Source organism: Vibrio sp. V08_P9A1T1 (assembly GCF_963874405.1).
In the GTDB taxonomy this organism is placed as follows: domain Bacteria; phylum Pseudomonadota; class Gammaproteobacteria; order Enterobacterales; family Vibrionaceae; genus Vibrio; species Vibrio anguillarum.
Window position 1 is genome coordinate 1 of sequence record NZ_CAWNIB010000283.1, and the last position, 45,776, is coordinate 45,776.

Here is a 45,776-nt window from a genome sequence, read left to right on the forward strand (position 1 = left end):
CATTATGCCTGTAACTAATTTAGCTGAACTTGATGCTCTAGTAGCGCGCGTTAAAGCGGCTCAAGCAGAATTCTCTACTTACTCTCAAGAGCAAGTAGATAAAATTTTCCGCGCAGCATCATTAGCAGCTAACCAAGCTCGTATCCCTCTAGCGCAACAAGCGGTAGCGGAATCAGGCATGGGTATTGTTGAGGATAAAGTAATCAAGAACCACTTTGCGTCTGAGTTCATCTACAACAAATACAAAGACGAAAAAACGTGTGGCATTCTTGAAGAAGATAAAAACCTAGGCACGATGACTATCGCTGAGCCTGTAGGCATCATCTGCGGTATCGTTCCAACCACTAACCCTACTTCTACTGCAATCTTCAAATCTCTCATCTCTTTGAAGACTCGTAACGGTATCATCTTCTCGCCACACCCACGTGCGAAAAATTCAACTAACGATGCAGCTAAACTCGTGTTAGATGCCGCAGTTGCAGCTGGCGCGCCAAAAGATATCATCGGCTGGATTGATCAACCTTCAGTTGAGCTATCTAACGCGCTAATGAAGCACGAAGGTATTGCACTTATCCTTGCAACAGGTGGTCCTGGCATGGTGAAAGCAGCTTACTCGTCAGGTAAACCAGCAATCGGTGTAGGTGCAGGTAACGTTCCAGTTGTAATCGACGAAACGGCAGACATCAAACGTGCAGTTGCTTCTGTTCTTATGTCTAAAACATTCGATAACGGTGTGGTATGTGCTTCTGAGCAAGCGGTTATCGTTATGGACGAAGTGTATGACGAAGTAAAAGAACGTTTCGCGAGCCATAAAGCGCATGTTTTAAGTAAAGCAGACGCAGACAAAGTACGTAAGGTACTGCTTATCGATGGCGCACTAAACGCGAAAATCGTAGGCCAACCAGCAACAGCCATCGCTGAAATGGCGGGCGTTAAAGTTCCAGCAGATACTAAAATCCTTGTCGGTGAAGGTATTGGCGAAGTTTCTTATGACGATGAATTCGCACATGAAAAACTTTCTCCAACACTTGGCATGTTCCGCGCGACTTCTTTCGAGAACGCGGTAGAACAAGCAGTAAGAATGGTAGAAATCGGCGGTATCGGCCACACTTCTGGTCTATACACTAACCAAGACGTTAATGCAGACCGTATCCGTTACTTTGGTGACAAAATGAAGACGGCGCGTATTCTTGTAAACATCCCAACCACTCATGGTGGTATCGGTGACCTTTACAACTTTAACGTTGCACCATCTCTAACGCTAGGTTGTGGTTCTTGGGGTGGTAACTCGATTTCTGAGAACGTAGGTCCTAAGCACCTAATCAACAAGAAAACTGTTGCGAAGCGAGCTGAAAACATGTTGTGGCATAAACTACCTAAGTCAATTTACTTCCGTCGTGGTAGCCTTCCAATCGCTATGAGCGATCTTGAAGGCAAAAAACGCGCATTCCTAGTTACTGACCGTTTCCTATTCAACAACGGTTATGCAGACGACGTAGTGACTCTGCTGAAGTCAAACGGTATGGAAGTTCAAACATTCTTTGATGTAGAAGCTGATCCAACTCTATCTGTCGTAGAGAAAGGCGCTGAAGCAATGAAGAGTTTCCAACCAGACGTGATTCTAGCACTTGGTGGTGGTTCACCAATGGATGCGGCGAAGATCATGTGGGTTATGTATGAGCACCCAGAAACTCACTTTGAAGAGCTTGCAATGCGTTTTATGGATATCCGTAAACGTATCTACAAGTTCCCTAAAATGGGTCAAAAAGCAGAATTGGTTTGTATCACGACTACTTCAGGTACAGGTTCAGAAGTCACACCATTTGCCGTTGTAACAGACGACAAAACAGGTGCTAAATACCCACTAGCGGATTATGAGCTAACACCTAACATGGCTATCGTTGATGCGAACCTTGTGATGAATATGCCTAAGTCTCTAACGGCATTTGGTGGTTACGATGCTGTGACTCACGCTCTTGAAGCCTATGTATCTGTTCTTGCGAACGAATACTCTGATGGTCAAGCTCTACAAGCACTTAAGATGCTGAAAGAGTACCTACCATCAAGCTACAAAAATGGCGCAGCAGACCCAATTGCTCGTGAAAAAGTGCACAATGCAGCGACTATCGCAGGTATTGCTTTTGCTAACGCGTTCTTAGGTGTATGTCACTCTATGGCGCACAAGATCGGTGCTGAGTTCCACATCCCGCACGGTCTTGCTAACGCATTGCTTATCTCTAACGTTGTGCGCTATAACGCGAATGATAACCCAACCAAGCAAACTGCGTTCTCTCAATACGACCGTCCACAAGCACGCCGTCGTTACGCTGAAGTGGCTGACCACTTAGGCTTGAGCCAAGCGGGCGACCGTACTGCTCAGAAGATTGAACGTCTACTGACTTGGTTGGAAGAGCTGAAGAAAGATCTCGACATCCCGCTATCTATCCAAGCGGCTGGCGTGAATGAAGCGGATTTCCTCGCAAAAGTTGACGTGCTATCAGTTGAAGCGTTTGATGACCAATGTACTGGTGCAAACCCCCGCTACCCACTGATTTCTGAGCTAAAAGAAGTACTTCTTGCGGCTTACTATGGTACAGCGTTTGTTGAAGGTGAAACTTTCGAAGGCACTACCGTTATCAAGAAGAAAGATGACCAAAAACCAGCAAAGAAAAAGTAAGCTGAGTTATTGAGAGATTTTCGCTAGCACGAAACAATCTCTATCGGGAAAAGATAAAGCCTCACCGTCTGGTGAGGCTTTTTTTGTATCGAGTAACTTCATCATCAAAGCGTGGATGGGTATCTATCCCCACATGACTAAGATAGCGGCAATTGCGACTAGAACAAGCCCCAGCCCATCTTTAATTTTCACCGATTGTTTTAGCCAAAAAATAGAAATTAACATCGTAAAAAAGATCTCAATTTGGCCTAAAGTTTTTACATAAGGCACGGTTTGAAGAGACATTGCACTGAACCAACCAATAGAACCAAGACAGCTACTTGTGCTGGTTAATAGCGTTAGCTTAGGTCTTACCCATAATTGTTTTAATGAGTTGTTGTCGGTCACCATTAGGTAAATTAGCAGTAATAAAGTCTGCAGTGAAATGACCAACAATAATACCCAAGCAGCACTGTGTGGAAAGGGTAAGCCAAGCGCTAAACTGGCTTCACGTACCCACAATGAAGTGAGCGCAAAGGCACTACCACAACTTAATCCCAGTAAAACAGTTGGCATTGAAAGCTGCTTAATATTGCCGTGCGTGCTCATCAAAAATACACCAATGCCACCAACGATGACGCCAATCCAGCCCAAGCCTGTCAAATGAGTCCCAAAAAAAATCATCCCTAAAATAGCGGCAACTAAGGCTTCGCTTTTGGCTAGCCCAGCACCTACAGCATAGTTATTTAATTTAAAAAGCTTAACCATGAGCGCAGTCGCGATGATTTGCATCAATGACGCGCCGATAATGAAAGCGATAAAGGTCAATGACAATGTAGGTAATTTCGCGGGTATGAAATGATACAAAGTGATGAGATAGAGAGCCGCGATGGGGCCAGCCCAAAGAAAGCGGGCAAGGGTAACACCAGTAGTACTGACCTCAGTTGCTAAGCGACTTTGGAATGCATTGCGCCAAGATTGCATGAATGCGGCCAGAAGGGTGAATAAGATCCAAGTCATGGAAGTCCATTTTGAGTGACAAGAAAGAGGTAATGCTATGAGATGCAGAGATATTGGGCAAGCGGAATATAAAAAGGGCTGCGAATGCAGCCCTTTAATGGTATTTAAACTCGGTTCAGAGATTAATACTGTGGTTTAGTCATTGCCGCACCAGCTTGACTTTGCGCTGACTGGCTGCCTGCCGCACGAGTTGCAATTCGTTCAGCATGGAAAGGTGCTGATACGATTTCAATCTCTTTGAGCAATAAAGAGCCTGAGGCTTTGGTCATCGGAGAGAATGCATGCGCTTTGATTGTTTTAGGTAATACGGCTTCAGGTGCCTTAGTTACTGCTTCAACCTTCAATGTTGGTACTTTCTCTGTCGTGGCTTTTTCTTCGACAACGAGCTCAATAGCGGTAGTCTTTTCAATAACAACTTCTGCGATCACTGGCTCTGAAATAACGGCTTCTACAGTGACCGATTCTGTGACTGAAACCGATTCTGTTACCACTGTCGATGGTACTTGAGGTTCAATAGCGTCCTGCAAAGAGACTGTAACAGGTTCTTCAACGACGCTCTGGTTCTCTTCGTGGCGAATAATGACCTTACCCATTGCCATTTCAGGGAAAGCAAAACCACCTAACGTTATCTCGGTATTGTTATCTACGACATCTGCCACTTGTTGAACAGGTTCAACCGCTGCGACTTGCTCTGTTACCGGTGCTTGATACACAGGTTTAGAGAGGTCATAGCGAGGCATCACTTTACCCATTGCCATCTCAGGAGAGGCAACCCCACCTTTGCGTAAACGGAATGGGTTAGGGCGACGATCACGACCACGGCGTCGACGTTGACCACTGGCTCGTAAATGACGAGGGGAGCGGCGATTGCGACGTTGATTTTGATCGTCATTCTCATTGTCGTCGTTTGGTGTAACGACCGATGTCTCAACAGATTGTGCTGTTTCAGCTTTTACGGCTTCAATAACCTCTGCTGCCGGGGTTGTATTGATCAACATTTCAGCTTCTGGTTGTTCTTGAGCGATTGTCTGATCTTTTACACGAACTTGTTTGTTTAACTTACGGCGTTGACGGCGTTCTTTGACTTTTGCCGTTTTCTCTTCCGTTTTATCTTCATTCGCTGTCAAGGTAACGGCTTGCGCTTCAGCCGCAAGTTGTAGCCCTTGCTCCGCTAACTTTTCAGATTTGCTGTCATCACGCTTGTTGCGGCGCTCTTGTTTTGGCTTGCGAGCTTGTGTCTTACGAGGCTCGTTAGTAGCAACAATTTCTTTGTCTTGTGTTTCTTCAACAAGAGCAGAGGTATTGACAGGTTTACGTTTGTTTCTGTCACGGTTTGCGTTGTCGCGATTAACATTTTCACCGCGTCCGTTACGACGACGTTGGTCATTTCGATCACGACGCTGGCGTGGTGCTTGGCTACGTTCGTTTTCTTGTTTTTGTTGCTCTTCCTCAGTTTTCACCTCTTCCGTGGTGGTTGAGAAGATGCTACCTAGAGCTTTAACGATGCGGCCAAATAGACCTGGTTTACCTGGTTCAACAGCGATCTCTTTGACTGGAACCGCTACCTCTGCTTTAGGTGTTGGAGCTGGAATAGTTTGTGCTGGAGCAGCAAACCCTTTCAACGCAGGTTCTTCAATGCGTTTTGGTTTGAAATCGATATCTGAGCTTTCTTTACCTTCTGCTTCTTTCAGTGCTTCTAGTTTCATTGGCACTAAGTAAGAGAGTATTTCTTGCTCTTCCCCTTCACGGACACGGATCACTTCAAAATGAGGCGTTTCCATTTCAGAGTTAGGGACAATGGTGATCTCGACTTCTTGAATGCGTTCAATATGATTGATTGAGCGACGTTTTTCATTGAGTAGATAAGATGCAATAGGAACGGGAACCACCGCCATAACTTGAGCGGTATTATCTTTTAGTGCTTCTTCTTCAATGAGACGTAAAACAGAGAGCGCAAGAGATTCATTATCACGAACCACTCCGGTGCCAGAGCAGCGTGGGCAGATATGGTGGCTTGCTTCGGCAAGTGATGGGCTCAAGCGCTGACGCGACATTTCTAACAAGCCAAAACGTGAAATTCGGCCAATTTGTACGCGAGCACGATCTAGGCGTACGGCATCGCGTAAACGGTTTTCTACTTCACGTTGGTGACGAACAGGAGTCATATCGATGAAATCGATAACCACTAATCCGCCCAAATCGCGCAGACGTAATTGGCGAGCAATTTCATCGGCTGCTTCTAAGTTGGTGTTAAGCGCCGTCTCTTCAATATCGCCGCCTTTTGTTGCACGAGCAGAGTTGATATCAATTGAGGTCAATGCTTCGGTTGGGTCGATCACAATAGAGCCACCAGAAGGCAAACGCACTTCACGCTGGAAAGCCGATTCGATTTGGCTTTCAATTTGGTAATGGCTAAATAGGGGTACTTCACCGTCGTATTTTTTTACACGACTCACGAAGTCAGGACGCACCAAACTAATGTGCTCAAGGGCACGTTCATAAATTGTGTTGCTATCAATTAGAATTTCACCAATGTCACGACGCAGATAATCACGAATTGCGCGTACAATGACGTTGCTCTCTTGGTGAATAAGTAGCGGTGCAGGACGCAAATCGGAAGCCTGTTTGATTGCGCTCCAGTGATTGAGCAAAACGTTTAAGTCCCACTCTAGCTCTTCCGCACTTTTGCCCACACCTGCAGTGCGAACGATAAGGCCCATGCCTTGAGGAAGCTCTAAACTGCTCAATGCGGTTTTTAATTCGGTACGCTCATCGCCTTCGATACGGCGTGAAATACCACCGGCACGAGGATTGTTTGGCATAAGAACTAGGTAGCTACCAGCAAGAGAAATGAAAGTGGTCAACGCAGCGCCTTTGCTGCCTCGCTCTTCCTTTTCAACTTGGACAATAACTTCTTGGCCTTCTTTAAGCGCTTCTTTGATGTTTGGACGGCCTTGGTAAGTGTAGCCATCAGGGAAATATTCGCGGGCAATTTCTTTGAGAGGAAGGAAACCGTGACGTTCAGCGCCGTAATCAACAAATGCAGCTTCTAAACTCGGTTCAACACGGGTGATACGTCCTTTATAGATGTTCGCCTTTTTAGATTCATGCCCTGGACTTTCGATGTCTAGATCAAAAAGTCGTTGGCCATCAACCAGCGCGACACGCAACTCTTCTTTTTGAGTTGCGTTAATTAGCATTCTTTTCATTTAAAAATCTCGTTATCTTTCTTTAGTTTTGATTATTGGACTTGTTGCTGGGTTTCGTTTTCACGGTGCCAGATCCCATGACTAAAAGGTGCAGCCTCCCGGCTGGAGGGGATGCTCTAGGGCACTTCAGTTATCGCACGCACACGATTGCCTGCGATCCGCGTATTGGCGGAAAATACTCAACATGAAATGACGATGAGTAGAGCAACAAGATAGCTTCGCTCAATAGTGTCTTACGCCATGTGCAGCACATTGACGCTTAGCAGTCTACTCACTATTTTGCTCAAAAATGGACGGTAAAGAATAAAAAATCACCGAATCATTCATTGCAGCTGTGAACTATAGCAGTGACAGGTAAACACAGCAATCTGCTTTGTTATGAACAGGTCAAAAAAATGAGAATAGGTCTAAAAGTTAGATGGCTAATTTAATGTTTATCAAAGAGTTTTAGTTGTTAAAGTAAGAATTGTAATGGGTAATATTTAATTTTATCCACAGTCACATTTCAATTGGTGTAATTCTCGCCAATTTGCCATTAAACAGCAGATGAAAATATTCTTTTTTGTGGCGAAGAAAATGTGAATTTAAACAATTTACAGTGGTACAATGGCGCCCATGAGTGAAATTAGAACCCAAGTCCAGCTCATCGATATCGATGAAGATATGGCTGGTCAACGCATTGACAATTTTTTGCGTAACCAATTAAAAAACGTTCCCAAAAGTATGGTTTACCGAATCCTGCGCAAAGGAGAGGTTCGTGTAAATAAAAAACGCATCAAAGCAGAATATAAGTTATCGGCTGGTGATGTGGTGAGAATACCACCAGTGACTCTCGAACAGTCGGATCAAGAGAGCAACACACCCAATACCAAATTGAGTAAAGTCGCTGAGCTAGAACACTGCATTATTTTTGAGGATGAGCACTTACTTATTCTGAATAAACCTTCCGGTACGGCTGTTCATGGTGGGAGTGGTTTGAAATTTGGCGCAATTGAAGCGCTACGTGCATTGCGCCCAGAAGCTCGCTTTTTGGAATTGGTGCACCGTATCGATCGCGATACGTCGGGCATTTTATTAGTGGCTAAAAAACGTTCCGCGTTGCGCCATCTCCAAGCCCAGTTTAGAGAAAAAACGATTCAAAAATATTACTTTGCTTTAGTTATGGGGCAATGGAAAAGCGGCTGTAAAGTCGTGAATGCGCCACTATTGAAAAATGAAGTGAACAGCATTGTGCGAGTCAATCCAAACGGTAAAGCATCGGAAACGCGCTTTAAGATCCTTGAACAGTTTGCACAAGCAACTTTGGTGCAAGCCAGTCCGATCACTGGCCGTACTCATCAGATCCGCGTTCATACTCAGTATACAGGGCACCCGATTGCGTGGGATGATCGTTATGGTGACCGCCGTTTTGACGCATATACCGCACAGTTTGGCATTGACCGATTATTCTTACACGCGGCCAATATTCGTTTTATTCACCCTTCGACAGAGGCGTTAATGGACATTAATGCACCACTCGATACTCAACTAGAGCAAGCATTAGTCAAATTGAGAAACGCTTAAGGCCAGCTTTCATTCGTTAACGAGTAGCAACATAGTAGAAACATAAAGTAATGGTCGAAGTCATGGTATAAAAGTGAGCGCAGATCAAGGCGCTCACTGTTAATCATTATCCTAAAACGGTAATGCCTTGAGACTCAAGCATTGAGACTAGCTTAATTAATGGTAACCCAACCAAACTATTAGGGTCATCACCTTCTAAACGTTCAAAAAGTGCAATGCCTAGGCCCTCACACATAAAGCTGCCTGCGCACTGTAGTGGTTGTTCTTTTGCCACGTAAGCCGTCACCATCTCGGTAGATAAAGAGCGAAAATAAACCGTGAAGGGTTCTACGGTGACCATGCATTGACCAGAGACTGAGTTGTAAACCGCAAGCCCAGTATAAAAAGTGATGGCTTTTCCACTTTGTTTGAGTAACTGCTTAATGGCTTGTTCTTGAGTATGAGGTTTGCCAATAATCTCACCGTCAATCACGCAAACTTGATCAGAACCGATGACTAAACTGGGTTGGTTTGGATGGCAAGATCTTGCTTTCGTTTCTGCTAAACGAGTCACCAGATCTTGTGCGGGCTCACCAGGTAACGGAGTTTCGTCGCAATTAGGCGAGCAGGTAACAAAAGGTAGATCCAGCTTTTTAAGTAATTGCTGCCGAAACGGCGAAGTAGATGCTAAAACTAGTTGGTAATTTTGCATTTTGATTTAGAATTGCTGCGAATTTTACCGCAGCATATATCAATCAGACATGCTGTACATAATTCTCTCAGTGGAAAGGGGAAAAAACGAACTTTTTTGCCTTTTTCTTTGACTAAAACCGATTTGGAAGATAATATTCGCGCCCTATGCAAAAGGTAAAAATACCGCGATCGATTGATCCGGCTAAAGCAGCTCAAAAACGACTCGATTGTGATGGTATCATCCAACGCAGTCTTTTTAAGCGTTTAGAAGAATCAGTCGCAGGCGTTAAACGCGACGCACAAGTCTCATTGTCATTTGGGCTTGATGAACAGCGACTAGTTGTTATCTCTGGTAAAGCTAACATCTCTGTCGATTTAGAGTGTCAACGCTGTAACAAGGTTTTCGCACATGAGTGCGAAGTCCAATTCAAGTATACTCCTTACTTGGGGAGTAAAACGGATGAAGACGCACCGGAAGAGTACGATTTGGTAGATCCGAATGAGTACGGTGAGATCGACCTTGTACAATTAGTTGAAGACGAGTTCATCATTAATTTGCCACAAGTAGCAATGCACGATAGAGCGGAATGTAGCGTTAATTCAGACAATTTAGTATTTGGTGAACTTCCAGAAGAACTAGCGGAAGAAAAGCCGAATCCATTTGATGTTTTAAAAAACTTAAAACGATAATTCGTTATAGGTTAAGACAAAGGAGTAGGGTCAATGGCCGTACAAAAGAGCAAAAAATCACGCGCACGTCGTGGCATGCGTCGTTCACATGATGCGCTAACTACATCTGCACTATCTGTAGATGCGACTTCAGGTGAAACTCACCTACGTCACAACATGACTGCTGACGGTTATTACCGTGGCAAAAAGGTTATCAGCAAGTAAGGTTGACCTTTGCAATATTTAACCGTTGCACTTGATGCAATGGGCGGGGATTTCGGTCCTCGCGTAACAGTGCCTGCCGCCGTGCAGGCACTGTCGCATTTCCCAGAGCTCAAAGTGATCCTCGTTGGTGATCAAGTTTTGATCACACATCAATTATCTCAATTAGGTTATGAACTTAATACTCGCTTGAGTATTTTGCACAGTGACCGCGTTATTTCTAACTCCGAAAAACCTTCTCTGGCCTTACGCAATAGTGCTGGAAGTTCAATGGGCATAGCAATTGACCTAGTTTCTGATAGCCGTGCTGATGCTTGTGTCAGTGGTGGTAATACAGGTGCGCTCATGGCGTTATCTCGTTTTCGTCTGAAATTGCTGCCCGGCATTGATCGTCCTGCATTAGTTTCGGCGTTGCCGACGGCTTCAGGTCAACGCACTTGGATGCTGGATTTGGGGGCGAACGTATCAAGTGATGCAGATTCTCTGTTTCAATTTGCTGTCATGGGGAGTGCGCTGGCCGAACAGCATTTAGGCCGTTCTGCAAAAGTTGCCATCCTTAATATTGGTGCGGAAGAGATTAAAGGGAATGATTTAGTGAAGCGTTGCGCTGAAATGCTGAATCAAACTCAGGCCGTCAACTATATCGGCTATATCGAAGGTAATCAGTTGTTGGATGATGTCGCTGATGTGATTGTTTGCGATGGTTTCGTCGGTAATGTTTGCCTGAAAGCATGTGAAGGCACAGCACAACTCTTTATTGATAAGTTAAAAAGCCAACTTTTGGGCTCATCCATAAAGGGTTGGATTGCACGAAAACTGTTTTCTTCATTATTTACTGAACTAAAAACATTGAACCCCGACCAGTATAACGGCGCAAGTTTGTTAGGATTGCGCGGCATTGTCATAAAAAGTCATGGAAGTGCTGATGTACTCGCCGTCGTGAATGCGATTTCCGAAGCGGTACACGAGGTCAAACGACAAGTCCCCAGCCGTATAAGCGATCGTTTGGAAGCGGTTTTACTCGAGAGGCATTATTAGTCTTCATGTATAGCAAAATTTTAGGTACTGGCAGCTACTTGCCATCTCAGGTGCGTACCAACGCAGATTTAGAGAAAATGGTAGAGACAAGCGATGAGTGGATTATTGCCCGTACTGGTATTCGTGAGCGCCGCATTTGCGCGGAGAATGAAACCGTTGCGGATATGGCTTTCTATGCAGCGCAAAATGCCATTCAAATGGCCGGCATTGATAAAAACGATATTGATCTGATTATTGTTGCAACAACCAGCAGTAGCCATGCATTTCCTTCGGCGGCATGTCAGGTGCAAGGTAAGCTTGGCATCAAAGGATGTCCCGCTTTTGATTTAGCGGCGGCCTGTTCGGGTTTTGTCTATGGATTATCGATTGCAGATCAACACATCAAATCGGGTATGTGTAAAAACATTCTTGTCATTGGTGCTGATGCCTTGTCTAAAACCTGCGATCCAACAGACCGCTCGACAATCATTTTATTTGGTGATGGCGCAGGCGCTGTCATTATTGGTGCAAGTGAAGAGCCAGGAATTTTGTCGACTCATATCTATTCTGATGGTGAGTTTGGCGAGCTCTTGAGTTTACCTGTTCCAGAGCGTGGTGGTGATGCTGATAAATGGCTTTATATGGCGGGTAATGAAGTCTTTAAAGTGGCAGTGACGCAACTCTCTAAGCTTGTTAAAGATACGCTTGCTGCCAATAACATGCACAAATCAGAATTAGATTGGTTAGTGCCTCATCAAGCTAACTATCGCATTATTTCCGCGACCGCGAAAAAACTATCGATGTCACTTGACCAAGTCGTAATAACGCTTGATCGCCATGGTAATACGTCTGCTGCTACCGTCCCAACCGCGCTCGATGAAGCCGTGCGAGATGGGCGAATTCAACGTGGTCAAACGTTATTGCTTGAAGCCTTCGGTGGTGGTTTTACTTGGGGCTCGGCACTCGTTAAGTTTTAAGCGGATAGATTTTTATTTTAAGGGGTTGGTTCAACCTCTTGTTTTTACTTAAGGAAACAAACAATGAGCAAGTTTGCTATCGTATTTCCAGGTCAAGGCTCGCAATCAGTTGGTATGCTTGCAGAACTTGGTCAGCAGTATGATGTCATTCAACAGACATTTGCCGAAGCTTCTGAAGTGCTGGGTTATGATTTATGGGCATTGGTACAAAATGGCCCAGTAGAAGATCTTAACCAAACCTCTCGTACTCAACCGGCATTACTCGCTTCTTCTGTTGCCCTTTGGCGGTTATGGCAAAGCCTAGGTTTAGAGCAGCCAGCCTTGCTTGCTGGCCATAGCTTGGGTGAGTATTCCGCACTGGTGTGTGCAGGTGTAGTTGACTTTAAGCAAGCCATCAAATTAGTAGAGCTGCGCGGTCAGTTAATGCAAGAAGCCGTTCCGGCAGGCGTAGGTGCGATGTCGGCTATTATCGGTCTTGATGATGAGCTGATAGCAAAAGCGTGTGAAGAAGCTGCTCAAGGTGAAGTGGTTTCACCGGTTAACTTTAACTCGCCAGGCCAAGTTGTCATCGCAGGCAATAAAGATGCAGTTGAACGTGCGGGTCAGTTATGTAAAGAGGCCGGAGCAAAGCGCGCGCTGCCATTGCCAGTTTCTGTTCCTTCTCACTGTGCTTTAATGAAGCCAGCAGCAGACAAGTTAGCGGTTGCATTACAATCGATTGAATTTCATGCACCACAAATTCCGGTTATCAACAATGTGGATGTAATAGCAGAAATTGATCCGGCCAAAATTAAAGATGCGTTAGTTCGTCAACTATACAGCCCTGTTCGTTGGACGGAATGTGTACAGTTGATGAGTGAGCAAGGCATAGAAAAGCTGCTTGAAGTTGGCCCAGGCAAAGTTTTGACAGGCCTGACTAAGCGCATTATTAAATCGCTTGAATCAGCAGCAGTGAATGACATTGCTTCACTTGATGCCGTTAAGTAATCAAAGGAAAGAATAGATGATGAACCTAGAAGGCAAAATTGCTCTCGTGACTGGCGCAAGCCGTGGTATTGGCCGAGCGATCGCTGAATTATTAGTTGAACGCGGTGCAACAGTGATCGGCACGGCGACTAGCGAAAGCGGTGCAGCGGCAATCAGTGAATATCTTGGTAATAATGGTAAAGGACTAGCGCTGAACGTGACGGATGTGGAATCTATCGCAGCGACGCTGAAAACCATCAATGACGAGTTTGGCGTGATCGATATTCTTGTGAATAACGCCGGGATTACTCGTGATAATCTATTAATGCGCATGAAAGATGATGAATGGTCAGATATTATTGATACCAACTTAACGTCTATCTTCCGCTTATCGAAAGCGGTGCTACGTGGCATGATGAAAAAGCGCAATGGTCGCATCATCAATGTGGGCTCTGTGGTCGGTACTATGGGTAACGCTGGTCAAACCAACTACGCAGCGGCAAAAGCGGGCGTAATTGGCTTTACTAAGTCTATGGCTCGTGAAGTTGCATCTCGTGGTGTGACGGTTAACACAGTTGCGCCAGGTTTTATCGAAACAGATATGACAAAAGCGCTGAATGATGACCAACGTACTGCTACACTAGCCCAAGTGCCAGCTGGCCGCTTAGGCGATCCACGCGAAATTGCGTCGGCAGTGGTATTTTTAGCTTCTCCAGAGGCTGCCTACATTACGGGTGAAACTTTGCACGTAAATGGCGGGATGTACATGGTATAAGTTGGTTTTTGAACGTTATTGATGAAATAAAGGCTTTGCTATTGTCAACAACGTGTAAAACTTGCTAACTATATGCGCAACATTTGTGCATGATTTAAGTCAAAAATGGTCTTAATTTCGGTTAAAATCGGTAAAATTGTGGTTTGACCAGCAATGACCCACTTGCAACTTTCCCTAGTTAGAATAAACTACGGAACCATCGCATTAGGCGAAATCTGTAAAGGAAAAGAAAACATGAGCAACATCGAAGAACGCGTAAAGAAAATCATTGTTGAACAGCTAGGTGTAGACGAAGCAGAAGTAAAGAATGAAGCTTCTTTCGTAGAAGATCTAGGTGCTGATTCTCTAGATACAGTTGAGCTAGTAATGGCTCTAGAAGAAGAATTCGATACTGAAATTCCAGATGAAGAAGCTGAGAAGATCACTACTGTTCAAGCTGCAATCGACTACGTAAACAGCGCTCAGTAATATCTCTCCCCAGGCGGCCCTCTGGCCGCCTGAGTTTTTCTAACTCTTCTATACCTCTCATAGAACTTTTCAACTCCGGAGAATATGATCGTGTCCAAGCGTCGTGTCGTTGTCACTGGCATGGGTATGTTGTCACCGGTAGGCAACACTGTAGAATCTTCTTGGAAAGCCCTGCTAGCTGGTCAAAGCGGTATCGTTAATATCGAACATTTTGATACCACCAATTTTTCAACTCGTTTTGCAGGTCTAGTCAAAGACTTTAACTGCGAAGAGTATATGTCTAAAAAAGATGCCCGTAAGATGGATCTCTTTATCCAGTACGGTATTGCGGCGGGTATCCAAGCACTTAATGATTCTGGTATCACAGTAACTCCAGAAAATGCCCCAAGAATCGGTGTTGCTATCGGCTCTGGTATTGGTGGTCTTGACTTGATTGAAACTGGCCATCATGCCTTGGTAGAAAAAGGCCCACGTAAAGTGAGCCCGTTCTTTGTACCCTCAACGATTGTCAACATGGTTTCAGGCAACTTGTCTATCATGCGTGGTCTTCGTGGTCCAAATATCGCTATTTCTACCGCATGCACAACAGGTTTACATAACATTGGCCATGCGGCACGTATGATTGCATACGGTGATGCCGATGCGATGGTGGCGGGTGGTGCAGAAAAAGCATCGACACCACTTGGCATGGCGGGTTTTGGCGCAGCAAAAGCATTGTCTACGCGTAATGATGAACCGCAAAAAGCGTCTCGTCCTTGGGACAAGGGCCGTGATGGCTTTGTTCTAGGCGATGGTGCGGGTGTTATGGTTCTTGAAGAATATGAACATGCTAAAGCACGCGGTGCGAAGATTTACGCTGAGTTAGTTGGCTTTGGTATGTCTGGTGATGCTTATCACATGACTTCACCAAGCGAAGACGGTTCAGGCGGTGCGTTAGCGATGGAAGCCGCGATGCGTGATGCGGGCGTAACAGGTACTCAAATCGGTTACGTCAACGCTCATGGTACTTCGACTCCAGCTGGTGATGTTGCGGAAATTAAAGGTGTTAAGCGCGCTTTAGGTGAAGAAGGTTCGAAACAAGTTCTTGTCTCTTCTACTAAATCGATGACTGGTCATTTGCTAGGCGCGGCTGGTTCTGTTGAAGCCATTATCACCGTTATGTCATTAGTTGACCAAATTGTTCCACCAACCATTAACCTTGATGATCCAGAAGAAGGTTTAGGCATTGATCTTGTTCCACACACTGCCCGCAAAGTGGAAGGTATGGAATATGCAATCTGTAACTCTTTTGGTTTTGGTGGTACGAACGGCTCGTTGATTTTCAAAAAAATCTAATGATTGTGGTTGTGACACTTGAGTTTGAACGGCTTGATGCTTAGCATTGAGCCGTTTCTTTTTGTGGGGTAAGCACGATGTTTTGGGTAAATGGACAACCTAGTGACACTCTATCTCTTACTGATCGCTCTTTTCAGTATGGGGATGGTTGCTTCACAACGATTCTCGTTTGCGCTGGTGAGCTTCAATATTGGGATATGCACGTTGAACGCATGGAATCTTGTTTGCGGTGTTTAGCTATTCCTGCCCCTGATTGGCGGCAAGTTGAGCATTGGCTCTCAACGATCGTTCCTAGTACCGCAAAATCCGGTGTGAAAATTCATATTAGCCGCGGACAAGGTGGTCGGGGTTATAGCCCTGCTAACGTTGGCGATTCTCAAGTCACTATCAGTACCTTTGAGTATCCAGCCCATTATGGTCAGTGGATAGCCGATGGTATCGAGCTTGGTGTATGCCAACAGCGGATGGGACTCTCGCCATTATTGGCGGGTCACAAACATAACAATCGACTAGAACAAGTTTTATTGAAGTCAGAGATGGATGCAAAAGGGTACGCTGACGGCATCGCGCTAGACATCAATGAGCATGTCATAGAAACTACGGTTGCAAATATTTTTTGGTTGTCAGGGGATAGGTTATGTACGCCAAGCTTAGACAATGCAGGCGTAGCTGGGGTTATTCGTCGTGTATTATTGGCGGCGGCTACCGATCTCAAGGTTGAGGTGAGAGCATTCTCATTAGAAGAGTTATTGTCGGCAGATGAAGTGTTTATTACTAACTCCTTATTAGGCGTTGCGCCTGTCACGGCAATTGCAAATACGATTTTCCCTATTGGTAAAATAACACGCTATTTTCAGGAGCGTTTTAACTCGTGATTAATCGAATTTTCGTTGTATTACTACTGATCATTATCGCCGTTGGAGCTGGATATTTCTACATTGAGCGACAGGTAGATGCTTATTTAGAACAGCCTCTATCGCTTTCTTCATCGCAAGTCGTGACCATAAAATCAGGTACAAGCCTTAATGGCGTATTAACGCTATTGAATGAGAAAAAATGGATAACGGATTTTTCGATGTACAAGTTAGTGCGACGTCTGCATCCTGAAATAACCAAAATTAAGGCGGGAACTTACCAAGTACAACCCGGAGATCGATTGATCGATCTCTTAAGTGACGTGATATCCGGTAAAGAGCATCAGTTCTCTATTACCTTTGTCGAAGGGAGCCGCTTTAATGAGTGGCGAGCTCTGCTTGCACAAACCGAAGGCGTGACAAACACGATAGCTGATTTGGCAGAAGCCGACATTGCCCAAAAATTAGGCATTGAGCAGCAAAAGCTTGAAGGACTGTTTCTAGCGGAGACTTATCATTTCCCTTTTGGAACGACCGATTTTGAGATCCTAAAAAGGGCCAATAGACGTCTTGAGAAAATACTCGATCAGCATTGGGCCAATCGCCAGCCAAATCTGCCAATTAAAACGCCTTATGAAGCGTTGATTTTGGCGTCAATTATTGAAAAGGAAACGGCTATTGCTTCAGAGCGAGGGCGCATTGCCTCCGTTTTTGTCAATCGACTCAATAAACGGATGCGGCTACAGACTGATCCTACGGTCATTTACGGGCTTGGCGATGCCTACGATGGCAATCTTCGTAAAAAAGACTTAAGAACACCGACGCCATTTAATACTTATACTATTTTTGGTTTACCTCCTACGCCTATTGCGATGGCGGGGGAAGCCTCAATCAAAGCGGCATTAAACCCAGAGCAGAGCAATTATTTGTATTTTGTTGCCAGTGGCTCTGGTGGACACGTTTTTTCTAAAACATTGAATGAACATAATCGCGCTGTTCGCGCTTATTTAAAACAGTTAAGAACCCAGTCATGAATGCTAAATTTATTGTTGTAGAAGGTTTAGAAGGCGCAGGAAAAAGCACTGCTATTCAATCCATTAGAGAAACACTTATTGAGTTCGGCGTGACAAACATTACTCATACTCGTGAGCCGGGCGGGACTGTTTTAGCAGAAAAAATGCGCGCTTTAGTCAAAGAAGAGCATGACGGTGAAGTGCTTCAGGATATGACTGAGCTGCTATTAATGTACGCCGCTCGTGTTCAATTGGTTGAAAATGTGATTAAGCCTGCACTTGCGGCTGGTTCGTGGGTGGTAGGTGATCGCCATGATATGTCCTCTCAAGCCTACCAAGGTGGTGGGAGGCAAATTCCGCTAGAAACGATGCAAAACCTTAAAAAGGTAACGCTAGGTGATTTTAAGCCAGATTTTACTCTCTATTTGGACCTAGATCCGAGCATCGGTTTAGAAAGAGCCAGAGGTCGAGGTGAGCTTGATCGTATCGAAAAAATGGATATTGGTTTTTTTGAGCGCACGCGTGAACGTTACCTTGCCCTAGCTAAGGAAGATAAAAGCGTGGCTGTGATTAATGCTGAACAAACAATAGAAGCGGTGGCATTCTCTATCAAAGCAGCGTTAACCCAGTTTCTAGAAACCAATATGCTAGAGAGAAACTAGGGCTAAACATTGAGTAACAAATTAATGATAAATGATCTGTATCCTTGGTTAGCAGGCTATTGGCTTCAGTGGCAAACCAGCCTCAATAACCAGCAGTTCCCTGCGGCGAGCTTACTCGTTTCTCCCTCAGGGCTGGGCGCTGAACGGCTCATTGAGAAGTTGAGTGCAGCAGTGATGTGTTCGCATGGCCATTCAGAAGCGTGTGGGTTTTGTCATAGCTGCGAATTGATGAAGTCTGGTAGTCACCCTGATTTTCATCTGATCTCGCCTGAAAAAGAGGGGAAGGCGATTACCGTTGATCAAATTAGGCAATGCAATAAGTTGGCTCAAGAATCGGCGCAGCTTTCTGGTGCTCGCTTTATCGTTATTAATCCCGCCGATTCCATGAATGAATCAGCAGCGAATGCACTGCTCAAAACGTTAGAAGCTCCGGGGCGCAATTGTTTTTTCTTACTTGTCGCCTCTCGTATCAACCCATTACTCCCAACCATTATCAGTCGCTGTCAAAAAACGGTGCTGACACCACCGAGCAGTGAACAAGTCTCGCATTGGTTAAGTGAACAGACATCGCAACCTGTCCCTCCTTATGCGGCGCATTTAAATGGTTATTCACCACTAAATACGTTGGCGTTTATTCAATCGGGAGAGTTAGCAAAATATCAGGCTTTTGAGCAAAATATTGCTCATTGCTTAACCGATGCCTGTGCCGATATTTCCGCTTGTGTGAAGCAGATTAATGAGGCGCCTACCCAATATTTGGCTTGGCTGTGGACCATGTTGACCGATACGCAAAAGGTACAATTTGGCGTGGTTGAACAGCAGCAGCTTCCTATTAGCCTTCGATTAGCAAAACAGATCAGCTACCCAGTACTTTATCGCCAAACCAAGGCATTAACTCGTTTAATGGAAGAACTAAAGACGTTTAGTGGGCTCAATAGCGAGCTACTGATCAGCGATTGGCTATTTAACTTTAATGATGAGAAAACATGTTTGTAGATTCGCACTGCCACTTAGATAAACTTGATTACGATACGCTCCATATCGATGTTGCTGATGTAGTAGAAAAAGCTCGTCAAGCCAATGTTAAGCAATTGCTTTCTGTTGGCGTAACGCTGGATTCTTTTGAACCAATGTTAGAGCTTATTCAGCCCTTTGATAATGTTCATGCTTCTTGTGGTGTTCATCCACTTGACGTTGAAAGTCATTTTGAATTGACCCGCTTCCATCAATACGCGAGTCATCCCAAAGTGGTGGCGATTGGCGAAACGGGGCTAGATTATCACTATCAGCCGGAAACGGCTGAGTTACAGAAGTTACGGTTTTCACAGCACATTGAAACCGCCGTTGTCCTTAACAAACCTTTGATCATTCATACACGGAATGCCCGGGCTGATACTCTTGAAATGCTCCGTGATGGTGGGGCAGAAAGGTGCGGTGGTGTTATCCATTGTTTTACTGAAGATCTTGCCTTTGCACAAGCCGCTATGGAGCTTGGCTTTTATATTTCTATCTCAGGAATTGTCACGTTTAGACAAGCGACAGAATTGAAAGAAGTTGTGAAGGCGCTGCCCTTGGAACGCTTGCTGATTGAAACTGATTCCCCTTATCTTGCGCCGGTTCCACACCGTGGTCAGCAAAATCAGCCGGCCTACGTTGTTGAGGTTGCTGCTTATATCGCACAGCTAAAAAATCTGTCATTAAAAGAAATTGAAGAAAAAACGACCGAAAATTACCAAAATCTTTTTTTGCGACGGAAAGTTGAATTGTCGTGAGAAATGCGTGTAAGACGGCGTTTTTTATCAAGTTAGCGTGATAATTAACAACTTATTACCTTGTTTACTTAATCTGTTGAAAAAATAAGCTTGAAAGTTAAAATTGTAATTTTGTTACTAAAAATAACAAGTGCGCTAATTTTATTCACTCTGTGAAATTAATGGTATTGTTAACAATGTCATTATAAAACATGGAGTTATATTAATTGATTGGCAGTGTTTACACCCTCCCGCATTGTGATCGGTCTATTGTTTTGAAACAAAATTTCGTTACTAACTAGAAAGTTTGAGTGGCATCAAGATATATTTAGAGGCGAAAAATATAATGCGATATGTGGTTACATTTTCATTGGGTGCTAACATTTAGGCTACGGGGGTGTGCCGTTAGAACCCAAACAATTCTAATAACTTAATCAGGAGCATAAACATGTTTAAAAACCTTTTTGCAAACCTGCAGAAAGTTGGTAAGGCTCTGATGCTTCCAGTATCAGTTTTACCAGTTGCGGGTATTTTGCTTGGTGTGGGTGCAGCGAACTTTAGCTGGCTACCAGAAGTTGTTTCACATTTAATGGAACAAGCTGGTGGTTCGGTTTTTGGTCAAATGGCACTACTCTTTGCAGTAGGTGTAGCATTAGGCTTCACGAATAACGATGGTGTTTCAGGCCTGTCAGCAATTGTTGGCTATGGCATCATGGTTGCGACGCTAAAAGTAATGGCAGTCGTAATGGGTGTTGATAACATCGAGACGGGCGTTCTTGGTGGTATCCTTGCAGGTGGTGTTGCTGCTTGGGCATTCAATCGTTTTTACAAAATTCAACTTCCTGAATATCTTGGCTTCTTCGCGGGTAAACGTGCAGTACCAATCATTACGGGTTTCCTTGCGATTGCTCTAGGTATTGTTTTATCTATCATTTGGCCTCCTGTAGGTTCAGCTATCGCAACATTCTCTGATTGGGCTGCTAACCAAAACCCAGTAACCGCATTTGGTATCTACGGTGTTGTTGAGCGTTCATTGATTCCATTTGGTCTTCACCACATCTGGAACGTGCCTTTCTTCTATGAAGCAGGTACATGTACCAACAATGCAGGTACTACCGTTCACGGTATCATGACTTGTTTCTTGACTGCTGATGATGCGTCTCGCGCTGCAGGTAACGGTTTCGGTCAACTAGCGGGTGGCTACCTATTCAAAATGTTCGGTCTTCCAGCTGCAGCAATTGCAATTGCACACAGTGCTAAACCAGAAAACCGTGCCAAAGTAATGGGTATCATGGCGTCAGCTGCATTGACTTCATTCCTAACGGGTATTACAGAACCTATTGAGTTCTCGTTCCTATTCATCGCTCCAGTACTTTATGTTGTTCATGCTTTGCTAGCTGGTCTTGCTTATGTATTGACTAACGCTCTAGGTGTTGTTCACGGTCACACGTTCTCGAACGGTTTCATTGACTTTGTTGTTCAATCTCCTCGTGCTGAAAACATGTTGCTATTGGTTGGTCTAGGTATTGCTTATGCAGTTCTATACTATGTCGTGTTTACTTTCGTTATCCGTACGATGAACCTGAAAACTCCAGGTCGTGAAGATGAATCTGAAGAAGCTTCTTCTGCTACAGGCAGTGAGTTAGCTGGTGAACTTGTTGCGGCCTTTGGTGGTAAAGAAAACATCACTAACCTAGATGCATGTATTACTCGTCTACGCGTTTCTGTTGCTAAAACAGAAGCAGTAAACCAAGAGAAATTGAAACAGCTTGGTGCTGCGGGTGTTGTTGTTGTATCGGGTGGCGTTCAAGCTATCTTTGGTACTAAGTCTGACAACCTTAAAACTGAAATGGATGAGTGGATCCGTAATCACGGTTAATTCATATCTTTTCATTCCCCTATAAAAAAGGAGGCGAAAGCCTCCTTTTCTTTTGCCGCTAACTCGTTCATCAGCCATCCCCTATTTTTATAAGTTGATCATTGCCATCTCATTTATTAGTTGAGTTGTCCGCTTGCGGCGATAAGACGGATCTCACGCTTGGCTTGTTGACTTAACTCTCTTTTATCTCAAACGATAATCAAGTAAGGGCTATTTCGCTCTATTCCTTTATTCACATCACTTGTTTAATTTTGCTGTGGTTTGGGTGGCATGAATAGGTTTGGCTTCAAGAGGCAGGTGTAGCGGTTGTCGACAGGCATAAAAAAAGCCGATGATGACATCGGCTTTTAGAATCAACAGGATTATTGTTTGTTCATGGCTTTTTTAATGCAGATGGCGGCGCCACCCCACGTAATGCCCAAACCAATAATCATCATAATAATTGCACTTGTCGTCATTAGTTGTACTCCTTGCGGCTTGTTGCATTGATTGTTACGCCTATAGCGAATAGTAACCCGATCATGACCCATCCTAGGGTGAGGTCATAACCACCGTAACCCTCTGTGAATAGAGCGTTCAGTTTTGTGGCGACAATAATGGCCAAAATCACAGGTGAGATAAAGCGCAGACAAATATCAAACCACACGCCAATATTGAAATCGGAAATGCTGTTCACGTATTTGCGTACGTCAGAAATCTTAAATAGCCATGCCATGAGCGTAAGTTCCACTAGACAGCTCGCCATAATGCCCACGTTGTTTGCGAAGTGGTCGACAAGGTCGAGCAGCAACAGGCCACCGTTGGTCGCAAAGGCCATTGAAACCAAAAACCCTACGCTGATAACTACATTAGCGGCCTTTTTACGGCTCCATTTTAGCTTATCGATGACGGCTGAGGTGACGGCTTCAATGATTGATATGTGTGAGCTTAGGCCTGCAACAACAAGTGCAAAGAAGAAGATTGGCCCAAGAATATAGGGTGCTGGCAATAGGTTGATAGCCGCTGGTAACGTAACGAATGCAAGCCCAACGCCCGCAGACACGACTTCTGTCAACGGTTTGCCTTGTTCATGAGCCATGTAGCCAAGAACAGAGAAAATCATAATCCCCGCCAGAATTGAGAAACCACAGTTGATCAATACTGTCATGAAGGCGTTATTCGTTATGTCTGATTTCTCAGGAAGGTAGCTGGAATACGCCAGCATGATGGCAAAACCAATACTTAGGGTGAAGAAAATCTGTCCATAAGCAGCAGCCCAAACCTTCACATCCCAGATCTTGTCAAAGTCAGGCTCAAACATGTAGTTCACACCATCTAATGCACCTGGTAGGAAAATCATGCGGCCAATCAAAAGCAGTACCATGATAAACAGTATTGGCATCATGATTTTTGAAGCGCGTTCGATTCCAGATTTCACTCCACCGACGATAGCAGCATAAGTAATTGCCCATGCAATCAGCATTGCAATGGCGATTTTCCATTGAATACTACCGAGATTGGTCGGTGAATTATCGCCTAGTGCTAAATAGTTGCTAAAGAAGAAAGCATTAGTATCGGTTCCCCAACTTTGTGTAAACGACATACCAAAGTAGGAAATAGCCCAGCCAATAACGGCCACATAATACACAGCAATAATAGCGGCAACCCCTACTTGGAACCAACCTAACCATTCAAATTTTGCGTGAATTTTAGCCAGAGTGGCTGGTGCTGAACCGCGATGCTTTTGACCCATGCTGAACTCTAGGATCATAAACGGTATACCCGCTGTGATCATGGCGAAAAGGTAAGGGATGAAGAATGCACCACCCCCATTCTCATAAGCCATATAAGGGAAACGCCATATGTTTCCAAGACCGATAGCCGAACCTACGGCAGCCAGAATGAACCCTGCACGGGATCCCCATTGTTCTCGCTTCATTGTTTACTCCTTTACGACTTCCCTGAGGTATGAAGCTTCTCTTCGGCTGCGGAGCCAGTGTTGGAGTGATGAATACTATCGGTACACTAAGTAGACCGTGAATATTTGCGCCATCATCCATGAACTGGCAAAAAGTTAGTGTTATATGTTGTCAGCTTTCAGAGAACTCAGAATATTGTTCTTAATAGTTCGATGTGTGTTTGCTGTATCTGAAATAATCAGCTACGCATGGGTTCGAGACTACAGACTAATCTAAGTTAAGGCAATAGATTGTAAATGTTATTCTCTGGTTTTTTGATGGTGTATTAGTTGTTAATTAATTGGGATTTAGGTGGAATGAACGTCATTTTTTAATAAGAATGGAATTTATAACTTCGTTGTCTAAAAAATATAAATGATAAAACTATTTTTTGTCGAAGAGTGTATGACTGAAAAACATACACTCACTAGTGAATCACACCACAATTTTATCTTGGTTTAAAAACGAACTGTTAGGCCGATATTAGCCGAAAATTGATTGATCCAATCAGATTTAAAACGAATCGCGCACGTTTCTGAAGAGGGCAGTGTGCAGGTTGCTGAAGTTTCGTTGTCAACAGAGGTACCTAACCAACGCACTTGGCTATTCAGCGCAATGTTATCGGTAAAGGCATACTCAAAACCCCCAAACAAGCTTGAAGAAAAACCATATTTATCTTTAGCCCAGTCAACATCCGTATAAGAACCACCGATACCTAGGCCTATATAAGCGGTCAATTGTTGGCTTATCGGATAATAAATGCTGCTTTGAAAGTGGAGGTAATGGATGTTGGCATCCGCGTTAATGGTTTCAACAGAGGTGTTTTGAGTGGCATAAAACAGACCAATTCGGCCTTTTTCGTAATCAGTTTCTATAGCGAGGCCATAACCAGAGGAAGCTTTTAAATCGTATTCATTGCTGGCTTGATCCTCGACTTCGCCCCCAATGATATACCCAAAAAAGGGAGAAACGATGACTTGCGCTTGTGCATAGGGAGCAGATAAAGCTCCTATGATAAGAATGATTTTATTGTATTGATGCATAATTATTAACCTAAGCCACTTTTTAACGATTAGGTTATTGTGATGGTAACTCCATAATTGTGCACGAAAAACCAACGATTCTTGAAGATACTTCACACTGATGTTATTACTTTGTTATCTGATAGGAGGTGGCTATGGAACTTGATCTAAAATACGCATTAGTGATTACTGCAACGGTCTTTACTATTCTCGTCGGTTTTGGTTTGATCGCTATCAGCCATTAATCAACGAGGGTTCTGCTGATGAACACTAGTGGAACTATCTCTGATAAAGAGACGAGAGCGGATTTAGATCGGCTCTCGAAGTACATTGGAGGAAAAAATGCATTGGTTGCCCAAGGTGGTGGCCAAAGAGGTATTTTTACCGCAGGTGTGTTAGATGCGTTCCTTCTTTCCAATTTTGACCCCTTTGATGAATTTTATGGCACCTCTGCAGGTGCATTGAATTTGTGCGCTTACCTATGCCGTCAGCATGGGTTAGGCAAGGCTTTTATTTTAGAACTCACCACGGATGCTAATTTTTTTAATCTATTTAGCTACGTTCGGCGTAAGCAGTTCATGAACTTGGATTGGGCTTTAGATCGCATATCGGAATTTCCTTATCGGTTGGATGTCGATATGGGAGTCCAAGTCCTTGCGAAAAGAAAAGCTTATGCTGCTGTTACCTCAGCACACTCACTACACGACCATTATTTCCCGATATTAGAAAGTAACTGGCGAGAGGTGTTGATTGCCACCTGTGCGATTCCCCGCTTATATCCGCATGAAGTCAAGCTGGGTGATGACCTATATATTGATGGTGGAGTATCGGCATCAATTCCAGTTCAGGAGGCATGGCGTAGAGGTGCCCGTTTTGTCGCGGTAATCCGCACTGAATGCCCTGATGTCGACGCGGTAGAGAGTGGGTTACCGATGAAGCCGTTGCCTTCTGCTAAGCCTTACAACGAGGCTCATTGGCTACATGAACCTTTGCAAAATATTCAAGGTCAGTGGCGACAAAAATTGTCTTACTGGAAGCAAGAGTGGAGTGGTCTTCTCCATCAACAAATAGAACGTTCTAAGCTACAAAAACGTGAGCAAATGAATTTGGAGCTACTCAATGGTGGACGCTGGTTATTTGGCGCTGATGATATTTATCGCTTGAGTCATTTAATTGGTGACAAGTTTGATTCGGGGTTAGCGGATATGTTGATGGTGCATTACCAAACTTATTCTCTTACTCAAGAATTTTTGCGTGCGCCGCCGGATGATGTTTACATCCTACAGATTGTGCCCAGCGAACCATTGAGGTCAAGATCTCTCTTAAGCAGTCAAGAAGATCTGCTTTATGATTATGAGCTGGGACTGACGGCGGGTTATCGCTTTATCGACCAATTTAACCAAGCGCAGTCGGCATATCAGTCCCGTATTGCATCATCGGATTATTTTCCCCGCGACCATTAAGTCAACGGGGAGAACGGGTTATTCAAGGACCGGCAGGATACGCATGCAGTTGGTTGACCCTTCGACATCCATAATGTCACCTTGAGTGATGATCACTAAGTCACCGAACTCTAACAATTTTTTCTCCTTAAGCGTATTGAGAGCTGCAACGGCCACATCAAAACCAGTATCTGCTTTGGTATCAAAATAGACGGGTGTGACTCCCCGATATAGAGCGCAGCGGTTTAAACTTCGTTCATTGGGCGACATAGCAAAGATAGGCAGTACAGAATTTAAGCGTGAGGTCATAAGCGCTGTTCTTCCTGATTCGGTCAGAGTCACCATGGCTTTGATTCCTTCCATGTGATTGGCCGCATAGATAGTGGACATCGCAATGGTCTCTTCAGCAGTCACAAACGAAGTATCGATTCGGTAATTTTGTTGGCTAGCTTCGATCATTTTTTCTGCGCCGACACACACTTCGGCCATCGAACGAACCGTTTCTACTGGGTATTTCCCAGCAGCAGTTTCACCTGAAAGCATCACCGCATCGGTTCCGTCAAGCACCGCATTGGCAACATCCATTACCTCCGCGCGGGTTGGCATTGGGTTCTCTATCATTGACTCCATCATTTGTGTTGCGGTGATCACTACTCTATTGAGTGCCTTAGCGCGGCGGATCAGTTTTTTCTGCACACCAACCAGCTCAGGATCACCAATTTCTACCCCCAAGTCACCACGAGCGACCATGATCACATCGGAGGCCATAATGATGTCATCAATATTGTGATCACTGGCCACGGTTTCTGCCCGTTCCACTTTCGCCACGAGTTTGGCTTCAAGGCCTGCATCACGAGCGAGGCGGCGAGCGTATTTCATATCTTCGCCATTGCGAGGAAATGAAATGGCCAGATATTCAACCTGTATTTCGGCGGCGAGTAGTATGTCTCGTTTGTCTTTTTCGGTCAGCGCTTCCGCCGATAAACCGCCACCCTTTTTGTTGATGCCTTTGTTATTTGAAAGTGGACCACCGACGGTGACTATGGTGTGTATTTTAGCACCATCGACTGCTGTGACGAGTAGTTGTACTCGTCCGTCGTCCAATAGCAGCAAATCATCCTGCTGCACATCTTGTGGTAGTTTTTTGTAGTCAATGCCAACCGAATCTTGGTCACCTTGCCCTGGGGGGAGCTCTGCATCAAGAACAAATCGGTCACCTTCATTTAAGTAGACTTTTCCTTCTTTAAATGTGGAGACCCTAATTTTTGGTCCTTGTAAATCACCAAGTAAAGCGACATGGCGACCCAACTTAGCAGCGATAGCTCTTACTCGTTGCGCTCGCAGTTTATGGTCCTCGGAGCTACCATGTGAAAAATTCATGCGCACAACATTTGCGCCAGCTTTGATAATCGCCTCTAATATCTCGCCTTTGTCTGTTGATGGGCCTAAAGTAGTCACGATTTTTGTTCTTCTTAACACAGCGGTCATTGTGTTCTCCTGATGGGGCGGGAATCTAGATTGAGTATATGCAAGATCTGGCGAAAGAAAGGGGATAAGAGTGAAATTTATCGACAGGTGTCAGATGATTTTTGTCACAAAAAAAGAGGAGTTTCATATTTTTTGAATGTAAACAAATGGCAGTTTATTGGCTAAATACACGAAGATCTAGGTATATCCGTGATGCTTGTCACGGCAATATACTAAAGCGCTTCACAATTACTTCGCAAAGTAAAAAAATTGGCATGTTATTGATTTCTGGAGCTCCCAATGTATATGGCGCAACCAGGCCATATTGATCATATCAAACAGGTCAATGCTGGTCGTGTATATAAACTCATTGACCAAAAAGGTCCCATTTCTCGCATCGATTTATCGAAGGAGAGTGAGCTTGCTCCGGCAAGTATTACCAAAATTACTCGTGAGTTAATTGAAGCTCATTTAATCCATGAAACGACAGTACAAGAAGCGATCAGCCGTGGCCGCCCAGCCGTTGGTTTACAAACCAATAATGAGGGATGGCAATTTTTATCCATGCGTTTAGGGCGTGGTTACCTAATTATTGCCCTGCATGAGTTGGGTGGTGAAGTGTTGATCGACACCAAAATTGAGATCCATGAGCTAGACCAAGATGACGTGCTCGCTAGGTTGCTTTACGAAATTGAAGAGTTTTTTCAAACCTACTCGTCGCAATTGGATCGAGTGACGAGTATCGCAATTACCTTGCCCGGTTTAGTGAATTCAGAGCAAGGGATTGTGCTACAGATGCCTCATTACAATGTGGAAAATCTGGCTCTTGGTCCTGAAATTTATAAGGCGACGGGCCTACCTGTATTTGTGGCGAATGATACCCGAGCTTGGGCACTGGCTGAAAAGTTGTTTGGCCATTCGCAAGGCAATGAAAATTCAGTTCTTATCTCTATTCACCACGGTTTAGGGGCCGGCATTATCCTCGATGGCAGGGTGCTGCAAGGTCGGCACGGGAATATCGGTGAGTTAGGTCATATCCAAATTGATCCGCACGGTAAACGTTGCCATTGTGGCAATATTGGCTGTTTGGAGACAGTCGCCAGTTCGCAAGCAATTCGTGAAGAAGTGGCGCTGCGTATTGCAAACGGTGAGGTTTCATCATTGACTGAGCACAGTGAAATCACTATTGAAGATATCTGTGAGGCCGCAGCAGAGGGTGACCCATTAGCGGTGGATGTGATAGAGAAACTAGGGCGTTATTTAGGGGCCGCAATCGCAATTGTGATCAACCTATTTAACCCAGAAAAAATTCTTATCGGTGGTGTTATCAACCAAGCTAAGAACGTGTTATACCCTGCATTGCAAAAATGCATCGAAGAGCAGAGCTTACCTGTCTATCATCAAGATCTCGAATTAGTGGAATCACGTTTTTATAAACAGGCAACCATGCCCGGTGCGGCTTTGATTAAACAAGCCCTCTATGATGGACTTTTGCTGATGAAAGTTGTCGAAGGTTAATTTTTTCGCGGTTAGATCATTTATATTTTTTACAATTAACCCATATGGCTATACTGTTATGTGAGTTCACTATAATTTTCGGGATTTCGTATGTCAGGTGTTTTAAATACGGTTGACCAGCGCACCAATCTTGTCGGAGAGAATCGACTTGAGTTGCTTTTATTCAGCTTAAATAGCCGGCAAATTTTTGCGATCAATGTATTTAAGGTGAGGGAAGTGATCAAAGTTCCTCAGTTAACGAAATTGCCCGGTTCTCATCATAATATTACGGGTGTAGCCTCATTGAGGGGAGTGCCAGTTCCTGTCATTGATTTGCGCAGTGCGATCGGTTTTCCTCCATCTCGCTTGGATAGCCAGGAACAGAACCTCATCATCACTGAGTACAATCGAACCATTCAAGGTTTTTTGGTTGGGCAAGTTCGCAATATTATCAATACCGCATGGACTGAAATTCAGCCACCACCGCGTTTAGCTGGCCGATCTAATTACCTTACCGCTATCACCCATGTTAAAGAGGTCAACAGTAGCCATATTGTTGAAATCATTGATGTTGAAAAAGTGTTAGCTGAGATTATTGATTATGACGTTTCTATCTCAGAAGGCGTTCTTGATCATGATTTGGTTGCGGAGATGGTCGGGCGAAAAATTCTGATTGTGGATGATTCTTCAACGGCTCGTAACCAAATAAAAGGGACGCTCTCACAGCTTGGTTTGGAAATTGTCGAATGCAGAGATGGCTTAGAAGCATTGAATCTTCTGAAGTCGTGGAGCGATGAAGGAAGAGATGTAACGAGTGAGCTTTTACTGATGATCACCGATGCTGAAATGCCAGAAATGGACGGCTATAAACTGACTTCCGAGATCCGTAATGATCCGAGAATGAAATCACTATTTATTACGTTAAACACGTCACTCAGTGGCAGCTTTAATGAAGCCATGGTACAAAAAGTGGGTTGTGATCGTTTTATCTCTAAATTCCAACCCGATTTATTAGTACAAGTGGCACAAGACCGATTACGTGATGTGCTTTCGTAAGATTTTTAGCCATCATTACAATAAAGTCGTCTCTAATTGTAATGTGCTGACATGAAATAGTAACGTTCACCTCAAACGACAATGCCTTGCTGATGAGGCAAGGCATTGAAAGATTAAGAAAAAGCTAAGCCATTACTTTTTCGGTTGTGCATCGATACATTGACCATTCACGGCTTGGCTTTCCGGCGCCATTAAATAGAGATAAAGCGGCATGATATCTTTAGGCGTTTTCAACAACTCCACATCTTCAGCGGGATAAGCTTTGGCGCGCATGCCTGTGCGCGTGCCACCGGGATTAATTGCATTCACTCGAATTGATGTGTTGCTTAGCTCATCAGCTAGCACTTGCATCATCCCTTCTGTGGCGAATTTTGACATAGCATAAGTGCCCCAAAAAGCACGACCATCATGGCCTACGGTTGAAGACGTAAATACAATCCGCGCATCTGGAGATTTGTGCAGCAATGGCAGCGCCGCTTGGCTGAGTAAGAATTGCGCTTTGACGTTGACCTGCATGACATCGTCATAAGAATCTTCACCGATCTGATCAAACGGGCTGATCACACCCAAAAGCCCCGCGTTATGTAGCACACCATCTAAGCGACCAAACTGCTCTGCAATGGTATCGATCATATCGAGGTAATGTTGCTTGGTGGCTCCTTTCATGTCCAGCGGAACAATCGCAGGTGTTGCGTAGCCAGCGTTTTCTATCTCATCATAAGTTTGTTCTAACTTTTTCACCGTGCGGCCGAGCAAAATGACGGTTGCGCCGTGGGCTGCATAGCTGATGGCGGCTTGTTTACCGATACCGTCGCCAGCACCTGTAACTAAAATGACTCTATCTTTGAGGGCATCTGCAGAAACTGAATAATCCACCTTGTGCTTCCTTATTGTTATGATTTGCTTTAAGTCTTCGTGACAAGGTGGTTACAATACACCAAATCAAAACCTATGAGGATTAGGACGTTGGAATTTTTATTGGACTACGGCCTATTTTTGGCCAAGATTGCGACAATCGTCGTCGCTCTTGTTGTGCTATTGATCATTGTGAAATCGGTGGGCGGAAAAAACAGCGCGCAGAAAGGCGAGCTGGAAGTAGTGAATTTAACCGAGCGTCATAAAGAAATGGTCGAGCAAATGGAACACCATCTGCACGATGATGCTTTCTTGAAGGCTCGCGATAAAGCAGAAAAGAAAAGCGAAAAAGAGAAAAACAAAGCACGTGACAAAGCGATCAAAAAAGCGGCCAAAGAGGGCGCGCTAGATACCAAACGTGAACCGCATCTCTTTGTCTTGGATTTCAACGGCAGTATTGATGCCAAAGAAGTGAGTTCGCTACGCGAGGAAGTGACCGCCATTCTCGCCGTTGCTCGTCAAGGTGATGAAGTGTTGCTGCGTTTAGAGACTGGCGGTGGCATGGTGCATGGTTATGGTTTGGCTTCTTCGCAGCTCGATCGCATTAAAGCGGCTGGGTTACCCCTAACCATCGCAGTTGATAAAGTGGCCGCCAGCGGTGGTTATATGATGGCGTGTATTGCTGATAAAATTGTGGCCGCTCCTTTTGCGATTGTTGGATCCATTGGCGTTATTGCACAGTTGCCTAATTTCAATAAACTGCTTAAAAAACATGACATTGAATTTGAACAATTGACCGCAGGTGAATACAAACGCACGCTGACTATGTTTGGTGAAAACAGTGATAAAGCGCGCGATAAGTTCAAGCAAGAACTCGAAGAGACCCACGAACTGTTTAAAGATTTTATCCGCGAGCATCGCCCAGCGCTTGACCTTGAGAAAGTGGCCACTGGTGAACACTGGTTTGGGACTCAAGCTCAAGAGCTCGGTTTAGTTGATGAGATCAAAACTTCTGACGACTTAGTGGTTGCTGCGTGTAAAGATAAAACGGTACTGGCAATCCATTATGTGCAGAAGAAAAAACTGACTGATAAATTGGCTGGTGTTGCGGGCGAAGCGGCTGATAGTGTGTTGCTGAAATTGATCAGTCGCGGTCAACGGCCAATCGTTTAGGTTAGGCGCGTCTTTCTCGAAGCAGGCAGATTATTTTTCGGAGAGTATTAAGCGGAGAAGTGCGTTACTTCTCCGTTTTTTTTGATCTCAGCCATTCACCGATGGCGAGTATCAACCCGGCCAACATGCCTGCTAAATGCGCTTCGATAGCCACGCGTGCATTAATAAGCTCACTGGTGTTACTTGAAGCGCCGAAAATTTGCTCCCAGACAACTTTGACAATAACACCAACCACCAACAGCCAACTGCTGCGACGCCCTTGCAGTGCTTCTTGCAGCGCCAAATAGGCAAACATTCCATGGAGCGCGCCTGAAAGGCCGACATAGACTTGCATACGGCTCAAAAAAAGGCTGATGCCTACCATCAGGCTGGTTGCCAGAAGGCTGATTAACCATTTTTTACTGCTCGGCTGAAACACAAAATGGATAATCCACAGCCCTGCGAGGTTCATACCAAGATGTGTAAAGTTGGTGTGTGTGAAATTTCCTGTTAGGATCCGCCACCATTGGCCCGCTTCAATGGCAGGCCGATTCCATGCACTAAGGGCGGCCAGTGGCGGCCATTGCAACCCCAAGCAGACCAAGCTGATAGCAAGTAGTGCAAAATAACGATTTTTTTGATGGTTTATGTTTAGTAAGCAAAGGCGAAAGTAATTCACGTTATGTCTCGATACTGTTCTCAATGTGGTAAAGCGCGAAAAGCCTGCATCTGTTCTTTGATCGTACCGCTTTCCTCGTCGGTCGAGCTTATCATTCTTCAACATCCGACAGAAGAACATCGCCCAATGGGCACAGCCCGAATTCTCGATTTATCTTTAGCGAATTGCAGGCGCTTTGTTGCCGAAGATTTTAGCCAGCACACTCAGCTGAATGAGTGCTTAACTGAGCCGGATGTGCTCAACTATGTACTTTACCCGCATGAGACTGCGCAGCCCGTGTCGGCTATGAATATCAATGCTGATACAAGAAAAGTACGAGTTATTTTACTCGATGGTACTTGGAAGAAAGCGTATAAAATGTGGCAACTCTCGAGCAATTTACATTCGCTACCGTGTTTGCACTTGCCGACCGATCTCAAAGGCAATTATCGCATTCGCAAGGCACCGAGTGAAAACAGCTTATCAACTGTTGAAGCTGGTTTTCATATCTTGTCATTGCTTGAGCCTCGGCAAAATTTTCAACCGCTCCTTGATGCTTTTGATGCGATGGTTGCCTTTCAAATTAGCCAAATGCCAGCTGGGGTTTTTAAGCAAAACTATATCAGCGAGTAACCGCTATATCAGTGAGTAATGATGGCAGAAGTTACCACTCAACCAGCCATTAATAGTGATTATGAGCTGAGAACAGTTGTTGATGGAGCCTTTGCGCATAGCCATCGGTCATAGCCGAAATATAGTCACAGATAACGCGCATACCATCGTTTTCATTGGTTTGGGCTTGCCACTTACCGCGCGTTGTTTCTGGCAGTAAGCGTTCAGGATCGGCGCTTAGCGCTTCAAACAGATCCATGATGATCTGCTGGCCTTTGTATTCAAAACGCTGCACTTGCGGAATTTGAATCACATATTGGCTCACAAATGATTTCAGTACTTCCAGCGCAGCGGCCATATTGGGTTCTAAATAGGCGTTGAAGGCGAGTAATTCATTCTCAAAATGCGCATCAACGGCTTGAATATGAATGCTAGTCAGTAGCGCATTAACAATCCCGCCAATCGCATCTTTACGACGATAATGTTTGCCTGCAAACAGCATTTCACTGATGGAAGCGATGTGTTCTTCAAACCACGCATCGCCGCATTCGGCCAGTTTCGAGGCTGCGGCCTCTTGCCACTGTTGGCGAGTCACCATGCCAAGCACGATGGCATCTTCTAAATCGTGCACGCCGTAGGCAATGTCATCGGCCAGCTCCATGATGGAGCAATCGAGTGATTTAAAGCGAGTCTTGTGATGTTGATAAGGCGTTGCGGGCTGACCACGCATTTGACTGAGTAGGGCTTTATCTTGCGCAGAGAGCGGCTCCGTTACCCAAGAAAAAATCGCGTGATCGCAATCGTATATTCCCTTAGCAGGCGACCACTCTTTAGCTTTCAACTGACGCTGGTGAGCGACTGCATTGGGTTGCTGTACGGCGCGAGTTTGGCTCAGCAGCGCAGGGTATTTTAATAACCCCAGCACAGTGCGACGTGACAGGTTCATACCATGGTGTTCGGTGTAAGGCTCTAAGCTGGTCACAATACGGAAGGTTTGCGCGTTGCCTTCAAAGCCGCCGTGATCGCGCATCATATAATTGAGCGCCACTTCGCCGCCATGACCATAAGGAGGGTGACCGATATCATGCGCTAGGCATAAGGAATCGATCAAACTATCTGAAGGCAGCAAATCACGAAACTCTGGTTGTTTGAGTTTAATTTGCGCCACTATACCAGTGCCGAGTTGCGCGGCTTCTAAGGAGTGAGTGAGGCGAGTGCGATGAAAATCATTCAAGCTAGTGCCATGTACTTGAGTTTTGGCTTGCAAGCGACGAAATGCTGCCGAGTGAAGAATACGTGCCCGATCGCGTTGGAAAGGGCTGCGATGATCATCGCGGCGGATTTTATGCTCATCATCTTGGCGTTCAAGCCATTTGGGGTCAATGGATATATCCATGCCATCTCCTGCAGTACATTTATGTTTTTCAAACACTTAACAAGTAACTTAGCGTGAGTTAGCTGATCTCGTCCAGCGTTAATTCGAAACTAGGGGCAAAGGTATTGAGAAAATACTCCATCTCAGGTGTATGGCGATCTCGCAAGGTGACGTCTAAACGTTTTTTGGCCAGCGCATATTCATGGTTGCCCGCGCTGAGTTCTTCTAAGCATTTGAGATAGGCGCAGAGTGAATCTGCCTGTTTGACTATCGCCACATCTTCAGGGTGCGCGGCGTCTGAAACGAGATATGGAGCAAAATCCTCACGCAGCTCTTCAGGCAACATCGAGAGCAGTTTTTGTTCGGCGGCGGCTTCTATCTTTTTGTATTCTTTCGCAATATCGGGGTTGTAGTATTTAACTGGTGTCGGAAGATCGCCCGTCAACACTTCACTGGTATCGTGGTACATACCTAAAATCGCAATCCGTTCAGGGTTGACCTTGCCGCCAAATTTTTTGTTTTTGATTACGGCTAAAGCGTGAGCGACAAATGCCACTTGTAGGCTGTGTTCAGAGATATTTTCACTGGAGATGGATCGCATTAAAGGCCAGCGTTGAATTAACTTCATTCGGGCTAAGTGAGCAAAAAAGTGACTCTCTTTCATTGCAATAAACATCCTTGCTGTGTCGGGGGCCAAGAGAAAAATTGGCGATTAAAAGAAAACGGGCGCACTTTTAGTATCGAAAAGTGCGCCCGTTTAGCATATGGAAGTTTACGTCAGAATGCTACTGACTGTAGGTCGATAAGAAACGTTCGAAGCGGCCAATGGCAATTTCCAAATCTTCAATATGCGGTAAGGTGACAATGCGGAAGTGGTCCGGTTTTGGCCAGTTAAAGCCCGTTCCTTGAACCAATAGCACTTTCTCTTGTTTTAAGAAGTCGAGCACCATTTTTTGGTCATCTTTAATGCTGTACATTTTCGTGTCGATTTTCGGGAACAGATACATGGCTCCTTTAGGTTTGACACATGAGACGCCGGGGATCTGGTTGATCAATTCCCACGCGCGGTCGCGCTGTTCGAGCAGTCGGCCGCCGGGTAAAATCAGCTCATTGATACTTTGATAGCCACCTAATGCGGTTTGAATCGCATGCTGCATGGGCACGTTGGCACACAAACGCATTGAGGCAAGCATTTCCAAACCAGCCACATAACCTTTGGCGATGTGTTTTGGCCCGGTAAGGAACATCCAACCACCACGGAACCCGCATACACGGTACGCTTTTGACAGGCCGTTAAAAGTGACCATTAAAACGTCATCAGCCAGTGTTGAAATGGGCGTATGGGTTGCACCATCGTATAAGATTTTGTCGTAGATTTCGTCGGCGAAAATGATCAATTTATGCTTGCGGGCAATCTCAACAATTTCCAGCAGGAAATCACGGCTATAGACAGCACCTGTTGGGTTGTTGGGGTTGATCAACACAATACCGCGTGTTTTGGGCGTGATTTTACTGTTGATGTCGTTGAGATCAGGATACCAATCGGCTTCTTCATCACACAAGTAATGCACGGCAGTGCCGCCCGAGAGGGCGACCGAAGCGGTCCATAATGGATAATCAGGAGCAGGGACAAGCATTTCATCGCCATTATTAAGCAGCGCTTGCATCGCCATCACGATAAGCTCTGAAGCACCATTACCGATGTAAACATCTTCTACATCTAGGCTACGCAGCCCTTTTTTCTGGTAGTGCTGCACCACGGCTTTGCGCGCGGAATAGATCCCCTTTGAGTCGCAATAGCCTTGTGAAGTAGGCAGATTACGGATCACATCAACTAGGATTTCATCTGGGGCGTCAAAGCCAAATGGGGCGGGGTTACCAATGTTTAACTTCAGTATTTTATGCCCCTCTTCCTCCATGCGTTTAGCATGTTTGAGTACAGGACCCCTAATGTCATAGCAGACATTGTCGAGTTTTGACGACATCCCGATATTTTGCATTGTATAATTCCTGAAAAATAAATAATTTCTTTATTAAACTACACTAAATTGATGTTTGATAGAATAAAAATCTGTCACTGTCCGCTTTTAGGGTACAGATGAGGATGCCCGTTATCACAGGAATCTGCAAAAGATAACTCGTAACCTTGATTTCGTTTCCCTCTCTAAATAGAGTAGCCGTCAGTAGAGCCCGTGTCTCAATGTTTTCGAGGTCGATTTGTCGCATTTTCATCAAGCTATTGCTCGGTTAATCGAGCAAATAAACGACGCGAAGGATGATGACGTTCGTTTTGTACAAATACTGCAAGAAGCTCCCCCTTTCGCGCCAATTGATTGGCTTGAAGCGCAACCCATTTTCCCTAAATTTTATTGGCAGTCACGTGATACGCGCGAAGAAGTAGTGGCATTAGGTCAGCTGTATACTTTTTCTGAGGCTGAACCTGCCTACGCTATTCTTGGTCAGGAGCAGCGAGTTTGGGGTGGACGTTCTTTTGATGGGCATACGGACAAAAATCGCCGTTGTTTATCCTCATTTTTCTTTTTACCGCAAATTGAGCTGATTTGCTGTGATGGTCAATGGTCATTGGCGGCGAATATTACCGCTGAACGCCAACGAACCTTGGTCGCACTGCATAAACTGCAACTTGAAGTTAGTCCGTTACGTGGTATGACGTCACATATAAAACAGGTCACCCATCAACCTAATGAGCTGAAGTGGCAGCAGTTGGTCAATCAAGTGCTTGAGGGAATTGATCATCAAGCGTTTAAGAAAGTGGTGCTCGCGCGGCAAACGACACTCAGTTTAGATAAGCCGTTAAGCGCGGCGCAGTTGCTTAAGGCAAGTGCGGCGCACAATCATCACAGTTTTCATTTTTTATTAGCATTTGATCAAAAACACAGCTTTATGGGGTCGACACCTGAGCGTTTGTACGCTCGTCAAGGGCAGACTTTGTATACCGAAGCGCTGGCGGGAACTATAGGTCGGGGAGAAAATGCGAGCCAAGACATGGAGTTATCTCATTGGCTTACTCAAGACAGTAAAAATCTTAATGAAAATCAATATGTAGTGGATGACATTATTGAACGGTTAACGCCTCATTCTGAAAGGGTTGATGTGGAACAGGACGTCCGTTTAGTGCGTTTGCGCAAAGTGCAACATTTAAAACGGGGTATCCATGCGCAGCTGAAAAAGGGTGTGAATGGTGTACAACTGCTGAACGCGTTACAACCGACCGCGGCCGTGGCTGGCCTGCCGCGTAAAGCGGCGATGGATTTTATTCAGGCTAATGAGCCTTTTGCACGTGGTTGGTATGCTGGCTCAGTCGGTTATTTTAGCCATCAACAAGCGGAGTTTTGTGTGGCGATTCGCAGCGCTTTGCTGGTGGACAATCAGGTCCAACTGTTTGCCGGAGCGGGCATTGTTCCAGGTTCAGTTGCTGAGCATGAATGGCAAGAGTTAGACAAAAAAATGGCAACCTTATTGAGTTTGATCAGCGACCATTTTCCTCTAGGAGTGGCGTCATGAAGCATGACCAAGCAGTGCTGAACCGAATTTGGAGCCAAACGCTACTTGAGGAGCTTACTCGACTTGGGGTGCAAGAGATCTGTATTGCACCAGGTTCACGCTCGACACCTTTGACCTTAGAGGCGGCCGCCAATCACAAGCTCTCAATCCATACTCACTTTGATGAGCGTGGGCTGGGCTTTCTTGCTTTAGGTCTTGCTAAGGCGAGCCAAAAGCCAGTTGCGGTGATTGTCACTTCTGGCACGGCGGCGGCTAATTTACTGCCAGCGATTGCTGAGTCACACCTCACGGGTGAAAAACTCGTTGTACTCACGGCTGACCGGCCCGTTGAGCTCGTGGGATGCGGTGCGAATCAAGCAATCAATCAAGTAGGTATTTACTCATCACATGTCACGCAGGCGGTGAATCTACCCAGTCCATCGACGACTATCCCATTGGCTTGGTTGTTAACCACAGTGGATGAGGCCATGGCCAACCAAGATCACATGGGGGGTGCAATACATATTAACTGTCCCTTTCCCGAACCACTTTATGCCGAACATCATGATGTAGATCTCTACGCGGACTATTTGGCTGTGATTGAAGCGTGGCGTCAGCGTGAGCAAGCATTCAGCTCTCGCCAGTACCAAACCGAAACCAAAACGTTAGATGATGGTGCATGGCTGAGTAAAAAAGGGCTGGTGATTCTTGGTTCGTTGACATTAGCTGAAGCGAAGAAGGCCAAGCATTTTGCCAACAAACTTGGCTGGCCAGTCTTATGTGATCCACAATCAGGCGTGAGCAGCGAATGGGCGCATTTTGATTTATGGTTACAAAATGTGCGAGCACGTGAGCTGCTTAGTGAAAGTGAGGTGGTGATCCAATTCGGTTCACGGCTGGTCTCAAAACGGCTTACTCAATGGCTAGCTAGCCATGCCCACACGGGTAACGTGCAGTATATTTACGTTTCACCCCAAATGGCACGTAATAATCAAAACCATCTGATGCAACAGCAGTTTGTCACTGATATTGCGTGCTGGGTCGATCGGCATATTGGTAAATTAACGGCTTTAGGTGCGGCGCAAGCGGGTTGGTCGGATCGGATAAAAAGTGTGGCGCAAGAGATTGCCCAACTGGCTAAATTGCATTTGAACGGTGACTCTTCCATTACAGAGATTGGTTTAGCGCTCGATATGGCCGAGCGTAGCGAAGGGGCCGACCTATTTATCGGCAACAGTTTGTTCGTCCGTTTAGCCGATATGTTTGCTCAAATTGAGGGACGTTCGGTTTACTCCAATCGAGGCGCTTCGGGCATTGATGGCTTAGTGGCAACCGCCGCAGGAGTACAGCGAGCCAATCATAATCCAATGTTGGTATTTATTGGTGACACGTCATTGCTGTATGATCTGAATTCTCTAGCTCTGCTTAGCCAAGTCAGCACGCCTCTGGTGCTGGTGGTGGTGAATAATGATGGTGGCGCTATTTTTGATCTATTACCCGTTCCCAAAACGCACAAAACCGCCTTGTACCAAATGCCCCATGGCTACCAATTTGAACACGCCGCACGGCAGTTTCGTTTAGGTTATGCTTGTCCGCAAACCTTATCTGCTTATCAAAGCTTGGTCCGTGAACATTTACAACAGGGTACTGGCACCTTATTGGTTGAAGTGACCACGCCGTCTGGGCAAGCCGGTGAGCAAATCACACAATTTACCCAGCAAGTCTATGCTTTGTAGTCGTTTTTATTGCAGCACCACCACAGGTTCGACGTCGGTTGAGCCTGTGGTGGTTTTTCTACATGGTTTACTAGGCAGTGGGCGAGATTGGTCGAAAACGGCGGTTTTCCTTTCGCCATACTCGCAATTATGGATTGATCTTCCCGGTCATGGCGGCAGTCAGTCTCTCTTATGTGATGATTTTGATGAGTGCTGCGTTCACATTTCTGCAACCGTGCTTAAGCAGCTTGGCGAAAAAACACCTATCGTATTGGTGGGCTATTCACTTGGTGGAAGGCTGGCAATGTATGGCGTGGCGATGCAGCGTTTTTCGGCGTTGAATATTCAAGGTTTGATCGTTGAGGGTGGCAACTTCGGCTTGCAGAGTTCTTTTGAACGTGAGCAACGATTGAAAAATGATCACCATTGGGCACATCGTTTCCAAACTGAGCAGATTGAGCGAGTTTTGGTCGATTGGTATCGTCAACCCGTTTTTTCTTCATTAAATCATGAGCAAAGACAAACTTTAGTCACTCAACGCAGTGCTAATCTTGGGGCGGCAGTGGCTCACATGCTACTTTCGACTTCATTGGCAAAGCAGCCTTATCTGCTCGCACAACTTGAGCAAGTCGCATTGCCAATGGTCTATATTTGTGGGGAGAAGGACAGCAAGTTTGTTCATCTGGCACAGCAAAGCGGTTTCGAATATCGCCAAGTGCGGGCTGCAGGGCATAATGTCCATCATGAGCAGCCCGAAGTATTTGCTCATCTTATTCAAGAATTTATCAGCCAATGCTAACGCGTTGGTTCAAAAACAATAATTAATAGAACAATGGAAAGCACCATGGCTAAAACAGTCGGTATTACTGAACAAGAATTGTATGCACCAGTCATCTGGAGTGACTGCAGCGCCGAATATGAAGATATTCACTATCACAAATCGCAAGATGGCATTGCCAAAATTACGATTGCCCGCCCTCAGGTGCGTAATGCCTTTCGCCCACAAACGGTTAAAGAGATGATCAGTGCGCTGGCCGATGCGCGTTATGATGAGCAAGTTGGCGTGATCATTCTAACTGGTCTTGGTGAAGCGGCATTTTGCTCTGGTGGCGATCAAAAAATTCGTGGCGACTACGGCGGCTATCGTGATGAGTCCGGTACGCATCATCTCAATGTGCTCGATTTCCAACGCCAAATTCGTACCTGTCCTAAACCTGTAATTGCGGCGGTGGCTGGTTGGGCTGTCGGTGGTGGCCATGTGCTGCATATGATGTGCGATTTAACTATAGCGGCAGAAAATGCCCAGTTTGGTCAAACAGGACCCAAAGTGGGTTCATTCGATGGTGGATGGGGGGCGTCTTACATGGCCCGTATCGTTGGGCAGAAAAAAGCGCGTGAAATTTGGTTCCTTTGCCGTTTTTATGATGCTCAAGAAGCGTTGGACATGGGGCTGGTCAACACGGTTGTGCCAGTAGCTGATTTAGAAAAAGAGACGGTTCGCTGGTGTCGTGAAGTATTGCAGCATAGCCCTATGGCGCTGCGCTGTTTGAAAGCAGCGCTCAACGCAGATTGTGACGGCCAAGCAGGTTTGCAAGAACTGGCAGGTAACGCAACCATGATGTTCTATATGACAGAAGAGGGGCAAGAAGGGCGCAATGCCTTCAATGAAAAACGCCGCCCTGATTTCAATAAATTCCCTCGTAATCCTTAAGCGTAAAATCGGCTCAAGTCATCCAATTTTCCGTGATGATTTGGGCTAGTGGTCTCAATGAACAAAGTCGAATATCGAACAAAAGGTTGAAATTATGCGCAGCGCAACACTGTATCGCTACTGTTTACCGATGGATAGCGGCGTTATTCTCCGCAATCAGAAGCTAGTAGAACGTGAAGGTCTGATTATTGAATTACAAGATGATCACGGTTCAGCGTTGGGTGAAGTTGCCCCATTACCCGGTTTCAGTTTAGAGTCACTTGAGCAAGCACAGCAGCAGTTAATAGCTCAGCTTCAGCTTTGGGTTAGTGGCGAGCTTATTGCCTATGATGATCTTTTTCCTTCTGTTGCCTTTGGTTTGTCGATGGCGGAGTTAGAGCTGGATGGTGGGTTGCCTCAAGCCGGACACTATCACGCAGCACCTTTGTGCTCGGGAGACCCTGATGAACTGATCCCGCTTCTGAACGCGCTACCGGGCGATCATAGAGTTGCGAAGATTAAAGTTGGGCTGTACGAAGCGATTCGCGATGGGATGATCGTAAATCTGTTTTTAGAATCCATGCCTGATTTGCAATTGCGTCTTGATGCTAACCAAGCTTGGACACCCGCTAAAGCTGAAAAATTTGCCCAATATGTCTCTCCTTCGCTGCGTCAACGCATTGCGTTTTTGGAAGAGCCGTGTCCATCTCCCAGTGACAGCTTGGCTTTTGCTATCAATACGGGCATTGCGATTGCGTGGGATGAAACCTTACAGCAAGCCGTTCGCCGTGCAGATTTTCAGCTAGAAGATCTGACGGGAGCGAAAGCCATTGTGATTAAACCGACCTTGATTGGGTCGGTACAGCGCTGTATTGCTTTGATTGAAAAAGCTAAAACATTAGGCATTCAAGCCGTTATTAGCTCTAGCATCGAATCGAGCTTAGGGCTTTGCCAATTAGCTCGTTTTGCGCAGTGGCAACTGCCTAATGAAATTCCGGGGCTAGATACGATTAGTTTGTTTAAAGCACAACTCGAAAGCGCATGGCCCAACAGCGCATTGCCGATACAAACGCTCGCACAGCAAACGGTGGTTTGGCAATCTCAATGCGAGTAGGCGTTTCCTTTTGCCAAAAGCCGTGGCAACAACATGCTTTGTATACGCCGCACGCGATCGCATTGCGTACGGCGAATCAAACCTACACTTGGCAGCAGTTAGCGAACCGTATTGACGCTTATGCTTTTGCAATGCAGCAACAAGGTTTGCAGAACCAAGATGTGCTGACGTTAGTGGGTAAGAACAGCCTTGAGTTAGTGTTAATCTACCTTGCGTCGTTAAAACTTGGCGTGATCTGCGCCATCACCATGCCACAACCCATGATGCTGCTGAAACAGAAACTCAGTACCTTATACGGAGAGAATCAACCACATTGGTTATGGTTAGGTGAAGGAGCTAAGCTCAAGGAGAATGAGCTAACTTCATTGCTCGCTGACGCTAACATCCGGCTTTTTACTCATGAACATGTTTCGCCGCCCACGAGCGCTATGGTAAACAAGGCTGAGACACAGTTTGCCTCAATCATCTTTACTTCTGGCTCTACTGGGGTTCCTAAAGCCGTTATTCATACTTTTCAGCAGCATTGGTCGTCAGCCAGTGGTTTACTTGAGGTATTTTCATTTAGTTGCCATGATACGTGGCTGCTGAGTTTACCGATGTATCATGTGTCTGGGTTAGCCATTATTTATCGCTGGCTAGTAGCTGGTGCTTGCTTAAAAGTCGGCAGCGGCGATCTCACCCAAGATATAATTCATGTTACGCATGCTTCATTGGTTGCTACTCAACTGAAGCGTTTATTAGACAGTAAAACACCGCTCGCATTAACGCACGTGCTGCTTGGCGGAGGCCATATCCCAAACCATCTCGCCCAGCAGGCGGCAAAGCATGGCATTGAAACTTGGGTGGGTTATGGCATGACGGAAGCGGCTTCCACTGTCACAGCAAAACGTGTTAACGCAAGCCAGAGTGTTGGCCACGTGCTACCTAAACGGCAAGTGAAGCTACAAGGTCAGCGCATTTTCATTGGCGGTGAAACCATATCCAGTGGCTATTACCAACAAGGCTTAATCACGTCTCTTATTGATGAACAAGGATGGTTCGACAGCCAAGACCTTGGCCATTGGCAGAATGATGAGCTGTTCATTATTGGCCGCGTTGATAACCAATTTATCTCTGGAGGCGAAAACATTCATTGTGAAGAGATTGAAGCGGTATTATCTCACCACCCCGACATCGCTTTAGCGATGGTGATCCCTGTTCATGATGATGAGTTTGGCGCGCGCAGCGTTGCTTTGTTGCAATGCCAAACTATGCCTAAAAAAGAGGCGTTAGAGCAGTGGCTCAATGGCAGGCTTGAAAGATTTAAATATCCCATCGATTATTTTTTAATACCAAATCACTTGAGCGAAACGGGTATTAAAATATCGCGCAAGACCTTAAAAACATGGCTCACCGAACATCAGCTGCGTTATCGACCACTCAATGATGAGCGATCACCATTTGATGGTCTGGTGCTGCCAATCCACAAAACAGACGGGCTTATCTAACATTTCCTTTTGCTGTAGTTGATAAAGTTGCTTAGCCACAAACTCCGGTTCAAAGAGCTTATCGCTAGCCACATTACGCTGAAATGGTTTAGAAAGCGGGGTGTCGGTGGTTCCCGGATGAAACAGAATAGTTTGTGTGTTGGGATGAGTGCGAGCTAGCTCTATCGCAAAACTTTTCGTCGCCATATTTAGCGCCGCTTTACTCATCCGATAGCTGTACCAGCCGCCACTGTGGTTATCCTCTAAGCTACCTATCCGCGCGCTAAAAACCGTAATTTTTGCAAAAGATTGACGATCAATAAGTGATGGTAAATATTGAAACCAACGCACTTGGCTCAAAACGTTACATTGTAAAAGCCATTGAAAGTAAGACTCGTCAAACCTTGAGATACGCTTTTCCGGTGTATAGGTGCCGTTGTGTAGTTGCCCATTAAAAAACACAATTTGATCAAACTTATGCCCGATGTCGGCCAATGTTTTGGCAATCAAGGCCGTTGATTCGATACTGTAGTCGGTTGGAAAATGTTCTCTTGAGGATTGGGCGAGATATTTTTGTCTTGAGACGGTAACGATTTCTGGTGTTAAAAGCTGTGCTTTGAGCTCCCTTATAAAAGCTTGGGCGATGATGCTTGAGGCGCCAATAATGAGGTATTTCATTGTTATCACTCTCTGTTTTTACAAACGCCATTACGGCATTGAGCATGACTAAACCAGCGAGATATCAACATGCGATGTTTTGCAAAAAGAAGATAAAGTTGGTCGCTAATCCATTTTAGGATGGGTAAGCGCGTGATGAATAACCAGCGATGTTTGTTGACTAAACGCCAAGCTAGAACGGTCACATCCAGCCCATAAAGCAGATTGCTTTGTTGATCTAAGCCATGCAGTATCGATAACGCCTTGCTTTTGTCGATAGAAGGAAAGCTACGCATAGCATCGCCGTCATTTATGTCGATAAGCTGAACCCGACCATGGTGATCGAAGGTTTTTAATGAACGCATTTCATTGCAGCATAAAGGACACTGCGCATCGAAAAAAATCACTAAAGATGGGGTACTCATATGTATGTCGTCAACCTAACAGCCCGTTAATAACATATTTGTACGTTCACTCTTCAGTATAAGATCAAAGTGGTCTTTATCCTGAAGTATTTACTTGAGTTACAAATGACCTAAGTGTCATTAAATTGCCACTATGAGCACTGTTGATACGTATTTTTCATCAATGCAATCATGTAGATGTCGATATTTACCTCAACGTGTGTGTTTTTGTGGAGCAAAAATTGGCAGGAAATTTCAGAATAAATCTCGTGATATTCAACCCTCTGTGGTTAATGGTGTTGATTGACTTGTCAATTAATTAATAGGTGTATCATGTCGACAGCTTTCTCTTCTTTGAAAAATATGATGATTGCGAGAATCAATCTATCGCAGAGCGAATTAAAAAAATTAGAAACAATGCAGGTTAAAACTATCCGTAATGTAG

General features: G+C 45.1%; 42 protein-coding genes. 28 read left to right on the forward strand and 14 right to left on the reverse strand.

Annotation, left to right across the window (positions count from 1 at the left end; translation table 11 throughout):
• Window positions 1-4: 4 nt before the first annotated feature.
• Window positions 5-2,677 carry a bifunctional acetaldehyde-CoA/alcohol dehydrogenase gene (gene adhE / locus AACT21_RS13885; protein WP_013856398.1) on the forward strand — a complete coding sequence of 891 codons (2,673 nt, stop codon included), beginning with the start codon at window positions 5-7 and terminating at the stop codon, window positions 2,675-2,677.
• Between the two features lie 123 nt (window positions 2,678-2,800).
• Here the strand turns inward: adhE and AACT21_RS13890 are convergent, their stop codons facing one another.
• Complete coding sequence (locus AACT21_RS13890) at window positions 2,801-3,676, reverse strand: DMT family transporter (RefSeq protein WP_088732727.1); 876 nt, start codon at window positions 3,674-3,676, stop codon at window positions 2,801-2,803.
• 122 nt (window positions 3,677-3,798) lie between these two features.
• Window positions 3,799-6,885 carry a ribonuclease E gene (rne, locus tag AACT21_RS13895; protein ID WP_094164042.1) on the reverse strand — a complete coding sequence of 1,029 codons (3,087 nt, stop codon included), beginning with the start codon at window positions 6,883-6,885 and terminating at the stop codon, window positions 3,799-3,801.
• Between the two features lie 615 nt (window positions 6,886-7,500).
• Between rne and rluC the strand changes: the two genes are divergently transcribed.
• Window positions 7,501-8,448 carry a 23S rRNA pseudouridine(955/2504/2580) synthase RluC gene (gene rluC, locus AACT21_RS13900; protein ID WP_088729014.1) on the forward strand — a complete coding sequence of 316 codons (948 nt, stop codon included), beginning with the start codon at window positions 7,501-7,503 and terminating at the stop codon, window positions 8,446-8,448.
• A 106-nt stretch (window positions 8,449-8,554) separates the two neighbouring features.
• On the opposite strand, the gene AACT21_RS13905 is transcribed toward rluC, so the two are convergent.
• Window positions 8,555-9,139 carry a Maf family protein gene (locus AACT21_RS13905; RefSeq protein ID WP_094164044.1) on the reverse strand — a complete coding sequence of 195 codons (585 nt, stop codon included), beginning with the start codon at window positions 9,137-9,139 and terminating at the stop codon, window positions 8,555-8,557.
• 146 nt (window positions 9,140-9,285) lie between these two features.
• Between AACT21_RS13905 and yceD the strand changes: the two genes are divergently transcribed.
• From yceD to ptsG, 14 genes are all read left to right on the forward strand, one after another.
• Window positions 9,286-9,810, forward strand: coding sequence for a 23S rRNA accumulation protein YceD (yceD, locus tag AACT21_RS13910; protein WP_094164046.1), 525 nt, complete (start codon window positions 9,286-9,288; stop codon window positions 9,808-9,810).
• A 33-nt stretch (window positions 9,811-9,843) separates the two neighbouring features.
• Window positions 9,844-10,014, forward strand: a complete 171-nt coding sequence (gene rpmF / locus AACT21_RS13915) for a 50S ribosomal protein L32 (protein ID WP_010319119.1) — start codon at window positions 9,844-9,846, stop codon at window positions 10,012-10,014.
• Window positions 10,015-10,023: 9 nt separating this feature from the next.
• Window positions 10,024-11,049 (forward strand): phosphate acyltransferase PlsX, encoded by a 1,026-nt coding sequence (gene plsX / locus AACT21_RS13920; RefSeq protein ID WP_017042562.1) that lies wholly within the window; start codon window positions 10,024-10,026, stop codon window positions 11,047-11,049.
• A gap of 5 nt (window positions 11,050-11,054) precedes the next feature.
• Window positions 11,055-12,005, forward strand: coding sequence for a beta-ketoacyl-ACP synthase III (locus tag AACT21_RS13925; RefSeq protein ID WP_010319117.1), 951 nt, complete (start codon window positions 11,055-11,057; stop codon window positions 12,003-12,005).
• Window positions 12,006-12,068: 63 nt separating this feature from the next.
• A complete protein-coding gene (gene fabD / locus AACT21_RS13930; protein ID WP_017045257.1) occupies window positions 12,069-12,992 on the forward strand; it encodes an ACP S-malonyltransferase in 924 nt (307 codons plus the stop codon).
• Window positions 12,993-13,011: 19 nt separating this feature from the next.
• Window positions 13,012-13,746, forward strand: a complete 735-nt coding sequence (gene fabG / locus AACT21_RS13935) for a 3-oxoacyl-ACP reductase FabG (RefSeq protein WP_026027249.1) — start codon at window positions 13,012-13,014, stop codon at window positions 13,744-13,746.
• Window positions 13,747-13,980: 234 nt separating this feature from the next.
• Window positions 13,981-14,214 (forward strand): acyl carrier protein, encoded by a 234-nt coding sequence (gene acpP / locus AACT21_RS13940; protein ID WP_014204679.1) that lies wholly within the window; start codon window positions 13,981-13,983, stop codon window positions 14,212-14,214.
• A 90-nt stretch (window positions 14,215-14,304) separates the two neighbouring features.
• A complete protein-coding gene (gene fabF / locus AACT21_RS13945; RefSeq protein WP_026028275.1) occupies window positions 14,305-15,549 on the forward strand; it encodes a beta-ketoacyl-ACP synthase II in 1,245 nt (414 codons plus the stop codon).
• A gap of 77 nt (window positions 15,550-15,626) precedes the next feature.
• The gene (pabC, locus tag AACT21_RS13950; protein ID WP_094164048.1) at window positions 15,627-16,424 is read left to right on the forward strand and encodes an aminodeoxychorismate lyase; all 798 of its coding nucleotides are present in this window, start codon (window positions 15,627-15,629) and stop codon (window positions 16,422-16,424) included.
• Window positions 16,421-17,437, forward strand: a complete 1,017-nt coding sequence (gene mltG / locus AACT21_RS13955) for an endolytic transglycosylase MltG (RefSeq protein ID WP_094164050.1) — start codon at window positions 16,421-16,423, stop codon at window positions 17,435-17,437. Before pabC ends, mltG begins: the two co-directional genes overlap by 4 nt.
• A complete protein-coding gene (tmk, locus tag AACT21_RS13960) occupies window positions 17,434-18,078 on the forward strand; it encodes a dTMP kinase (RefSeq protein ID WP_013856410.1) in 645 nt (214 codons plus the stop codon). The genes mltG and tmk overlap by 4 nt, the downstream gene beginning before the upstream one ends.
• 9 nt (window positions 18,079-18,087) lie before the next feature.
• Window positions 18,088-19,074 (forward strand): DNA polymerase III subunit delta', encoded by a 987-nt coding sequence (holB, locus tag AACT21_RS13965; RefSeq protein WP_094164052.1) that lies wholly within the window; start codon window positions 18,088-18,090, stop codon window positions 19,072-19,074.
• Complete coding sequence (locus tag AACT21_RS13970) at window positions 19,065-19,850, forward strand: TatD family hydrolase (RefSeq protein WP_094144433.1); 786 nt, start codon at window positions 19,065-19,067, stop codon at window positions 19,848-19,850. Before holB ends, AACT21_RS13970 begins: the two co-directional genes overlap by 10 nt.
• A 427-nt stretch (window positions 19,851-20,277) precedes the next feature.
• On the forward strand, window positions 20,278-21,708 hold the full coding sequence (gene ptsG / locus AACT21_RS13975) for a PTS glucose transporter subunit IIBC (protein ID WP_013856413.1): 1,431 nt from the start codon (window positions 20,278-20,280) through the stop codon (window positions 21,706-21,708).
• A gap of 362 nt (window positions 21,709-22,070) precedes the next feature.
• On the opposite strand, the gene AACT21_RS13980 is transcribed toward ptsG, so the two are convergent.
• The 3 genes from AACT21_RS13980 to AACT21_RS13990 all read right to left on the reverse strand — a co-directional run bounded on the left by AACT21_RS13980 (window position 22,071) and on the right by AACT21_RS13990 (window position 24,688).
• Entirely contained in the window at window positions 22,071-22,166 is a 96-nt protein-coding gene (locus AACT21_RS13980; RefSeq protein ID WP_010319106.1) for a MetS family NSS transporter small subunit, read from the reverse strand.
• Window positions 22,166-23,626 carry a sodium-dependent transporter gene (locus AACT21_RS13985; RefSeq protein ID WP_013856415.1) on the reverse strand — a complete coding sequence of 487 codons (1,461 nt, stop codon included), beginning with the start codon at window positions 23,624-23,626 and terminating at the stop codon, window positions 22,166-22,168. Before AACT21_RS13985 ends, AACT21_RS13980 begins: the two co-directional genes overlap by 1 nt.
• Before the next feature lie 477 nt (window positions 23,627-24,103).
• The gene (locus tag AACT21_RS13990) at window positions 24,104-24,688 is read right to left on the reverse strand and encodes an outer membrane protein (protein ID WP_176430197.1); all 585 of its coding nucleotides are present in this window, start codon (window positions 24,686-24,688) and stop codon (window positions 24,104-24,106) included.
• 134 nt (window positions 24,689-24,822) lie between these two features.
• On the opposite strand from AACT21_RS13990, the gene cydH reads away from it, so the two are divergent.
• Together cydH and AACT21_RS14000 are read left to right on the forward strand one after the other, a co-directional pair.
• Window positions 24,823-24,912, forward strand: coding sequence for a cytochrome bd-I oxidase subunit CydH (cydH, locus tag AACT21_RS13995; protein ID WP_094123948.1), 90 nt, complete (start codon window positions 24,823-24,825; stop codon window positions 24,910-24,912).
• Between the two features lie 18 nt (window positions 24,913-24,930).
• On the forward strand, window positions 24,931-26,130 hold the full coding sequence (locus AACT21_RS14000) for a patatin-like phospholipase family protein (protein ID WP_094164056.1): 1,200 nt from the start codon (window positions 24,931-24,933) through the stop codon (window positions 26,128-26,130).
• Window positions 26,131-26,148: 18 nt separating this feature from the next.
• Here AACT21_RS14000 and pyk read toward each other — a convergent pair whose 3' ends face one another.
• A complete protein-coding gene (gene pyk, locus AACT21_RS14005) occupies window positions 26,149-27,597 on the reverse strand; it encodes a pyruvate kinase (RefSeq protein WP_017045267.1) in 1,449 nt (482 codons plus the stop codon).
• Between the two features lie 279 nt (window positions 27,598-27,876).
• Here pyk and mlc point away from each other — a divergent pair, with 279 nt between their 5' ends.
• Both mlc and AACT21_RS14015 read left to right on the forward strand, forming a co-directional pair.
• Window positions 27,877-29,094 (forward strand): sugar metabolism global transcriptional regulator Mlc, encoded by a 1,218-nt coding sequence (gene mlc, locus AACT21_RS14010; RefSeq protein WP_013856420.1) that lies wholly within the window; start codon window positions 27,877-27,879, stop codon window positions 29,092-29,094.
• 90 nt (window positions 29,095-29,184) lie between these two features.
• On the forward strand, window positions 29,185-30,129 hold the full coding sequence (locus tag AACT21_RS14015) for a chemotaxis protein CheV (protein ID WP_017048555.1): 945 nt from the start codon (window positions 29,185-29,187) through the stop codon (window positions 30,127-30,129).
• 132 nt (window positions 30,130-30,261) lie between these two features.
• Here the strand turns inward: AACT21_RS14015 and AACT21_RS14020 are convergent, their stop codons facing one another.
• On the reverse strand, window positions 30,262-31,005 hold the full coding sequence (locus AACT21_RS14020) for a YciK family oxidoreductase (protein WP_017048556.1): 744 nt from the start codon (window positions 31,003-31,005) through the stop codon (window positions 30,262-30,264).
• 90 nt (window positions 31,006-31,095) lie between these two features.
• Here AACT21_RS14020 and sohB point away from each other — a divergent pair, with 90 nt between their 5' ends.
• Window positions 31,096-32,157 (forward strand): protease SohB, encoded by a 1,062-nt coding sequence (gene sohB, locus AACT21_RS14025; RefSeq protein WP_088732718.1) that lies wholly within the window; start codon window positions 31,096-31,098, stop codon window positions 32,155-32,157.
• Window positions 32,158-32,221: 64 nt separating this feature from the next.
• Here sohB and rrtA read toward each other — a convergent pair whose 3' ends face one another.
• On the reverse strand, window positions 32,222-32,815 hold the full coding sequence (gene rrtA, locus AACT21_RS14030) for a rhombosortase (RefSeq protein WP_013856424.1): 594 nt from the start codon (window positions 32,813-32,815) through the stop codon (window positions 32,222-32,224).
• Window positions 32,816-32,818: 3 nt separating this feature from the next.
• Between rrtA and AACT21_RS14035 the strand changes: the two genes are divergently transcribed.
• On the forward strand, window positions 32,819-33,427 hold the full coding sequence (locus AACT21_RS14035; protein WP_013856425.1) for a tRNA-uridine aminocarboxypropyltransferase: 609 nt from the start codon (window positions 32,819-32,821) through the stop codon (window positions 33,425-33,427).
• Between the two features lie 49 nt (window positions 33,428-33,476).
• Here the strand turns inward: AACT21_RS14035 and AACT21_RS14040 are convergent, their stop codons facing one another.
• From AACT21_RS14040 to AACT21_RS14050, 3 genes are all read right to left on the reverse strand, one after another.
• Window positions 33,477-34,802, reverse strand: a complete 1,326-nt coding sequence (locus AACT21_RS14040; protein WP_026028279.1) for an anti-phage deoxyguanosine triphosphatase — start codon at window positions 34,800-34,802, stop codon at window positions 33,477-33,479.
• A 58-nt stretch (window positions 34,803-34,860) separates the two neighbouring features.
• Complete coding sequence (yfbR, locus tag AACT21_RS14045; RefSeq protein WP_026028390.1) at window positions 34,861-35,445, reverse strand: 5'-deoxynucleotidase; 585 nt, start codon at window positions 35,443-35,445, stop codon at window positions 34,861-34,863.
• A gap of 121 nt (window positions 35,446-35,566) precedes the next feature.
• Entirely contained in the window at window positions 35,567-36,781 is a 1,215-nt protein-coding gene (locus tag AACT21_RS14050; RefSeq protein WP_013856428.1) for a pyridoxal phosphate-dependent aminotransferase, read from the reverse strand.
• Window positions 36,782-36,998: 217 nt separating this feature from the next.
• Between AACT21_RS14050 and AACT21_RS14055 the strand changes: the two genes are divergently transcribed.
• The 6 genes from AACT21_RS14055 (at window position 36,999) to menE (ending at window position 44,291) form a co-directional block, all read left to right on the forward strand.
• A complete protein-coding gene (locus AACT21_RS14055; protein WP_017049093.1) occupies window positions 36,999-38,306 on the forward strand; it encodes an isochorismate synthase in 1,308 nt (435 codons plus the stop codon).
• Window positions 38,303-40,021, forward strand: coding sequence for a 2-succinyl-5-enolpyruvyl-6-hydroxy-3-cyclohexene-1-carboxylic-acid synthase (gene menD, locus AACT21_RS14060; RefSeq protein ID WP_094164060.1), 1,719 nt, complete (start codon window positions 38,303-38,305; stop codon window positions 40,019-40,021). The genes AACT21_RS14055 and menD overlap by 4 nt, the downstream gene beginning before the upstream one ends.
• Window positions 40,011-40,799, forward strand: coding sequence for a 2-succinyl-6-hydroxy-2,4-cyclohexadiene-1-carboxylate synthase (menH, locus tag AACT21_RS14065; protein WP_094164062.1), 789 nt, complete (start codon window positions 40,011-40,013; stop codon window positions 40,797-40,799). The genes menD and menH overlap by 11 nt, the downstream gene beginning before the upstream one ends.
• A gap of 45 nt (window positions 40,800-40,844) precedes the next feature.
• Window positions 40,845-41,711: a 1,4-dihydroxy-2-naphthoyl-CoA synthase gene (gene menB / locus AACT21_RS14070; RefSeq protein ID WP_026027256.1), complete on the forward strand. Its 867-nt coding sequence runs from the start codon at window positions 40,845-40,847 to the stop codon at window positions 41,709-41,711.
• A 94-nt stretch (window positions 41,712-41,805) separates the two neighbouring features.
• Window positions 41,806-42,804, forward strand: a complete 999-nt coding sequence (menC, locus tag AACT21_RS14075) for an o-succinylbenzoate synthase (RefSeq protein ID WP_094164063.1) — start codon at window positions 41,806-41,808, stop codon at window positions 42,802-42,804.
• Window positions 42,795-44,291 (forward strand): o-succinylbenzoate--CoA ligase, encoded by a 1,497-nt coding sequence (menE, locus tag AACT21_RS14080; protein ID WP_094164064.1) that lies wholly within the window; start codon window positions 42,795-42,797, stop codon window positions 44,289-44,291. Before menC ends, menE begins: the two co-directional genes overlap by 10 nt.
• On the opposite strand, the gene AACT21_RS14085 is transcribed toward menE, so the two are convergent.
• Together AACT21_RS14085 and AACT21_RS14090 are read right to left on the reverse strand one after the other, a co-directional pair.
• A complete protein-coding gene (locus AACT21_RS14085) occupies window positions 44,238-44,948 on the reverse strand; it encodes an SDR family NAD(P)-dependent oxidoreductase (protein ID WP_094164065.1) in 711 nt (236 codons plus the stop codon). The genes menE and AACT21_RS14085 overlap by 54 nt on opposite strands.
• Before the next feature lie 5 nt (window positions 44,949-44,953).
• Complete coding sequence (locus AACT21_RS14090) at window positions 44,954-45,352, reverse strand: thiol-disulfide oxidoreductase DCC family protein (RefSeq protein ID WP_094164066.1); 399 nt, start codon at window positions 45,350-45,352, stop codon at window positions 44,954-44,956.
• Between the last annotated feature and the right edge of the window lie 424 nt (window positions 45,353-45,776).

What these genes read in the sequence shown, in the direction of transcription:
- adhE (WP_013856398.1), top strand. Translation starts at nt 5, where the DNA reads ATGCCTGTAACTAATTTAGCTGAACTTGATGCTCTAGTAGCGCGCGTT.
- AACT21_RS13890 (WP_088732727.1), bottom strand. Translation starts at nt 3,676, where the DNA reads ATGACTTGGATCTTATTCACCCTTCTGGCCGCATTCATGCAATCTTGG.
- rne (WP_094164042.1), bottom strand. Translation starts at nt 6,885, where the DNA reads ATGAAAAGAATGCTAATTAACGCAACTCAAAAAGAAGAGTTGCGTGTC.
- rluC (WP_088729014.1), top strand. Translation starts at nt 7,501, where the DNA reads ATGAGTGAAATTAGAACCCAAGTCCAGCTCATCGATATCGATGAAGAT.
- AACT21_RS13905 (WP_094164044.1), bottom strand. Translation starts at nt 9,139, where the DNA reads ATGCAAAATTACCAACTAGTTTTAGCATCTACTTCGCCGTTTCGGCAG.
- yceD (WP_094164046.1), top strand. Translation starts at nt 9,286, where the DNA reads ATGCAAAAGGTAAAAATACCGCGATCGATTGATCCGGCTAAAGCAGCT.
- rpmF (WP_010319119.1), top strand. Translation starts at nt 9,844, where the DNA reads ATGGCCGTACAAAAGAGCAAAAAATCACGCGCACGTCGTGGCATGCGT.
- AACT21_RS13925 (WP_010319117.1), top strand. Translation starts at nt 11,055, where the DNA reads ATGTATAGCAAAATTTTAGGTACTGGCAGCTACTTGCCATCTCAGGTG.
- fabD (WP_017045257.1), top strand. Translation starts at nt 12,069, where the DNA reads ATGAGCAAGTTTGCTATCGTATTTCCAGGTCAAGGCTCGCAATCAGTT.
- fabG (WP_026027249.1), top strand. Translation starts at nt 13,012, where the DNA reads ATGAACCTAGAAGGCAAAATTGCTCTCGTGACTGGCGCAAGCCGTGGT.
- acpP (WP_014204679.1), top strand. Translation starts at nt 13,981, where the DNA reads ATGAGCAACATCGAAGAACGCGTAAAGAAAATCATTGTTGAACAGCTA.
- pabC (WP_094164048.1), top strand. Translation starts at nt 15,627, where the DNA reads ATGTTTTGGGTAAATGGACAACCTAGTGACACTCTATCTCTTACTGAT.
- tmk (WP_013856410.1), top strand. Translation starts at nt 17,434, where the DNA reads ATGAATGCTAAATTTATTGTTGTAGAAGGTTTAGAAGGCGCAGGAAAA.
- AACT21_RS13970 (WP_094144433.1), top strand. Translation starts at nt 19,065, where the DNA reads ATGTTTGTAGATTCGCACTGCCACTTAGATAAACTTGATTACGATACG.
- ptsG (WP_013856413.1), top strand. Translation starts at nt 20,278, where the DNA reads ATGTTTAAAAACCTTTTTGCAAACCTGCAGAAAGTTGGTAAGGCTCTG.
- AACT21_RS13980 (WP_010319106.1), bottom strand. Translation starts at nt 22,166, where the DNA reads ATGACGACAAGTGCAATTATTATGATGATTATTGGTTTGGGCATTACG.
- AACT21_RS13985 (WP_013856415.1), bottom strand. Translation starts at nt 23,626, where the DNA reads ATGAAGCGAGAACAATGGGGATCCCGTGCAGGGTTCATTCTGGCTGCC.
- AACT21_RS13990 (WP_176430197.1), bottom strand. Translation starts at nt 24,688, where the DNA reads ATGCATCAATACAATAAAATCATTCTTATCATAGGAGCTTTATCTGCT.
- cydH (WP_094123948.1), top strand. Translation starts at nt 24,823, where the DNA reads ATGGAACTTGATCTAAAATACGCATTAGTGATTACTGCAACGGTCTTT.
- AACT21_RS14000 (WP_094164056.1), top strand. Translation starts at nt 24,931, where the DNA reads ATGAACACTAGTGGAACTATCTCTGATAAAGAGACGAGAGCGGATTTA.
- pyk (WP_017045267.1), bottom strand. Translation starts at nt 27,597, where the DNA reads ATGACCGCTGTGTTAAGAAGAACAAAAATCGTGACTACTTTAGGCCCA.
- mlc (WP_013856420.1), top strand. Translation starts at nt 27,877, where the DNA reads ATGTATATGGCGCAACCAGGCCATATTGATCATATCAAACAGGTCAAT.
- AACT21_RS14015 (WP_017048555.1), top strand. Translation starts at nt 29,185, where the DNA reads ATGTCAGGTGTTTTAAATACGGTTGACCAGCGCACCAATCTTGTCGGA.
- AACT21_RS14035 (WP_013856425.1), top strand. Translation starts at nt 32,819, where the DNA reads ATGTCTCGATACTGTTCTCAATGTGGTAAAGCGCGAAAAGCCTGCATC.
- AACT21_RS14040 (WP_026028279.1), bottom strand. Translation starts at nt 34,802, where the DNA reads ATGGATATATCCATTGACCCCAAATGGCTTGAACGCCAAGATGATGAG.
- yfbR (WP_026028390.1), bottom strand. Translation starts at nt 35,445, where the DNA reads ATGAAAGAGAGTCACTTTTTTGCTCACTTAGCCCGAATGAAGTTAATT.
- AACT21_RS14050 (WP_013856428.1), bottom strand. Translation starts at nt 36,781, where the DNA reads ATGCAAAATATCGGGATGTCGTCAAAACTCGACAATGTCTGCTATGAC.
- menD (WP_094164060.1), top strand. Translation starts at nt 38,303, where the DNA reads ATGAAGCATGACCAAGCAGTGCTGAACCGAATTTGGAGCCAAACGCTA.
- menH (WP_094164062.1), top strand. Translation starts at nt 40,011, where the DNA reads ATGCTTTGTAGTCGTTTTTATTGCAGCACCACCACAGGTTCGACGTCG.
- menB (WP_026027256.1), top strand. Translation starts at nt 40,845, where the DNA reads ATGGCTAAAACAGTCGGTATTACTGAACAAGAATTGTATGCACCAGTC.
- menC (WP_094164063.1), top strand. Translation starts at nt 41,806, where the DNA reads ATGCGCAGCGCAACACTGTATCGCTACTGTTTACCGATGGATAGCGGC.
- menE (WP_094164064.1), top strand. Translation starts at nt 42,795, where the DNA reads ATGCGAGTAGGCGTTTCCTTTTGCCAAAAGCCGTGGCAACAACATGCT.
- AACT21_RS14085 (WP_094164065.1), bottom strand. Translation starts at nt 44,948, where the DNA reads ATGAAATACCTCATTATTGGCGCCTCAAGCATCATCGCCCAAGCTTTT.
- AACT21_RS14090 (WP_094164066.1), bottom strand. Translation starts at nt 45,352, where the DNA reads ATGAGTACCCCATCTTTAGTGATTTTTTTCGATGCGCAGTGTCCTTTA.